Consider the following 57671-nt stretch of genomic DNA (forward strand, 5'->3'; position numbering starts at 1 on the left):
CCCACCAGTGCCAGTACCTCCCCGGGCTTCACCGTCAGATCAATGTCTGTCAGCACCGCTTCTTCATCAATGTCATAGGTAAACCCCACCCCGTCAAAGATCACCTCCACGGCGGACCCCTGGAGGGCAAGGGAAGAAGACACCTCTCTTATCTCCGAAGGACGATCAATGATTTCAAAAATCCGGGCCACCGCGGCCATGCCCTCCTGGACGGTGTTGTTAAGGGCCGCAAGTTTCTTCACCGGGGCATAAAGCATCATCACCGCCGTCAGAAAAGAAAAAAATGTGCCTGTGGTGGATGCCCCGGAAATCACCCGGGAACCACCAAACCAGATGATAAAGGCAATGCCGATTCCCCCCAGAAACTCCATGACAGGGGAGGACAACGACTTGGCAATCACCGACTTCATCTCCAGCTTGAACAGGAGTTCGGACTTATCATGGAAGCGGTTTTTCTCGTAATCTTCCCGGGTAAAGGTTTTGACAATCTTACTGCCTGCAAAGGTTTCATGGAGAAAGACATTGAGATCAGCCATGGCTTCCTGACACCCGGTGCTGAAACGACGCACCCTTCGACCAAAAATCACCACCGGATAAAATGCCGCAGGCAGCACGATAAAGGCCCCCATGGCAAGCTTCCAGTCCATGTAAAAAATTACGGCCACAAGCCCGATCACCGTAAAAAGATCCCGCAGAAGTCCGGCAACGGCCGTAGACACCATGCCCTTGACAATGTTCACATCATTGGTGATGCGCGACATGAGGGTACCTGTCTTTTCCTGGTGAAAAAAAGCCATGGGCAGGTCCATGATACGGTCATAAAGCATATTTCGAAGGTTCTTTATAATCTGCTGACCCACATGGTTCATCCAGTATTGCTGCCCATAGGTGGCGGATCCCTTTAAGAAAAAAATCAAAATGGCGGCACCGGGCAGCAAAAGAAGCCGGGAACTGTCCCGATTAACAAAGATATCGTCCAGCATGGGTTTGACCAGATAGGCCGAAGCAGATGTGGCACCGGCCACAATCAGCATGCAGAACATGGCAAGCAACAGCTTTTGCCAATGTTGGGCAATAAGCCCAAAGAGCACCCGTTCCCGGGGACGTGTTGTATTTTTATTTAAGGTTTTCATAAGCCTTTCATTATGGAATGGAATAAGAACTGTTGTCAATATTAAAAAAATATGAGACAAGGGGTGGCATGGGACATCGGGGGAAATTACATCAGGGCCTTGGACTCTATGGTCTGGCGTGGAAATTGGCATTGCCATGGCTGAAAAAAAACACACGATTGCGGCGGGGCTTTCACCAGCGCACAAACGTTGAGCACCTGGACAAGGCAGACCTCTGGATACAGGCGGCATCGGCGGGGGAAGCCTATCTGGCCGTGGCTCTTATCTGTGCCATCACCTTCCACCGCCCCCTCACCATCCTTATCACCACCACCACCATCCAGGGCATGGATATCCTGGAAAAAGGCCTGAGGTCCCCGGACATGGATCCCCAGGTCTGTGTCAAAATTTCCTTTTTTCCCTTTGACGCCCCGGTCCTCATGGAACAGGCGGTGGCAAAGGTGTGTCCCTCTGTCATGGTGCTCCTGGAAACCGAATTATGGCCGGGCCTTCTTGCCTGTCTGAAACACCGCCGGATTCCCGTTATCATGGTAAATGCCAGGCTTTCAGAAAAAAGTGTTTCCCGGTACCGGCATTTTCCCCGGCTGTGTCGAACCCTGGCCCCGGACATCATCCTGCCCATTTCCGGTGAAGATGCCAGACGGTTCCGGCAAATTTTTCCGGCATCCACCATCCATACCATGCACAACATTAAATTTGACACGCTAATCCCCAGAAACATGACCCACAAGCCATGGAACACTCCCCTGCCACGACATCCATTCCCCCCCAACACCCCTGTTACCCTGCTTGCTTCCATCCGCATGGAAGAAGAATCCCATGTGGCCGATATTCTTGTGCGTATTCTCCAGCACCATCCCCATCAGGTGGTGGGCCTGTTCCCCCGGCATATGCATCGGATCCCCTTTTGGCAGGCGTGCCTTTCCCAAATGAAAATTCCCTGGCAGCTTCGTTCCACCATCACTGCCCCGGTATTGCCCGGCTCCATCATTTTGTGGGATACCTTTGGTGAACTCAAGGCCGCCTGTGGCCATGCCACTGCTGCCTTTGTGGGGGGAAGCCTCAAACCTCTGGGGGGTCAAAATTTCATGGAACCGGTGATGTGCGGTGTATCCACGGTGACCGGGCCTTACCTTGATAATTTCAACTGGGTGGGACAGGGACTGTTCACCGCAGGTGTGGTGACCCGGGCTTCGGACACCGACACCGTGGTCCACCACCTGTGTCGTCTTCTTGACAGCCCCCCCCAGCGACAGCAGACCGCAAGCGTCGGTCTTGGTTATATCCGCCGGTACCAGGGTGGAACAGACCTGGCCGTGAACACCATCATAAAAACCCTTAAATCCAGTGAAAAACCATGAACAGAATTGATTCAACACCCCGGAAAAAAATCATCCGAAAACGGGCCGGCGAACATAAACGCTACGCCACAGGCTTTCTCTACCAGCAGAACGCCCGGTATTTTGCCCAGGTTTCAGAAGGGCTCATCGAGCTTGCCGCAACTGAACTTTCCCGGCTTGGTGCCACCGGCATTGAGACCGACCAGCGGGGCATCCATTTTACAGCGGAAAAACCCGTGTTTTACCACATCAATTACGCCACCCGCCTGGCATCCCGGATACTGGCCCCCCTGGTCAACTTTGCCTGCGATAATGACGACACCTTGTACCGCCAGGCCAAGCGCATCCGCTGGGAACAACTCATGTCCAGAAAACAGACCTTTGCCATCTCGGCCAATGTGTCGGACAGCGCCATGGATCATTCCCAATTTGCGGCCCTTCGTCTGAAGGATGCCGTTGCGGATTATTTCCGGGAACGGTGCGGTAAACGGCCCAACGTGGATGCCCGGAACCCGGATCTTCTCATCAATCTTCACATCCGCCATGACCAGGCCACCATCAGCGTGGATGCCTCGGGGGGATCTCTTCATAAACGCGGTTACCGGGAAGAAAGCGTGGCGGCCCCCATGCAGGAAACCGTGGCTGCGGCCATCATATGCATGTCCGGCTGGGACGGCACCCAGCCCCTGTACGATCCCATGTGCGGATCCGGTACCCTTTTATGTGAGGCCCTGATGTCACAGGCACATATTCCCGCCGGTATTTTCAGGGAACGATTCGGGTTTGAGCAGCTGCCCGATTTCAACCCGGACCTTTGGAGTCAGGTGAAAAAAACCGCCGATGATGCCATCGTGGATATTGACCCGGGGCTGATCCGTGGCAGTGATATTTCAGAAGTGTCCGTGGATGCGGCCCGCACCAACTTGATGGGCATGCACCACGGCAACCGCGTATTGGTGGAGCAGATGGATTTCAACAACCTCCCCCCCATTGAAAACAGTCTCATTGTGGCCAATCCACCCTATGGCATCCGTCTGGGAAAGGATCAGGACCTGGAGCTGTTCCACCGGCAGCTGGGGGATTTTTTAAAGCAGCGCTGCAAGGGCTCCACTGCCTATATTTATTTTGGTGATCCCGATTATATCCAGTTCATGGGATTAAAGGCCTCGTTTCGTAAACCCATCCGGGCCGGGGGACTTGATGGCCGACTGGTTCGGTATGAGCTTTATTAATGGCCTGGTGACACAATGGAGCAGAAACCCATGGGTTTCTGATGTCTCGGAGATCTGTTCACCCACGCTTTATATTTCACTGGATGGATAGCATGTTTCCACCGGGTACCCCTGGCACAGCCATGGAAAGCCGTTCATGGCCCTGTAGATAGGCCCGGGAGGCAGGATCTTCAAGCCCCGTGGCCAGTACCGCTTCAAAGCACCTCAGGGCCCGGGACCGTTCACTGCAGAAATAATGCGACACCCCCTGTTCAAAAAGAGCCCGGGTTTGCCGTTTGAGTTTTCTTATGGGATCAGGGTCTGCGTCAAACCGTTCATAAAGGGACACGGGCATTTTTTTCCCTTTGACCTTTACATGGCCCAGATGTCGGATGTCTATTGTTTCATCCCTGCCCAGCACCCGGGCCACGGGATCACTGATGATAAGGGACACCCCGAACAAACGGGTCATTCGCTCTATGCGCTGGGCCAGATTCACGGCATCGGAGATGACTGTACTTTCCATGCGTTTTTCTTCACCAATGGTGCCAAGCATCAGCATCCCTGTATGAACACCGATGCCCACCTGAACCGGAAAGTTTCCGTCCATTCCAGCATTCCGGTTATAGGCTGTCAAGCTCCTGAGCATACCAATGGCGGCATTCACTCCATCCCGGGGAAATCCCGGAAAAAGGGCCATGATGGCATCCCCCATGTATTTGTCAATAAAGCCGTTATGCCCCCGGATCACCGGACTGATGCATTTTAATATGGTGTTTAAAAACTGAAAATTCTCCCGGGGCGTCATCTGCTCGGACAGCGCAGTGAATCCCTTGATATCACAGAAGACAATGGTCATCTCCCGCTGCACGCAATCCCCGAGCCGTACATCAATGATCTGTTCATGCCCCATGAGTTCAAGCCCCTTTTGTGGAACAAAACGTGTCAGGGCTGTATTCATGCTTTCAATATGATCCAGAAGCATGGCATTGGAAAATGCCACATTGATACCGCCCATGAGTTTTTCCAGGAAGGCTATTTCCGCCCGGTTGTAAAATCCCCGGGTCCGGGGACCCAGGTTGATCACTCCTATTATCTTTTCTTCGTAAATGATGGGGATGGTGATGACACAATTAAATTTTGCAAAATAATTTTTCCCCGTTTCCCGGTATATGTCATACTGTTTCTGGTGGAGCACCTGCTCTTTCTCTATGACCATGTCAAACAATGGAATGCTTCTCAAGTGATCCTGCTCCACATCTATGACGGCAGGCCCATCATAGTGAAGACCCTTTTTCAGGCTAAAGCGGGTACTGCCGGTATGCCGTAGAAAAACGGAGACATTTTCAGGTTCCAGCACTGCGTCAATGGTGCTACAGATCAATTGTGCCAGCTCAGCCACGGTTTTAAGCAGAAGAATCCTGCTGTGAAATTGATCCACGGTCAAGGCATAACCATGGGATTTTCGCTGGAGCCATCTGCCGATACGGGGCTGAACCTCCATCATATAAACAAACCCCGCCATGAAACATGCAACCATCAGCAGGGTTCCCCCGGCCACACTGTACCGATGGGAATGGGTCAAAATTTCCCCCACGGCAATCCCAATAAGGGCGGTAATAACAAGAATGGAAAGGCCCCACAGCACAAGCTTGGCCATGAGCTGATCAATGTCCATGGCCCGCAGGGAAACAATGTTGATGGCCATGATGGTGACATAGAGGGGGGCCATGAAAAAGGGGCCCACCTGGTAATACCGGGTGATGCCAAGAAGGGGCAGCACAATGCACGAAAGGACCACCACCACCCCGCCCCCGGCCATGGCAAGCGCCGTGTAAAGCACCTGTTTTTCTGCAATACCCATGGTGGCACCGCGATATTGACGGACAAACATGGCACAGGCCAGAAGAATATAAGTCATCACCAAGGGGGCATAAAGGCCCTTGTACAAGGGCCCGGTCTCCCGGACCATGACCAGTTGGTGATCCACTTGGCGGATCACCATGGTTTTAACAAAAAAATCAGTGAAAATCACCGGCAGGGCCAGCACCAGAACGGGTCCACAGGTCACCGCCAGGGCAACAAGGGGGCGCTGAATTCGCATCACCGGAAAAATCATTGAAAAATAAAAATGAATGGCTACCTGAAACAGGGTAAAAATAACGGCCAGGCGATTCAACAGGGTGGTAATGCCCGGGTCTTCTGCATAGAAAAAAGCCATGAAGATGGACAGGATCAAAAGGGCCGCGCAAACTCCGATGATTAGAAACACACGGTTCTGAAGCCTGCCGGGGTTATGGGCATACACGAAAACGGCCAGCATGGCCATGATAACGGGAAAAATCACATTAACGATGTAAGGATTGTTCACACCATGACCTCCAATAACCTCTGAATACCGTTTGCCCAGAATTCGGAGCCCCATCGGGCGCCCGTCGGGAGCGGCATCATGCCATTCTCATTGTCTTGTTCTCTTGTTCAGGAGAGGGCAGTCATACCAGACGTATCTCTAATCGCTCTCCTGATCCACCCAGTTCAGGCTCCGATCAACGGCCTTTTTCCACCCGGCAAAGGCAAGCGCCCGCACTTTTGAATCCATGTGGGGTTCCCAGGTGTCATAGATTTCCCAGTTGGCCTTGAGATCATCCATGCCGGACCAGTATCCCACGGCAAGACCTGCGGCATAGGCGGCTCCCAGTGCTGTGGTTTCCGCCACCCGGGGTCGAATCACCGGCACATTTAAAATATCTGACTGAAACTGCATGAGAAGCCGGTTATGAATCATGCCGCCATCCACCTTGAGACGGGTCAGTTCCACCCCGGAATCCAGGTTCATGGCATCCACAATATCCTTTGCCTGGTATGCGGTGGCCTCCAGCACGGCCCTTGCAATGTGATGTTTATTGGCATAGCGGGTGAGTCCGGCAATGATCCCCCGGGCATCGGAACGCCAGTAGGGGGCAAACAGCCCGGAAAAGGCAGGCACACAATAAACCCCGCCATTGTCCGTCACGGCTGCTGCCAGCGCTTCAATGTCCCGGGCTTTTTTTATGAGCCCAAGGTTGTCTCTGACCCACTGTACCAGGGCACCGGCATTGGCAATGGAGCCCTCCAGGGCATAGACGGGTTTTTCATCCCCCACCTGGTAAGCCAACGTGGTTAAAAGGCCATGGGTGGACACCGTGGGCGTGATGCCGGTGTTTAAAAGCAGAAAACAGCCGGTGCCATAGGTATTCTTGGCCTCTCCGGTTTCAAAACAGGTCTGTCCGAACAAGGCCGCCTGCTGATCCCCGAGATCCCCGCACACCGGCACTTCTGCCCCCAGGGGGCCGTCTTTAAGGGTGGTTCCCCAGGTTTCACTGTCCGATGATGGCACTATGCGGGGAAGACCGGATGGGGGAATATGGAGAATATCAAGGATATCCTCGTCCCAGGCAAGGCGGTTTATATCCATCAAAAGGGTACGGCTGGCATTGGTGACGTCGGTGACATGGGCACCACCGCTGGGACCGCCGGTGAGATTCCAGATTACCCAGGTATCCATGGTACCGTACAGGGCATCCCCCTTCAGGGCCGCCGCCTTTGCTTCCGGCACATGGTCCAGAATCCACTGAATCTTGGGACCGGAAAAATAAGTGGCCACGGGGAGACCGGTTTTTGCCTTAAATCGATCCTGGCCGCCCTTGGCCATGAGTTTCCGGCAGATTGCATCTGTGCGGGCACACTGCCACACAACGGCATGGTAAAAGGGCTTGCCTGTGTGCCGGTCCCACACCACTACGGTTTCCCGCTGGTTGGTGACACCGATGGCGGCAAGGTCGGTGCCGGAAAGCCCCGCATTGGCAAGTGCTCCGGCAATGACCTCCCGGGTGTTGAGCCACACTTCCATGGGATCATGGGCCACCCATCCGGGCCGCTCAAAGATCTGCAGGTGTTCCTTTTGATCAAGGCCCACAATATTACCTTTGCGATCAAATATGATAAAACGGGTACTGGTGGTGCCCTGGTCCACGGCTCCTATGAATGTTGTCATGTTGCCCCCATATTTTTTATATGAAACTCGTAAGTTCTCAATAAGTCCGGGCATTCAGTAAATCCCATGTGAATAGCACCCGGTGTCTAAAGGGTACTCAGTCTTTACCAGCCCGAGGTTATTGATAACTTATTGTAACTCCGTCCAATAAACAGTAATCATGAGAGTTTCAATATTTGTGGTAGCTGATGTTATAGCCCTAATATGGCGCTACCACCAAACCACCATTTTTTCAAGAAAAAAAATGAATATTTATCACAAATGTTCCTTTTAGCAACCAACACCCCATTTCGATGTTTCCAATTTTGATCAATTCGTGGGGGTGCTGCCCCTATTTATTAAATTTTCTGCCTTGCAGACAGATAACTCACCTTTCGGTATTCGCCTTTCGTGGTGGGATAAGGCTCGCGTTATTGACGCTTTTGTTGCAATTTGAGTTAAGACACCGCCTGTCATCAAAGGAACCAAAAGACAAACCTGACCCCGCAGGCGCATGAGTTGTATAAAAACGCCAGCTTTGAGATGAAGTCCGAAAGTTGAGCAGATCATTTCAATAAAAGCGGACAGGTTTGCTAAACCTCCGGCCACATACCAAAACGTAACCATCCCAGATATTCCTTGCACCGGAAAGCAGCCCTGTGATAGAACCCCACTTGGAACAGATCTCATCCATCATCAAGTTTGTTTTACTAATCCAGCATGCAACTTTCGGGCTTGATTACAACATGGTCCATTTTGCAGTGGGATCAGGCTTGCCAATGAGGACTAGTGCCCCAAGTTATGACCAAGCCCCAACTTTTGGTTATGATGGATACTAGACATTACATAAAAAAAACACCCCAACACATGAAAATAACAATAGATTTAATTTTTTTTACAGCAAATTTTCACTGCCATGTGGGTTATAAAGAAAATAATAAATAAGGTACATACAGATGCCTCTTGCCGTAATACCTTCACGATATGGTTCCAAACGATTCAACGGAAAACCCCTGGCACTGGTTGCTGGAAAACCCATGATCCAGCGGGTCTATGAACAGGCAGCAAAGGCCCATTCCATTGACCAGGTGGTGGTGGCAACCGATGATGACCGTATTTTCAACACCGTCATAGCCTTTGGTGGACAGGCGGTCATGACCCGTGGGGATCTGCGATCCGGTACAGATCGGGTGTGGGAGGCCAGCCGTTTTTTCACCCCCCAACCCCACGAAGTGATCATCAATATCCAAGGAGACCAGCCGGTCTTTTCCCCGGAATGTCTGGATCAGCTCATTGCACCCTTTGACACCGATCCTGCCCTTAACATGTCCACACTGGCCGTTGAGATCACCGATCCCCGGGAGCTTACAGATCCCTGCGCAGTCAAGGTCACCTTTAATAGTAAAGGCTTTGCCCTTTACTTTTCCCGCTCCCGAATTCCCTTTCCCCGGGATGGTAGAACCCACCTTCCCACATACCGGCACCTGGGATTTTATGCCTATCGGAAATCCTTTCTTGACACCTTCACAACCCTCGGAGAAAGCCTGCTTGAAAAAACGGAAAAACTCGAACAGCTCAGGGTACTGGAACATGGCTATGACATCAAGGTGGTGGTCACTGAACATGACTCCCTGAGTGTGGATATGCCCCAAGACATTGGCCGGATTGAGGCAAAATACTTTACGCCATGAATCCACCTCGTATTCACAAAGCTGTTTACCGAAGGTTTTCCATTGGGTCCACGGTGAAACTCAGTCCCCAGAGCCTTAACCGGCTGACCCGGGTATTTTATTCATGCAAAAACACCACGCCCAATGCACTTGAAGGCAGAACCTCCGTAATATATATGGCCCTTCCGGAAACCGGACAGGTGGCCATTAAATCCTACCAGCGCGGAGGAATAATGGCACGAATCATCAAAGACCGATATCTGCAACTGGGCAAAACCCGATGTCGGAAAGAATTTGATTTTTTATGCCATGCATTCCGGGCAGGGGTATCTGTACCCCACCCCCTAATTTATATCACCCGGGGCTATCCCTTTTACAGGGCATGGCTTATTACCCGGCAAATCAAAGATCATCGTTCCTTTACCCGCATTGCCATGGAAAATCCTGCAAGGGCCGCGCAATTAATGCCAATCATTTCAAAACAGGTAAGGCGATTGATAGAAAACAGAATTTTTCATGTGGATCTTCATCCAGGCAACGTCATTATTGACCCAGCTGGAAAACCTTATATCATAGATTTTGACAAGGCCCGGTTTACCCGCTTTTCTCCCCGAAAAACAGTACAATTACTGAACAATAGATGGGAGAATGCCATTTCAAAGTATCATCTGCCCCGGGAAATAGCACCCCTGCTCCGAGACTGAATGCTTTGCAAATAAAGGTATATTTGCAAATAAAGGTATATATGACGCGCATCCAGGCCATGATAAAAAAAGCTTTACAAAATTTTCACAACTTCAGCAGAAAGCTGCTTTCCCGAACAAACCTTCAGAAAGCCGGGTATGCCATGGTTATCCTGTTCTGCCTTGCCATGTTTCTCGGAAAAGCTGCCAGCAATATCACCGGGGCGGCCCTGTTTGTTGTGTGGAGTTATTATACCATATGTTTTAACCGTAATCTGCTTTCAACACACCCCTACCTTAAGTGGTTTTTATTCCCTGTGGTTACAGGACTTTTCCTGGGCTTTTTCTCCGATTCCGGCCCCTTAAACAGTTTACAATACCTGAACCAGTTCAAATTTATGATACTGCCCCTGCCCCTTGCAGCGTTTGTAACCCGCACCAAACAGCTAAACCAGGCACTTTTTGCCATTGGCGTTTCCGCCATGATTTCAATCACCTATGGGCTTTTTACCATGGAGGGGAATCTGTTTGGATTCTTTCACGGTTTCCAAAAACTTGGCAGATGCGCCGACGCTCTGATGCTGGTCAACCTGGTATTATTTACATTTCTTTTTCTTAAAAAAAAGCACCTGCCCTATTTTCCATGGCATGTCAGGGCTGTCATGATCATTTTTTTCACTGTTTGCATGTGGGCCATGGTGATGACGGGTATCCGGGGTGCATGGATGGCTTTTTCACTGGGCGTCATGCTTGGGGCTCTTTTTTTCCGGCGCAGCCTGATTCCGATTCTGCTGATCATAATCCTTGTCTCCCTTGCGACGCTGAACCGGTTCTCCCCCAATCTCTATTTTCAGATCACAACTGAAATTTACTCCATAATGACGGTCTTCACCGATGTTTCACCAGAAAAGAAACGCCTTCCCCAGGCCCTTGCGGATCAAAGCAACGGGCTGGTGAACCCCCTGCCTTATGAATCCAATTCAATCCGCCGCCACATCATGAAAGCCGGGGTTGACTTTGCAAAGGAACGCTTCTTCTTTGGCACCGGCGTCAAAAACACCCGGGGGCTCTTCATTGATTTTTTTACCACCAGACCCGATGCATATCAAAAACGATTTTACCTTGCAAAAATTCATTCCAAAGATTTTCACAACAGCTATCTGCAGTTGATCATTGAAACAGGGATATTTGCAGCCAGTCTGTTTCTACTGAGTCTGGGGGTGCTGACAACCAAACTCATACAGACCCTTGGGCACAGTGTCCCCCCTGAAAAAACATATATTCTGGCATCCCTGCTTGGTTGTGGTGGATTTGCAGTGGCCCAGCTATTTCATACTGACCTGTTCTCCTATGGAGGTAAAATCTTCTTTTTTACCCTTTTCATGGGATGCTTCTTCATGGAGATCTGCCATGCAAAACAAACGGACATTCCAAGGTCCAACACCGCTGACTGAAAAAATGCCACCACCGGAAAAAAAGCTTTCTCTCATTGTGGCGGTATACAAAAACATAAATTTTCTGGACCTGGTGCTCGCCTCAATCCAGCGGCAATCCCACCGCAACTTTGAGGTTATCATCGCCGAGGATGATAATTGCCACAGGGTCAGAACGTTTCTTGAACAAAAAAGAAAAAAACTTTCCTTTGTCATGCACCATGTATCCCAGGTGGATGAGGGATTTCGCAAAAACTCAATCCTGAACAAGGCCATTAAAACAGCAACGGGGGAACATCTGATCTTCATCGACGGCGATTGCATTCTCCACCCCCGGTTCCTATCTGAATATGCGCGACACATCCACCAGAACACCTGCCTTTTTGGGCGCAGGGTCCGACTGGATAAAAAAACGACCCAGTTGCTTTTGCAGACAAAAAGGATTGAATGTCTCTCGCCGCTTCGCTTATTAACGACCCAGAGCAAACGGCTGGAAGACGGGCTATATCTGCCTTTTATCCGCACCTCCTCCCGCCGAAACATTCTGGGATGCAATTTTTGTGTTTCAAAAAAAGATATGGAAAAAATCAATGGTTTTGACGAAGATTTTACCCTCCCACTATATGGAGAAGATACAGATATCAAACGACGCCTGGCCCTGGCCGGCGTTCATTTCAGATCCCTGCGGTTCAAGGCGATCCAATACCACCTTTATCACCCAACAGGGAACCGCAGCAGGGCATGGAAAATCAGTGGGGCACTATATAAACAAAAAAAATCCGAAGCTCGGTTTTTCTGCAAAAACGGCTTAAAAAAACATGCCACAGACAATTGAGGATAACACCAGACCATTATCCTCAAACATGGCTTGAACCCTTGGTCATATTTTAGTACATTAACGCCACCGTCATGGGTTCTTTGCTCTGCCACCGCATGCGGTATGCAATGCATTCTCAAAACAACCCATGGGCAATGAGAACCCGGGTCCCACGGAGCCTTAAAATTGAACTCCCACTCCCCCCGGAGAACGACGGTGAAACGCGGCCGTTTTTGTAATCAATCCAGAATTTTGCATGGGCAAAATATAAAGATCGACCTTTATGCTAACATCCGGAGTATGCCAATGGGCAAAATTAAAGCAATACTGTTTGATATGGATGGTGTCCTCATAGAAGCCAAGGACTGGCACTATGATGCCTTGAATAAGGCCCTGGGTCTTTTCGGCATGGAAATCAGCCGTTACGACCACCTGGTAACCTACGATGGCCTTCCCACCAATCGCAAACTGGACATGCTGACAATGGAACAGGGCCTTTCAAAGGAACTGCATCCCTTTATTTATGAAATGAAGCAACAATACACCATGGAAATCGTTCATGTCCGGTGCAAGCCCAGATTTTACCATGAGTATGCCCTGTCAACACTCAAAAACGAAAATTACAGTATTGCAGTGTGCTCCAACGCCATCCGCAACTCCGTGGCAGTGATGCTGGAAAAGGCGGCTCTGTCCCCCTATGTTGACTTTTTTATTTCAAACCAGGATGTAAGCCATCCCAAACCTGACCCGGAGATGTACATCACTGCCATGGATCGGCTGCACCTTTCCCCCGATCAATGCATGATTGTGGAGGACAATGAAAAGGGCATTCAAGCGGCCAGGGCAAGCAAGGCCCACGTCATGGAAGTCGATACGGTTGAAGATGTCAACTACCAGAACATTATGAATCATATCAAAGGCTTTGAAAATGCATAAAACAAATATTCTGGTCCCCATGGCGGGAAAAAGTGTCTTCTTTGATGAAGACGCCTACCATTATCCAAAACCCCTGGTTGAGATCAATGGAAAACCCATGATCCAACATGTCATTGAAAATCTCTCAACCATTGACGTCATCGACAAATTTATTTTTGTGGTGAACCGCGAGGCGTGCCGAAAATATCATCTGGACAATGTCCTGAACCTGCTCACCCATGGCCAGTGTGAAATCATTACCATTGCCCGGGAGACAAAGGGATTTGCCTGCAGCGCCCTTCTGGCCATCGAACATATCAACAATGACGATGAACTCATCATCTCAAACAGTGATCAGGTTTTTTGGGAAGATCTCAATACCATGCTCGACAGCTTTCGAAAAAAAGAGCTGGATGCGGGGGTTCCCGTTTTTGAAGCTGTCCACCCCAGATGGTCCTATGTACGACTGGATACAGAGCAGCACATCATGGAAACTGCCGAGAAAAAACCTCTGAGCAGACACGCCATTGCCGGGTTGTTCTACTTTCGACAGGGCCGTCTTTTTGTAAATGCAGCCATGAAAATGATCAGAAAGGACGCCAGTGTCAACGGTGCCTACTACATTGCCCCGGCGTTGAATGAGCTGATCCTTGAAAAACGTAACCTGGGTATCCATACCGTTGCCGGTGAAAAGTATCACTCATTTTACACCCCTGAAAAAATCAAAATCTATGAAAACAGGAAAAAACCTCAATGATAAACATTGTGATCCCCATGGCCGGAGAAGGAAGCCGTTTTGCAGCAGCCGGCTACACCACCCCCAAACCATTTATAGATGTCAACGGAAAAACAATGGTTGAGCAGGTACTGGACAACCTTGCCTGCCCGGATGCACATTTTATTCTCATTGCAAGAAAAAAGCATATGGACGATCAGGCTTCCCTGGTTGACCGCATTCGCTCCCGGTACAATGCAAGGTTCATCCCCGTGGAGCGCCTCACCCAGGGCACGGCCTGCACCGTATTGTTCGCCAGAAAAGAGATCAACAATGACACGCCCCTGATCATTGCCAACAGTGATCAGCTGGTGGACCTGTCCATGGCTGATTTTATTGAGGATTCCAGGAAACGCGGGCTTGACGGCTCCATACTCACCTTTGTGGACCGACACAGGGATCCCAAATGGTCCTTTGCCAGGCTGAACCGCCACAATCATGTGGTGGAGGTCAAAGAAAAAAAAGCCATCTCCGACATTGCCACGGTGGGCATATATCTCTTTACCCGGGGACACTATTTTGTGGATGCCGCCATTGACATGATAATAGAAGATGAGCGTGTCAACAATGAATTTTATACCTGCCCCACCTACAATTACATCATCCGTGAGGGAAAAAAAATCGGGGTGTTCCACATTGATCCGGAACAGATGCATGGACTGGGTACCCCCGATGATCTGAATGCATATCTCAACAGATAGCCATTTTATCGCTTCTTCAATGGAAAGGCGCCTTGACCTCTTTGTCATGGGATTTTTCTGGGGGGAATCTCCACAATATCTGCCCCCTCACACGTGATGGCCCAACATAGCTCAGTGTTCCAGCGGGGTCAGGACTCTACACAATCTCTTTTTTTCAAAATCTGTCTTGATTAAAGGGCTTGGTCATAAGATAGGCCATGCTGGGAAGGGGTCAAGCCCCCTATCCATGCTGCAGGAGATAATCCGCCACCCGGATGGAAGCGCTGCCATCCAGGGGGCCCAGGAGCATGTCGGTATATTCCAGCCGTTTTGCCTCAAACTCGCCGGGATATTCCAACTGCTGCTCCACGGTTTTGCCAAGCGCATCATATTTCCCCACATGGACTGCAATGTCACGATATTGAAACAATTTAGTATCCATGCGTTTCAGATATCGAAATCTTAAGGGTCCCCTGTAGGTCCAGCGCAACTTCAGAAAATCACACCACACCACAGGTTTGTTTAACGCGGCAAACTCGAAAAGGGTGGAAGAGGCATCACTGATCAACAAATCCGCTGTTTTTAAAAAAGGAAGAATGGAGTATTCATCAGGGCTGGCTGCATACACATTGTTATATCGGCTCCATAGATTCAATTTTCTTATCTGTTTTCTGTATCTCTTTTTAAGGTATGAGAAAAAATGAAATTTCACCAAAATATTATAGGCCTCAAAATCCCGTGGGAAATTATCCGGAAAGAGCTCTATTGAACTGGGATAAAAAGTGGGCGCATACAGCAGGGTGGGTTTTTCTGGGTCCAAGCCCAATTTTTCAAAATCAAGGGAAGGCTGGGTATTGTTGATGAGGGGGTCCATCTTTGAAAATCCCACCAGCACCTGATTCCCATGAGGGTAGGCTTTTTTCAGCTCCCTGAAATGGTGGGTACCGTCCACAAAACGCACATCCATGCGGTTCATGCCCGACTGGTAGCCCACGGATTTCACCCCTGCCCCATGGTTGATCAGAGCCGTTTGGGTACCAGGGGGAATCTGATCGATATGATCAAAGCCATTTCCGAAAATGATCCATCGGGCATTGCCTGTGCGATAATATTCCAGGGCCTCTTTCTCCGAAACCACAAACAAATGGGGCAAATCCAGTCGATGCACCTCCCTCTGGATGAGATGATCCATGGCATCGTTTCGGTACATCACAAACATGCAGTCAGCTCCCCTTTCCCGGAGAATACGGTAAACAGAGAGATATTGGGGCAGATAATAGAGATGGGCAACATCAAAAACAATTTTCATATTTTTCTCACCTTACAGCCGGAGAACAAAAGGCCACCACAGGGTTTCAGGCAATTTTCCAGTACTATTTTATAGCCGCATGGCATCGACCACCTGCCACAACAAAATTAAAAAAATTGAGATAACGGCAGATCCCGACAAACCAGAAAATTTTTCATATTCACCATTTATAATAGCGATGCTTCAGACGTATTTTCAACCGGCGTATCAAATTAAGGGGTTTCGGTTTCAAATTTTTTCTCTCCAAGGCAAAAAAAAGCTCCACAGCTGCAAGCACCCTGGAACTGGAGAGACCATCATCATAGGGGTGAATATGGGCAATATAACGATCCAGGGAGGAGATCAAAGCAGGCGGACGGTCCAGGGCATTGCTAATGGCTCCCCTGATCTCTCCGGGGGTGGTGACATCAATAAGATGCTCCCCGGGAACCCGGGTACGGAACGTCACCACCGGCTTTCGCTGGAGAATAAATTCGGAAATAATGGATGATGTGTCAGACAGCATGACATGGGCCTGTTTCAGCATCGGTATTACATCATCCCCCTCATAGAAAAGTGCCTGGTGTTTCCGGCATAGCTGCTTATATTTTAAAATTATATCCGGGTCCATTTTGGGATGAAAAGTAATGATCCAACGCCATTTTTTTTCGCCCATCATGGCCGCCACTGAGTCATAAATTCGGTGGGCCGCGCTCAGAGCCGGTGTAAATGTGGAGGTAAACAGCACCACCGGCCGGAGATCTGATGTTTTTTCTGAACTCCCATCCCCCTCCTTATCACACCTGAACAAAGGGTCCACCTTGGGCCACCCGGTCTCCATAACCCTGAAATAACCATGGGAAGCTTCCAGTTCTTTAAAAGGGATGGTGGTGGACGGCCCCTGGGTGCAATAGATGTCAAAAAAACCCCTGATTTTAAAATGTCCCCGGGAAGCATCCCGTTTCAGGGCATTAAATCCATGAAAGAGTTGTACCTTGATCCCAGGAAAAAAGTCCGGCACCACATTGCTGGCCACAAAAACCACATCCGGTTGAAACGCCATGACCTCGTCCACGGTTTTCAGTAAATGCTCTGTCTTCTTCATATAAGGGATATATTGTTTCTGCGCCAGGAACCACGCCACGCATCCCCCCTGACGAAGGATTTCCTCCTGGAGGGGACGTACAATGGCAAAGGCATAAAGGTGGGAAACATAGAGAAGATATTTTTTCATTATTTCAGCATTTCCTTTCTCGCCATCGACGGAAATATTCTCAGAACCAGACCAATCCATGGGATGGAATCAACGCCTGTCGATTTCATTGCGCCCTGCCATACGGTGTAAAGTCCACAGGCCCGCATATTTGTTAAATGCCCCCTGGCTGTACATCGCCGCCACCAGAAATCCCACCTGTCCATCCAGAAACCCCAGCCGAATAACATAACAACGGAAGAATACCCAGATGGCACGGAAAAGGGCCCCTGGGAGGCCCCAGCCCCTTTTTCCTGCATTGAAACGTTTCCTGGCACCCAGCCATGAATAGGTACGATTTTTGGTCAGATAATGTTCAAAATCTCGGATGGAATAGTGAATCAGTCGTCCCTTGAGTCTGCCCACACGGCTTCCCTTAGGAAGTATCACCTTTTCGTGGACAATGGCATCGGAGAAGCGTGCACCCTCCCGCCGGAACAGGCGCTTTACACTGCGCGCACTGTTGCCGTAATTAAGTTGTTTCCCAAAATTAATAACCGCCCAGGGAATTCTGAATGCAGTTTCCCGGGGATGTTGATTCAACACAGCAATAATTTCCTGGGCAAGTTCGGGGGAGACCACTTCATCGGCATCTATGGAGAGCACCCAATCACACCGGGCCTTGGAAAGAGCCCTCTGTTTCTGAGGACCGTATCCCGGCCAGTCCGTCTGGAAAATATGATCTGTATACCGTGCAGCAATGTCCAGGGTATTATCCTGGCTGCCGTTGTCAAACACAATGATCTCATCGGCAAGGGGGTGTATGGATGCCAGACACCGCTCCAGACGATCAGCCTCATTCCTGGTAATAAGAATAACCGAAAGGGTAAATTTTTTTTCCATCCCATCCCCATGATACTGAATAATCTGTTGCCAAAGCATGACCCGTCAAACAAGAAGGGACATGTTCAATTACCAAAGGTGTAAACAATGCTGGAGCCGTCCTTCCGGCACCTGTGTGGACATTGCTCTGCACTGCAGCGGAAACAAGTACCATATTTTTTTAAATTTTTCACCCAACTTCCCACTAATTCCAATTTTAACCCACTGTTTTTTCCCCGGGCGGATCAGGCCCATTTTTCTCCCTGTTTCTGGAGAAAAGAATATGGTATAAGGGGCATGGCAGAACAATGTGCCACAACCAAGATTTAAATATCAATGATTCCAAATCGTTGTGTCCAAAGCTCGTAATTTATCAATAACCTCGGGCTGACAAAGCCCGATACCTCTTTAAACACCGGGGACTATTCAAAAGGATCTCTGAATACCCAGGCATATTGGAAAATTACGGAAAATCGACACAACTATTATAAAAAACTTTCAGAAACAGGATATCCCACGTTGAAACAACTGAACCGAAAAAGAGACCGACTGCTTTATCATGCGATCCTTGCCCTCCTTTCAGCCATTGCCCTGCTCCCTAAATCCTGGAGCAAATCCGTTGCCGGTTTTCTGGGAAACATCTGGTTTCGCATGGACCACCGACACCGCCACATTACTTTGGAAAATCTGACCCATGCCTATGGTCAGCACCTGACCTGCCAGGAACGCCATGACATGGCCCGAAAGGTGTTTAACCATTTCATCATGATTATTTTCCGGATTGCCTGGGGCAGAACCATTGAACTTAAACATTTTTCCAGATGGTTCACCATCTCTGGAATGGCAAATTATCATGCAGCGTCCCGGCAAAAAAAAGGTGTTCTCTTTCTCACCGCGCATTTGGGTTCATGGGAACTGTTTCCCTTCTTTTATGCCCACACCGGCCTTGTGCATAAGGGGGCCAGCGTTTTTCGACCCCTGAGATCCCCTGCTCTGGAACACTTTATCACCAATCTTCGCCAGCGATTCGGGGGGACAATGTTTCCTTTAAAAAAAGCCCTGGCCAGCATCATTGAGACCCTTGAAAATCAAGGAACGGCTCTGCTTCTCATGGACCAGAGCACCAAGGCCCATAAGGGAACCGTCATTGAATTCTTCGGACGCAGGACCTATGCCAACAAAGGAATGGCACGACTGGCCCGGGACACCGGCGCACCAGTGGTACCCATGTTTTTAATCCAGAATGGGGATGGCTACCTCATTGTCATAGAACCGGAAATTCCCTTTGTGGATGCAGGGGATGAAGAGACGAGCCTGCAGATCAATACCCAGAACTATAACCGGGCCATTGAAAAAATGGTAAACCAGTACCCGGATCAATATTTCTGGCTGCACAACCGCTGGAAATATCAGCCCAAACAATGACAAAAAGGATATATTGGGATGACAAAGGCTTACCAGGGACAAGATCATGGCCAACCAGAAGGGGCAGATATGAAAATTCTCATTGTCAAACTAGGAGCCATGGGGGACGTGATCAACACCCTTCCAGCGGTTATCCGACTGAAAAATCATTTTCATGCAAAGATCCACTGGCTGGTGGCACCCTTAAGTCTGCCCCTGCTTATGGATCATCCGGCGGTGGATAATACCATTATTTTTGACCGCCACGAAAAAAACAGTTTGTTTAAAACCCTTAGCACCCTTCGCCAGCAATACTTTGATCTCACCATTGATTTCCAGCGTACCCTGAAATCGGGTTTTTTCTGTATGGCGGCCCGGAGCAAACAACGACTGGGGTTTGATAAGGCACGATGCAAGGAATTTACCTGGATGCTTCCCTTTACCCGTATTGCCCCCGATGATCCGGGAAAGCACATGCTTGACCAGTATCTTGATTTCTGTGACCACCTCAATATTGCCTGGTCCCCCGTTGAATGGGGCATCACCGGCCATCCCTTTTCCCGACTTCCCATGCCCCGGGACTATGTGGTGCTCAACATCGGAGCCACCAAAAAGGCCAATTTGTGGAACCCTGAGAATTTTGCCCTTCTGGCGGACATGATCCATGGCAAAACAGGTATGATGTCGGTGATCACCGGCGGCCCCGAGGATGTGGACCGGGGAAGGGAAGTGGAAGCCCATACCCGGACAAAACCAGTGAACCTGACCGGAAAAACCAGCCTCCGGGAGTTGACGGGCATTCTGTCCCGGGCCCGGGGGGTGGTAAGTTGCGACACAGGCCCCATGCATCTTGCCGTGGCCCTGGGCATTCCCACCCTTGGTCTGTTTGGTCCCTCAAACCCCCGGAGAACCGGTCCCTATGGGGGGGAAGTAATTCTGTCCGGCATTGACTGTTCTCCCTGCAACCGACGGGAATGTCCAAATCCTGAGTGCATGGCCCTCATTCATCCTGCAAGGGTATATGAAAAATTTATCCACATGATCCGCCCACATTCCAAAACAAGGGCCTGATCACAAGATCGACAACCTATCACAACTGCTGCCAACGGAGTCAGGCTTGTGTTATTGGAGGCGGAAGCTTTTATCAGGCTCCATACTTTTATCATCCACCTGTTTTTAAAAGCAAATCTGGGCCTGATCACAAAATGGGCCAGAGAAGTTCCTTGAATCGGGATACACTTCCCATAAATTCAATATCCACCCCCAGCACCGCCAAATCCAAGGGCCAGATCTCCGGGGCCCCCAGCCGGGCATAATCCTTTTCTGTTGTAACCACAAGGGAAACACCCAGATCCCCTGCCCGGTGAAGAATGTCCTGTATGTCCCCGGGGCTGAACCGATGATGATCCCTGAAACAAAAATGATACACCACATTCACCCCAAGGCGTTCCAGGGAACGACGAAATCCTTCATTGTCGGCAATGGCGGAAAAAATCACGGCGGTTCGACCCCAAAGCCGGATAATCTCATTTTTTTCCATGGGGGCATTTCCCGGATAAATCAACCGAAATAAAAACGGCACATGCCGTGCCATGAACACAGGTTTTCCCATGTGGCATGTTCCACCGGGAAGTTCCTGATTTTCTGAACAACGCGTATAAATGATTGCATCAGCCCTTTTTTTAACGGCATGGGGACCTTCCCGCAATCGACCGGCCGGCAGCAGTTTTCCATTACCCAGGGGCCTTTTTGCATCCATGAGGACAAGATTTAAATCCCGGTGAATGCGAAGATGCTGAAAGGCATCATCCAGCAGGATGACATGGGGCTGAAACCGTTCCATGGCATATTTTGCCCCCCGGACCCGATCTCTATCTACGATGACAGGGTATTGTTTCCGGCAGGCCATCATATAAGGTTCATCCCCTGCAGCTTCAGGTCCAATGAAACAATCCTGTCCATCACCTGCAAGGGCTCCGTTTTTTCCGGCTGTACCCCCATACCCCCGGGTGATCACCACCACGTCAAGCCCCATGGCACGCAAAAGGGAGGCTACATGCATCACCATGGGGGTTTTTCCGCTGCCCCCAGCCACAATATTGCCAAAGGAGATCACCCGACAGGGAAACCGATAAGATTTCAACACCCCCCGTTCATAAAGCCAAGCCCTCAAGCGGATCACCCGCTCATATGCAAGGGAAATCAACAACAAAAAGGTTTCCAGTGAAAAAAAACCGGCCCTGTGCTCCCTGCCGCTGATGTCAATGATGCGAGCTTCCAGTTTTTGCCGCCATAATTTAAGCATATGAATCACAACGCATCAGGACTCCGTCCGGGCCATATAAAAAAGAGCCGCACCCAAAAACAGAAAATTAGCAGCCCAGGCACTGACAACCGGGGGCAGCATGCGGCCATAGCCAAGGGATGTGGTGAAGCTGTACAGAATCCAATACAAAAAGGCCATGATCAGGCCAAAAACAATGCCAAGGGGCAGATTTTCCTTCACCGAAGAGCGCATGCCCACGGCGGCCCCCATGACGGACATGATAAGACAGATAAAAGGAAAAGCCGTTTTTCCCAGAAGATCCACCCGGTAGGTAGTGGCATCATATCCCTCCTGCTCCACCTTCCTGATATGGGCTGCAAGTTCGGAGAAACGCATTTCATCGGTTTTTTTCACCACCTGGACCAGGTCTTCGGGCAGAATATCCATGGCAACCTGCTTTTCATCATACATGGTAACCGCCCCCCCCTGATTTCCCGGGGAAAATGTTTGAACTAATAGATTTAAAAAATACCACTGGCCCTCCCGGTACACACCCGACCGTGCGTCCATGCGCTCAATCACATTAAAATGCTCGTCCATGCGGGTGAGGGTAATCCCGGAAAGTGTGCGGTCCACGGGGTTAAAAAATTTAAAATGCGCAATGGTTTCATTGCTGCGGATCCAGATATTTTCCCGGGTGGCATGGACCTGGTGCTTTTTTTTAATCACCGTATATTTAATATGATTGGCTTTGGCCATGGTTATGGGAACCACGGTTTCACCCAGAAAAAACATGGAAAAAGACAAAAGTATTCCGGCCACAACCGCAGGCTTCACCAGAGAATAAGCACTGACGCCCCCGGCTTTCAGAGCCATCAGTTCATTGCTGCGGTTCATGAGACCAAATACCACAATAACAGCCAGCACCACCCCGGCCGGTGTGAACTGCACAAACATAAAGGGGGTCTTGAGCAGCACATACCCCATGGCATCCACAAGGGAAATGCCGGATTTAAGAAATTTATTCAGGTTGGTCAGGTAGTCAACCGTAATAAAAATTGCCAGAACAATAAGCTGAACCATGAAAAAAAAACGCAGGAACTGTCCCATCCAGTATCTATTTATGGTGGAAATGCTCATCCCTTTCCCCTTTTCCAGAAGGTTGAAAGGGAAGGAAATCGCAAAAAACGTTCCCGGGCCACCCGGCGGACCAGATAAACGGCGATGCCACCCATGACCACATTGGGCAGCCACATGGCCACAATGGCGGGATACCCACCGGTTTTTCCGGCGGACCAGCCCAGGGTCAGGAGCATGTAATATCCCATAAACAAAACAAGCGCCGGGCCAAATCCCGATGCCTGTCGGGAGGACATGGACTGAAGCCCCAGGGGCAGGGCAAGAAGTCCCAATGCCAGGCAGGCAAAGGGAATGGCAAATTTTTCATGGAATTCCATGCAGGCGGCATTGCGTTCCTCGGGAGGCATCTTCGCATCCTTTATCACCGCCCACAGCTCTTTTGGACCCATTTCATCCAGATCTCTTTTCTCTCCATTTATCTGGATCTCCGGATTTTTCACCTCAAAATTAATATCATACGTATCAAATTGAATTTGATGAGCAGCTGCCCTGTCAAGCCCCACCTGGTTGATCATGCCATTCTCAAGTCTCAGGGTGTAAAGCCCTTCATTGACCCGGGATATCAAAAAGCCTTCTTTTGCCACGGTTATGTTTACAGTATCCTGAGTTCTGCCATCTTCAATAAATACATCCTTGAGACGACCGCTTTTCATGTCAATGGCATTGACATAGATCATCACATTTTCAAAGGGGACGTTGAACTGCCGTTCCTTTAAGGCCACATTAATGTTGGCCCGGGCCATTTCTGCACCCTTGACACTGAAGGAATAACGGCCCCAGGGCACAGCCCACACAGTCACCCACAGGGTGACAAGCGTCATCAGAATACAAAAAAAAGCCACCGGGGGCAACAATCGGTAAATGGTCATTCCCCCGCCTTTCAGGGCAATGATCTCATTGGAAGCGGACATGCGCATGAAGGTCAGCAGCACGCCGATCATCACGGACATGGGCAGGGTGAACTCCAGGAACCTTGGAAGCGTATACATCACCAGCAAAAAAACCGCAGAAATCCCCATATTGTAGTTCACCACCATATTTGTGATGTCTGGAATCCGTGTCATCACAAAGACAAAGGTGAGAAATAAAAGGGTCACCCCAAAGGGAGAAATAATCTCCCTGAAAACATGCCGATAAAGAACCGGAATCAAAGACGCTTCCTCTGTGCCGTAAAACTGTGAATGCGCTGCCAAGCATCTTCGGGTATATGGGCACCCACCACCTGACATACCTCATAACCCAGAAGTGACCCCAGACGTCCGCTGTCTTCCAGGGAAAAGCCATGGGCCAGGCCGAACAAAAAGCCTGCTGCCCAAAGATCTCCGGCACCGGTGGTGTCCTTTGCTGAATTTCCAATTTCAGGGGCAATGTCAATAATCCTGCCTTCATGGGCCAGACTGCTGCCCCGGGCACCCTTTTTCAGCACTGCCAGGGGGGCCTGGGCTGCCAGGAGATTCAGGGCCATGTTTTCATCTTCATGGCCGGTGTAGGCCTGGGCCTCATCTTCATTGGCAATGAGAATGTCAACATGGGTCTCAACAATTTTTTCCAGCAATGGTTTTGTGGCATTCACCACTTCAAAACTGGCTAGATCCAGAGCAATGAGTGCCCCGGCATCTGTGGCACTCTCCAGGCAGGCGGTCATGAGATCAGGGTTAAACAACAGATAGCCTTCAATGACGGCAATGGCTGTATCCTTAAACAGATCGGGTGTTATTCTTTCGGGATTGAGTTCCGTGGAAGCCCCAAGACAGGTGAACATGGAACGCTGGGCATCGGGGGTGATCACCGACAGCACCCGGCCTGTGGGGGTGGCTGATGTATAAAAAACCGGATCCACGCCGCATGTTTCAAGGGCATCCTGATAAAAACGCCCCGGCTCATCCCCCCCCCGCTGTCCGATGAACCGGGCACTTCCCCCTAACTTTCCCACCCCAACAATGGTGTTGCAGGCGGCACCACCCGGCACCACCACAGGGGGCCTGGCCCCTTTTTCCAAAATGGCGTCAATGTCCCGGCTTTCCACAAGGGTCATGCCTCCTTTTTCCTTGCCAAGTTCCATTAAAAATTCATTATTCTCATGGATCAGAAGATCCACCAGGGCCGATCCGACGCCGGTTATTCGATTTCCCTTCAGGGGTTTGGCCCTGTTTATTTCCACCATGCTGCCACCTGCCTTATTTGGATTTTTTGCTATTTAAATTTGTATTGCAAAAGAGAATCATAGTTCTTCACTCAACTTTCAGACTTCATTTTAAAATTGGTATTTTTATACAGTTCATGCGTCAACGGGGTCAGGCGATGTGGTATTAGAGCCTGACCCCGTTGGTCCGCCAATTGTGAATGGCCCATCTTATGACCAACCCCTGTTTTTAAGTCAAATTGCAACAAAAACGACAATAACGCAAGCTTGACCCCATTCTGAAAGTTAAACACCGAAATTTGAGATTTTTAAAAAAGGGAATTAATATTACCATGGCGGACAGATGAGTCAATAGGTAAAAAAAGCATGTCTATCCACGCCCGGGAAAAATTCAGGCCTGCTCACAACATGGTCTGGCAATCACATTTGGCAGAATAAAGGGATTGCACCCCAAAGTCCCCCATGTTGTGCCCAGGCCCCAAAATTCAAACCAGACATGCATGATTATGATATTATTCCAAATCATTGACAAAAAATTCACCATGACATACTCTATTGAGTCGATATACACAGAATAAATTTACATTTCACATCACATTCAAAATAAATTCGGATATTTATACATGTGATATCATAAAGGAGATACCATGACGGAAAAAAAATCCTCTCTGTTCACATCTGAATCTGTCACCGAAGGGCATCCCGACAAAGTGGCTGATGCCATTTCCGACAGTATTCTTGATGCCATCATGGCCGAGGATAAAAAATGCAGGGTAGCCTGTGAAACCCTCGTCACCACAGGTCTTGCCATGATCGCCGGGGAAATTACCACCGACTGTTATGTGGACATGCCGGAAATTGTCAGGCAAACCATCAGAGACATCGGGTATCACTCGTCGGACATGGGCTTTGACTGGCGCACCTGCTCTGTGATCACAAGCATTGATCACCAGTCTCCCGACATTGCCCAAGGTGTGGATGAAGGAGAAGGGCTTCACAAGGAACAGGGCGCAGGCGACCAGGGTCTTATGTTTGGTTTTGCCACCAACGAGACCCCGGAACTCATGCCCATGCCCATCAGCTATGCCCACAAGCTGACCCAGCGACTGGCCCAGGTGAGAAAAAACGGGGCACTGGATTTTTTAAGACCCGATGGTAAATCCCAGGTCACAATTGAGTATAAGGACGGCAAGCCCCACCGGGTGGACACCATTGTGGTATCCTCCCAGCATAAACCAGACGTGGCCCACGAAGATCTCAAGGACGCCATCATCAAAGAAGTCATCCGAAAAGTTATCCCGGCGGAAATGATGGACGGCGATACCCGGTTCTTCATCAACCCCACGGGAAAATTTGTAATTGGGGGCCCCATGGGGGATTGCGGGCTTACCGGTCGCAAGATCATAGTGGACACCTATGGCGGACAGGGCAGCCACGGCGGCGGGTGTTTCTCCGGCAAGGATCCCTCCAAGGTGGATCGAAGCGCCTCTTACATGGGCCGCTACATTGCCAAAAACCTGGTAGCCTCCGGGGTGGCGGACATGTGTGAAATCCAGGTGGCCTACGCCATTGGCGTGGCAGAACCCGTATCTCTGCTGGTGGATTTCAAGGGCACCGGCAAAATCTCAGAACAAAAAGCCGTGGAAATTGTCAAAGAGGTATTTGACCTGAAACCGGCGGGCATCATAAAGACCTTAAATCTGCTTCGCCCCATCTACAGAAAAACCTCGGCCTATGGCCACTTTGGACGTCATGATCCCGATTTTACCTGGGAGCACACCGACAAAGCCGCCGAGATCAAGGTAAAAGCCGGTCTCTGATACTTTATTGCTTCACACTGAAACTCGATGATCCTTTTTTTTAGATTGATATAACCCACATGTCCTGGCGGACACAACGAATATTGGGTCGTAGACGCGGAGCCAAATGGCATTAAGCCGCCCCTCCCCCGACGGGCAATGGTCCCGGACCGGAACGGTAGACAGCTCGATTGTCCGGTTCCTATTGCCCATCGGGGGAGGGGCTCTGCTGAGGTAGACTTGAAGGCTACCTTTTCATATAAAAAAGGTTAGGGGTCAGGCTTGCGTTATGGGCATTATCGGTTGCGTTTAGGATTCGCTCCGGCTTTGGTCGATAACGCCCATAACACAAGCCTGACCCCGTTCTCGCAAAATCGGCAGAAAAGACTTAAACATCGAGTGAAACGGCCATGGCAGATTCACCTGCTGTGGCCTTTAATTTAAGATAAGGAAACAACCCCATGCAAGAGACAATGAAAAAAACAGTCATGGCCCTGGACCCGGGCCTGAAATACAAGGTAAAGGATATATCCCTTGCCGGGCATGGCCACAAGGACATGCAGCTATCGGAAAAAGAGATGCCCGGCCTCATGGCCATCCGGAAAAAATATGGTGCAGACAAACCCCTCAAGGGCTTTAAAATCATGGGCAGTCTGCACATGACCATACAAACGGCCATGCTCATTGACACCCTGTATGAACTTGGGGCAGATCTGCGCTGGGCCACCTGCAACATTTTCTCCACCCAGGACCACGCCGCCGCCGCCATAGCCGAAAAGGGCTCCGCTGCGGTGTTTGCCTGGAAAGGGGAAACCCTTGAGGACTTCTGGTGGTGTACGGAACAGGCGCTGACCTGGCCCGACGGCTCCGGCCCGGATCTCATTGTGGATGACGGCGGGGACGCCACCCTCATGGTCCACCAGGGCGTCAAGGTGGAAAAGAATCCCTCCCTGATTGATAACATCACCGGCAGTGCCGATGAGATCTGTCTCATGGAACGCCTGAAGCAAAGCCTTGCCGATGATCCTGAAAAATGGACAAGAATAGCTGATAATATCCGGGGCGTATCCGAAGAGACTACCACCGGTGTTCATCGCCTCTACCATCTGGCGGCCCGGAAGGAACTTTTATTTCCGGCCATCAACGTCAACGATTCTGTGACCAAATCCAAATTTGATAACCTCTACGGCTGCCGGGAATCCCTGGCTGACGGCATCAAGCGGGCCACGGACATCATGCTGGCGGGCAAGGTGGTGGTGGTGGCAGGATTTGGTGATGTGGGCAAAGGCTGTGCCGACTCCATGAAGGGGTATGGTGCCCGGGTGATTATCACCGAAATTGATCCCATCTGCGCGCTGCAAGCCGCCATGGAAGGCTTCCAGGTCCTGACCATGGAAGAGGCCGCCCCCCAGGGAGATCTCTTTGTCACGGCCACGGGAAACTACCATGTCATCCGGGGCGAACACATTGACATGATGAAAGACGAGGCCATCATCTGCAACATCGGACATTTTGACAATGAGATTGAGATGAGCCATCTGGAAGGCAATGAGAAGAACGTGAAAAACACCATCAAACCCCAGGTGGACAAGTGGACCCTGGCTTCATCGGGGAAATCCGTGGTGGTACTGGCAGAAGGTCGACTGGTGAACCTGGGATGCGCCACCGGCCACCCCAGCTTTGTCATGAGCAACAGTTTCACCAACCAGTGCCTGGCCCAGATCAAGCTTGCCAAGGAAGATCTGGAGAAAAAAGTATACACCCTTCCCAAGGAACTGGACGAAGAGGTGGCGCGCCTGCACCTGGAAACACTGGGGGTAAAGCTTACCCGACTGAGCCAGCAGCAGGCCGATTACATCGGTGTACCTGTGGAGGGGCCCTATAAACCCGACCATTATCGGTATTAATTCACCTTTCGGAATTTGCTGATTCAGAAGGAGTCAGGCGTGGCTTATGGCCTGACTCCACCGGGCCGAATTATTTACTGTCACTTCACACATGTTTATGGGGGTATTTCCCCAGTTTATGCATGTGCTCATGCTGGTGGATATGCACCTCATCATCGGTTAGAATCCGCCCCTTTTCCATGGAAAAAATCCGGTTGGTCACAGCGGATATAAAATCAAACTCATGGGAAATAACAATGTAGGGAATGGTTAAGGAAACCAGGGTGTCGGCAAGGGTGGTTTTCACCCCGACATCAAGGCCGGCGGTGGGTTCGTCCAGAAGCAGCAGCTCCGGCTCCATGGCCATCACCGAAGCCAGGGCCACCAGCCGTTTCTGCCCCCCGGACAATTTATGGGTGATGCAATTTTCCAGGGCCGTAATTCCCAGTCGATCAAGAACAGCTCTGGCCTGATCCAGGGCCTGTTCCGGAGAAAATCCCAGATTTAAAGGCCCAAAACAGACATCATCAATCACCGTGGGGTTAAACAGCTGATCATCGGCATCCTGAAACAGCAGACCCACCCGGGACCGAATCCGTTGAAAGTCTTTTTCTGTTTTCATGGGTTTTCCCAGGACTTCAATGGTACCGGTATCGGGGATACAAAGCCCCATGATGGTGTGAAACAAGGTGGTCTTGCCGCTGCCGTTGGGGGCCATGATGCCGATGCGATCGGTGTTTTCAACGGTGAGGTTTACGTCATCAAGGGTGGGTCCGGCAGCACCGGGCCAGGTAAAGGAGACATTTTTCAGTTGGATCACAGGCAAATCATGGGTCACAGTCTATTCGCTTTCATTTAAAGAGACATTTTATGGGGCCTGGTCACACCTGGGCCAGGGGGGCAGTCCCCCAAAACGTATCGTCAAAATTCACATCAACAGGGTTTCGGTTAGAACCAGCCCCAGGGCGGTCACGGATACCAAGGTAAGGAACAGATGATTTACCACGCCCGGGGAAAAGGTGTCAAGGGTATGAAATTTACCGTTAAACCCCCGGCAACGCATGGCATCATACACCCTTGAAGCCCTGCGGGAGGCCCGGACAAACAGCATGCCGGCAAGGTAGGCATAGGTGCGGTAGGAATGAATATTGGTGCCGGGCACAAATCCCCGGAATTTTGCAGCCCGCAGCAGTCGGTGGTACTCCGTCTGGATCACGGCAATATAGCGATAGGTCATGAGCAGGAGAAACACCATTTTTTCGGGCACATGAAGGCAATGCAGACTCTGGCCCAGGGTGGCCACGGTCATGGTGGCCACAAGGGACATGAAATAAAAAAGAATGGTCACGGACTTAAGGGTGATGTTCACGCACAGCATCACGCCTGGATGGGTGAGGGTCAAGGGTCCAAGCAACATCAGTGGCTCGCCCTCATGGGTAAAGGGCATCACCAGCCAGATCATCACCAAAAACCAGAACAAGGGCTTTAAGCGTTTAAAAACCGCTCCCGGGGGCAGCTTGGCCAGGCCCACAAGCACCAGCGATATCAGCAGATGCCCCCCCAGAATTCTCACATCATGGCATAAAGCGGCACTGAAGGAGACAATCACTGCGGTTACCACCCTTACGCTGGGATCCATGCGGTGCATCCACGAATCTTGCTGGGTAAGGGTTTCATCCATTCTTTTGTTTCCTTTTTTTATTTATAACCGAGACAATACCGCAGACAAGAAAAATTACAGCAATACCGCCGACCACGGCCAGCATGGAGGGCTTCGCCTCCAGATGGGCCTTGTTTGTCATGGCTTCACTGAGCTGTTGCTCTGCCTTTTCCCCCACTGCGGTGAGTTCAGACCGGGTCAGTTTCCATTGGGCCTGGTGGCCCATGGTGGCATCCAGTTTAATCAAAAGATCCGAGGTCACTGACGAAGGAACTGGAAAATTAAATTTTCCCTGGTCATCGGTGTTGCCCCGTAGCACCACCTGATTGTCCGTATCCACAACCTCTATGGACCCGCCATGCACCGGTTGATCGCCAAAACTGCTCTCGGTATACACCATCCCCGCTTCCACCCAGGCAAAAACATACACCTTGTGTGCCCATGCCGGGGTGGGACCCATGAGAATCAACACAACCGCCATCAAGGCAAGTCCCAGAGCACCTCCCGGCAGGACCGGATCTGCCCACTGCCCTATTTTTTTATTTATTGTTTTTTTTCTCATTTTTCAAATCCTCCCCGGTAAAGATTCGGGTTAATAATATAACTGCCATGTCCTGTCGGACACAGCAAATATAGAGTCGTAGACGCGGAGCCAAATGGTATTATACCGCCGCCCCCCCCGACGGGCAATGGGCCCGGACCGGAACTGTAGACAGCTCGATTGTCCGGTTCCATTGCCCATCGGGGGGGACGGCTCTGCTGAGGTTGCCTTGGAGGCTGCCTTTTCATTCTGGACAGGTGCGCCCTCTTACTTTTTTGGGGGGCGGTACAGCAGACCGATATGATGTGATAAGTCCCTAAAAGTCAAAGCTGGGGTTACGGCCGGGTGTTCAATCTCTTCGGGGAAAAATTTCAGGATACACCTTTAAAAGAAAGGTGACGCAGAACCCCGTGACAATGCCTTCAATGATCATCACCGGCAGATTTGCCGTCATCACCAGCATGGAAACTTCCAGGAAATTTTTTTCCGTAAAATACAGGGCAGCTCCCAGACCCAGAGCCGCCAGCCCCACACTGCCGGCACCGGCCAGAAAGGCTGCAATAAATGTATATCGCGGACTTCTATTTGTGAGCGGTCCAACCAGATAGTAACAGATCACCGCTGGCAGGGCCATGATCACCGTATTCACCCCCAGGGCTGTTATCCCGCCATATTGAAACAAAATCGCCTGGAGAAGCAAGGCTGTCAAAATGGCAGGAAAAGCCGCCCATCCCAGCAAAAGTCCCACAATGCCGTTGAGGATGAGATGCACACTGGAAGGTCCGAGGTTGACATGAATCAGGGACGCCACAAAAAAAGCCGAGGAAAGAATGGCCACATGGACCATGCGGTCATAGTCAATTTTTTTCAGGCCCACTGCCGTTCCAGCAAAGGCCAGCACCCCCCCCGCCGCCATGACCTGGCCGGACAAAACACCTTCTGAAATGTGCATCTTTCTTCCTTTTTAGCTGCCTGTATTTACTTGAATCCCAGCCGTGAAAATTTTTCGGTCCACCAACTGTGCCGAAATGAATCTCTCGGGTCTGATTTTTTCATGCTGACCCACCAATATCATGATGGCAGACCGATGTTGTCACGCAGGTCGTTTATTCTCCTGCCTGCCATGGCAGAAACTGTACCCAGATAACTGCACCCAGTTCAATATCTTTTTCAATGCCGTCATGGACCATCTTCTGATCAGAGGTGCTCAACCCTGCAAACCCCCACCACCCGGCAACCGGAGGCGCATAACTGAACACACCGTTGCCATCGGCGTGGAGGGTCTGGGTCACCATATAATCCGTGGGTGCCACCGCCTTCTTGTTCTCGTTATAGTACTCCACCTCCACCTCGGCCCAGGGGAGGGCTTTACCATCCACTTTTACAATGCCCTGGAAAATATTACCGGCATAAAGGCCATAGGGTTTGGACAGGGGGACAATCTCGGTTTTCAGACCAGCCTCGCTGTCCCATCCCTCTTCCTGACCATAGGCGGCAACCACTGTTTTGGTATAATGGACAATAAAACAATCCTCGGCAGGTTCCCAGTAGGGTACCGGTTCCATGCAGAAAATATACGCCCCGGGTCTTTTCACCGGAAAGCGCGTGGTCCAGGCAGCATGACCCATAACACTGGCATTGGCAAGGGAATCCAGAAGATCGGTCTTTTTGCCTTCTTTTACCATGAAAAAAGAAGCGGGTTTCCCAAGTTCCATGCCCTGCCCTTCAAAGGGATGGGAAAAGGAGAGCATCAGGTTCAGGGTTCTGTCATCATCCTGCATCACCATGCTGTCCGACGGGATGACCATGCCAAAATGAGCTGAGGCAAAAGAGGCCAGTGAAAAAACAAGGAATGCCGCAACACAGATGGATTTTATTAAACGATGATTCATGTTTCTCTCTCCTTAAAGTTGATATTTCAGTGTTTATAATAACAAATGGGTTTTGTCACAAAATTTGGTTGACCAAAACAAAAAAACCACCAAGGCCCCCCTGGAACTCTCATCAAGACAAGAGATCGCAAAGAACCTTCGTGGTTTCATTTCATTATATCATCCCCGGATTAACTCCGAAGAAAATTGACCGATGATTTTAGTTTCCACCGGTATTTTTTATGACGATCATGGCTAAGATCCCTGCCTAAACAAACAACGAAAAACGATTTAATAGATACCATGTAAAAATTGGATTCCCGTTAACCAAGTAGCCATTTTTTCACATAAAAATACTCACAGGGCTTCTACCCTTTATCCATTACAGGGCTTCTGCCCTTCAGGTTTTATCTGTGTAAGTATACCCGGATATCCGGGATGTCAATTCTTTTTTTATTTCCGATACCAGGTACCATCTGCTTTCTGCAGAAATTCCCCGGCATTGGCATTGTCTACAATCTGTCTGGCCCTCAGCGTTTCAACCTTTTCAATGCTGACTCCCTGCTGACCTGCAATGAGGGCATACACGGACTTGCGGTCTGCATTTTCTGCGTCAACAATATCGCGTCCCGCTGTCGATGAAGTAACATGGGCAAGGTACCCCTTTGCGGTTTCCCCCACAAGGCCCTGGGCCTTTAATTTTACAATCTCCGGAAGTCTGTTTTTCATGCGTGTTTTTACATCATCGGCAGATGCACCCGACGTGAGAAACACAAGAAAACAGGCCAGCAGAAATCCCATGCGAAACATTTTTTTCTTATCCATTTTTTCCTCCTGTAATATACCAGAAAAAGGACATGGGTTTCATCCCAGGTAAGCCCCTGGAATCCAACATGCGCCTTTATTTTTTTATTGTCCAGAATCGTTCACGGACATTATTTTTTTATCTTCTGCTCTGCCGCATCAATATCATCAAAAAAATTATCCAGGGCCCGGTCCACCTTGACATTGACATCAATGGTGATATGAATGGGCTTGACCTCCACCGGGGCCATGGTCACCTCATGCTGGGTACTGCATCCCGGGGTCAGGGCCCCAGCCAGACCCAAAAGCATGATGCCCGGTATAAACATTCTGCATCTCATGAATCACGTCTCCTTTTTTTTATATGAAACTCAGTCCAACATACTGCAATGATAAAAGTTTAAATTTTCGTTGTGGCAGGTGGTTACGGCCATGTATGTTTTATGAAAAGGCTATCTCTAAGTACCGACAGCAGAGCCCCCAACGGTCACCCGGTCCGGCCCATTCGGACCCAAAGGCGATCAGCCCGTTATATAAAAATCTAAGCTCTGTGAACCGTTACCTGGGGAAAGGGTATATTCCAGCCATTTATGGTGCACACATCCACACACCAGCGCTGGATGGCCCGATTTAAACGATTATACAGGGGGGCTGCCTCACCGTCAAAATCGGCGATGACCACAAAATCCAGGGAGGATGCACCGGCCTGGCAGAATTCCACATTAAGATTTACAAGATGAGCATCATAACCCTCTTTTACAAGGGCCTCGGAAAGATAGGTCCGGGTCACCTCCAGAATGGTGGAAGTTGCCTCTTTCTGGTGCTCATACCCGATGCCGAACATCACTTTAAGTCTGAAATTAAGGGAAATATTAAGGGGATTCTGGCCCAGAAAATCTCCGGTCTGATATATTTTATGGGAGCCCCCCCGCTGTACCAGTTCCACCATTTCGTGGGAAAGGCTTGTCACCTTTCCCCGGGTACCGTCTCCCAAAATCACCCAGTCCCCCTTACGACAGGGAAACCAGGATTCTTCGGGCTTGAAAGAACGGGACGTTTTTCCCATAAGAAATTCAATGGGCACCCGCAGCTTGATGCCCATGTCCGGATTTTCAATCTCACTGAATACATTGATGCGCTTTACCAGCCAGGGCACTCCGTCCAGCACCATGCGTTCCCCCTCCCGCACAGCCCCGATGTTGAGCATCAGTCGACTCTGATGCCACATGCCCGGCAGGGTACTTTTAACCCCCCAGCCAAGGCCAAGCAGAATAATAATGGTAAGACTGAGAAGTACCCAATCCTCAGCCAGGTAGAACACCAGAATCAGGGCCATCAGGCTGAACAGCACCGCCATAACCTTGAACAGAAGATCCACCAGCCGGGCATAAAAAGGCCGGTACCCGGATTTAAAACCCGGCACCGTTCTAATGGTGACCCGATAAAACAGACGCAGCAGCAGCAGGACCATGACACAGGCCCCTGCGGCCAGCGTAAGGTAAAGTCCCCGGGTCTTAAAAAAATCCCGCACAGAAGTACGAGACATTTCCATAAGGGATTGCTCTTCCTGTTTCATGGTGTCCAACTGAAGCCTTGCCACCTTCAACCGATTGTCCAGCTGCTCCACAATACCCTGCCATTCAGGCTGGAGGGCTTTAAGTTCTGTTTTTACGCCTTTATCTGTTGTTTCCGCCAGCTGTGCATCAATATTTTTAAGGGCATCCCCGGCAACGGGCAGCAGTCGTTCATATGTCTGGATATCTTCCTTTAACTTAGCCTTCTGGCGGGCCTTCAAGGTAAAATGCTTCAGCTCTTTGATACCCGGTTCCACCAGGGAAAGCAGCTCATTTTGCCAGTTAAAGGTCTCTTCCTTTTTTTCGGTGAACAGATCAATGTCAATACCCGTTGCAATACGTTCAAAATCTGCCACCGCATCGTCCAGCTGCCGGTCCAGGGTGGCCAGTTCCTGTTTAAGGTTTTCCTTTTCCATATCCGAAGTGCTGTCTGACAGCTGTTTCTTTTTATCCTTGATGCGATCAGCCAGGGTTTTTTTCAATTCAATGATGGATGTGAGCATCTCTTTGGAGCGATCAGCCCTTTTCTCATCAGCGGACACAACAATATTGTTCTGATCAGCGGGCGCATCTGCCCCATACACCGGAGACAGCGTATAACAACACAACATTAATAGCGTAAAAACAACTCGAAACACGTTTCGCACCTCCTTTGTTAATGAAACAGATTATTTAATCGATTACCAAGCTTCATCACCCGGTTAAAGGGCAGATTCAGGTTTACATCCAGCTTAATTCCCTGGAACCGTGATCCAGGACTTGCCGCATCCACCCGGACAAATCCCCCCATGTTCTTTTTATATTCAAAGGGCAGAATGTTCTCAGGGCTGCCGTCAAATTCCAGTTTCACCATGAGATCCTCTCCCCGGGTATTAAAGCCCACCCGGGCCCACTTGTAGGTGTAGTTTTTCAATGCCTCCCGGGCCAGGTCCATCTGACCAAACTGGGGGGTATTAACGGGAATGCCAGCGGTGAGGACCTCGGTGTTGGACACCTGTATGGTCCCCCCCAGACCCGGGGTGGAGTAAAGAAAACCATTGTCAAAGGAAAGGTCTCCCTTAACCCAGGAAACAGGAATCTGACCATTAAGGCTGCCCTCCCCCACGGCTTTAAATGATCCAACCTGCTGCAGAAGATCGGCAAAGCGCAACCGATGACAGAATAAACGCATGTGATAGGCATCAACGCCGGAGGAAAACCGTGTGGCCCCCGTGGTCACCTCCCCACCGCACCAGTTAAAAGACACTTTTTCCAAAAGAAAATCCGTCTGGGATTCAATGGTATACCGAATGTGGGCATCCGTTAGCAACATCTTATTAAACCGCAGGGAATCCATGGTCACCACCATACCCGGAGCACTTCTGACAAGGGGTAGACCATCAAGTACAAGACTTGCATTGATACCGTTTACTTCAAGGGCATTGTCCGCTGTGGCAAGGTTGCCATGGCTTACATCCACCTGCAATCGATTGTGTTGCGTTTCCCCTCCCAGCACCATCTTTCCCCGGGCTGCCAGGGTGGCATTAAATAAGGGCAGGCCCGTATCCGGGGCCATAAGCCCGGTTTTATGGACCATACCATGGGTGATGGAAAACCCGGGCATCTCCCATGCCAGCTCCATGGCCGATGACAACGGGAATAAAAGGGGCAGGTTCAGGGTAAAACTCACATGGGGAAAATTAACGGCCACAGAACCGACCGTTTCTCCCGGGGGCGCAGCAGGCGCAAAAAAGGGAAAGGTTAGCATGCCGGACACCCCGATCCCCCGGGTGGTCTGAGCAATCTCCCCCCCCATGGAAGCCAGGGAATGCCCGTTAAAGGAGATATCTTTTCCGCTGAAAGCACCCAGGGAGACCGCCGTTTTAAGGGGCCAGGAAAAGGGAAAGTTCAAATGAATCCCCGATACCTTCAGAGTGGCTGTTCCCAACCGGGCAAAACTGCCGTTTTCCGCCTTTACGGCACCGGTGATGCTCGGCTCTCCGCGGCTATCCACACGAAGGGCAAGTCCAAGGTTTACTCCAGGGAAAATCACCTGCAGTTCAGGGCCTGATCCTTTCAGACCTCCCAGGGTTGTCTTCAGGTTCATGGCAAGCCCGGCGCCCCCGGTTGAAAAATCAAACCGACCGGTACCGTTGACAAGCAGCCGGGACAGGCTCAACGGCAAGGGAATATTCTGAAATAAAAGGTCCCGGGCAGCCATGTGCACCTGGATCTGCCCTGCCCGGGATTTGCCCTTGGCAGTGATCTGAAATCCAAGCCCCCGGCCCAGAAGGATCTCCATGTCTCTGTATCGAAAAAACTGTTCTGCATGGTCCGGGTGGCGGTCCATGACAGTGAGCTGCCAGTTTCCTTCCCGGTCCATCATCAATTCACCGCCCACTAAAAGGGGTGGTATGGGATCTCTATTCAATTGAAAGGAAAATCGCCCGTGCATGGGGAAAAGGTTTTCCCTGGGAAGCATTTTTCCACCATGGTTCAGCGTCAGCACAAGCTCGCCCAGGCGAAGGGGTAAAGGCCCATCAATACGTATACGGGATACACGTATCTCAACCGTCCCCGGGCCCTTGCCAGTTATGGTTACATCGCCTTTTTCCCCGAGATTCACCCCGGGAAGCCATGCATGCAACAGATCGTTGAAGGCACTGAAATCCATGTTCCTGGCAGCCATCGCAAGGTGTTTCACACCACCCGCTGCATTAAATACCCCTCCGCCATGGACGGTCTGACCCAGTAAAGACAGATAAAATTCCAGGGAAATATCTTTTTTTTCCGGAGGTACATCCACAGACAGATCAAAGGGAATATCAATGTTTCTGCCCTTAAATGACATGGCAAAACGCGAATGATTTATATCCACCCGGGAGGGGAAATGGCGCAGCAGCTCCTGGAGGGGTAAGCCTTCCCCTCCTTGCACAGAAGGCGGTGGGAGGATCTGGTCCCGGGGAAACAGCAGCTCCACATCGGGGAAGCGGATGCCCTGCTCTGTCAGGATACTTTTAACATTAAGCCCGGAGATACACACAGGACCTGGCCGCCCCTGTAGGAGGCCTGACAGGGGATAATCCAGTGTCACCGCATCGGCCAGTGCATGGCTGCCAATACGGATGGGACCCATGGTGACACCGCTAAAACCCATGTGCCGGACACTGACTTTCAGGGCACTCGGTCCCGGACGGGAGGCGATGAGCCTGTCAATCCCCCACTGGGTAAGCGGAGTCAGTACAAGGGGCAGCACCACCAGGGCCAGAATAAAAAACCCTGCACAGGTGAGAAAAAACCATTTGAATATTGATTTAAAACCCATGACGGATCTCAATCTTAAGATACATGTCCCCCCGGGCATGGGGTCCGGACGTCTGTCCCATGCCGACCAGGCGCAGCCGGGCACCGGACTTTACCCCGGCAGGAACGGTGACCCGGTAAATTCTTTTGTAAAATCCCCAGGGGATATTGACAATTTTCCTGGCACCGGCCAGGGCCTCCACAGTGGTGATCTCCAGGGTACCCGCAAGGTCCAGGGTACCGGGGATGGGATAGGCATGAATCACCTGGAGTTTGGGCGATGTGGTGCGCTGCATCATCCGGGGCACCCTGTGTTGTGTATCAGAGCCGGCGGCACCCCTCCCTGGTATCCATCGAATCATGAGCACCCCGGCCACAAATCCCCCCACATGGGCCCACCAGGCAATACCGGCACCGCCGCTGCTACCGGCGGCATTGAAAAACTGCATGACAAACCAGAATCCCAGGAACAGAAAAGCCGGAATTTCCACAAACCACGGGATGATGATGATGGGAATCAGGGTTAGAATCCTGGCCCGGGGATACAGGATAAAATAAGCTCCCATCACCGCGGCAATGGCACCGCTGGCACCAATGGTGGGCACAGGTGACATGGGGTTAAGCAAAAAATGACACAGGGCCGAGGCAATGCCGCCGGCAATGTAAAACCCGATGTAGGCAGGGGCTCCCAAATGGTCCTCAACATTATCTCCAAAGAGATAAAGAAACCACATATTGCCCACAAAATGCCAAAATCCGCCATGGAGAAACATGTAAGAGAAAAAGGAAAAAAGCTTATGGGAAATGGAAAACCAGGCAGAAATTTCTGGAACGGTGAACTTTGCCGGCACCAGGCCATAAACAAAGATAAAGCGCTCCTGGGCCTCCGGCCCCATCTGGAATTGGGCAAAAAAAACAAGGGCATTGATGCCCATGATGGTCCAGGTGGCCACGGGCACGGTGCGGGACAAGGTGGTATCACGGATGGGAATCATGTAACCACCCGCAACACATGATCCACTTCCAGATGAGCTTTCAGGGCCTTTAAAATCACCATGGCGGCATCCTCCGGGGTCAATTTTTTTATCCCTGCCTTTTGGGCGCAATGGGCAAGAAGCTCATCATTACCACTGTCCAGCCCCATCTTTACCTTGATGGCATCGGCCATGGCAAAATAACATGTGGCAATGGTCCGGCGATTCATAGCCGCCACCATGCACCGGGTGCGCAGATTCAAATCCTGGGCAATGAACGCCACAGCCTCTTCCACGGTGGCGCACCGTGCCTGGGGACGGCGCTCCATTAAAAGGGTATCTTCGGTGGGAATGGATTCTGGGGTCTCCTCCATCATTTCCATAAAAATAAGGGTCTCCAGTATACCCTTCACCGACCAGTAAATCCCCGGGTCCCGACTGGCCCGGGGGCCAGCCACATTAACAACCTTAACGGGATGGCTCCTGAAAAACGCCTGGAGTATCATTGCCGCCTGGAATTCATCCATGTCATCAAGATCAATGTGACAAATGGGTTTCCTAAGGGTCAGGGCCAGTTCCCGGGTGAGAAGAGATCCGCCTTCAAGGGGCCCCCTTGAAATAATGACGGTGGCCTGGGAATCCCGGATGTTTTGTTCCGTGCGCAGGGCATGGTCATCCGTTGGCATCTCATCCATGTGATACACCGGAGGAATCACCCCGTCCTCAGCTTTTCTGCCCGCCGGAACCCATCCGCCATACTCCATGTTAAATTTGATGGCTGTGTCCAGGGCCGCACGATCTGCCCCGGTCTGGCCACCGGAAATAATTTTTCGTATCATGGTTGTCTGCTTCCCATGGCATCACAGTTATGCCGTATCCGCATCACGCACGATCATCACCGAGCAGGTGGCCTTGTGGGCAATGCGTTTGGCCACACTGCCGAAAAGTACAAGCTCCATACCCGAAAGCCCGTAGGCCCCCAAAATGATCAGATCAATTTTCTCCGATTCAAGATAATGAAGTATCTCTGATGACACATGGCCCTCCCGAACCCGGAGCACATGATCCGTTGACGACGGAATGCGCTGCCCATAGGTGTGAATCATCTGATCGGCCAGCTTTTCCACTAGAACCGTGGAAGATTCCGCCGGTACCACCAGATCAATGTCGGTGATCAAGGGGCTTATCACCGGGGGAAGCACATGGAGCAAATGAAGTTGTGCGTCATACTTCTGGGTAAGGTCCAATGCCGTTTCAAAGGCCCTGTCGGCATTGGAAGAAAAATCCACACAGCAGAGAATACGTTTCATGTTCATTGGAACCTCCTTAGACCATTTTATTTGGATACATCCCGGGGCTTCATGACATCATGATACCATGAATTCCCGTCATGACAAAATCACCATCCACAAAAAACCAGGGCCTGATCAGAATCCACAAGCGCCCCAGCATCCAATAAGTCAATACCCAGTACCCACGAACCTCCTCAATGGGGATAATGGATATGCAAATCATCCATGGCACTACTGATCCGCAGGTGATCTTGAAGCATGACTTCCAGACCTTGACGACGCTGGTGTTTTTCTGTGTAATCCGCTGTCACCAGGGCCTCAATCTTGGACATTTCAAGGTACCCGCCTTCAAACTCCGCCATCATTTTTTCCTGGAAATCCCGGGACACGGCATGGATTAATTTTAAAAAATAGTCCCTTTCCAGGGCATCCCTGCAGCTCTTTAAATGAAGTGTCATGCAGCGCAGAGCCTCCTTTCGAATCCGGCGCGCCCCATTGGCAAAGGCGGTGGAAAAAGGAGATGCAAAGGGTTTATTCAGAAGTCTGGACACAATGGCCACAAGGGAGTGCAAACCCAGACCGGCCATGGCATCCATGCGTATCCGGGCACTGTAGGCCGTGGCCAGTTTTGCCCGGGGGGGCTCCAGCCCAAGAATCCCCTTTACGGCGGGAATGTCCACCGGTGACATCTGTTTTTTCGGCAATATCTCGGGGCAATCCTCCCCACCCTGGCCATTGTCCCCGGCGGTGAGTTCTGCTAAAAGTGTCCGGGTATCCATGTGACAGGTATCATACAAAAACATGAAATGGGCAGTCATGTATGTTTCCTGTTCCCTGATAAAGGCCGTGACTAGGGGATTGAAACGACGGGTCATGTAAAAATCCAAATCCGTGCGAAACCCCTGGAACATGCCGTAGAGTGCCTGATTGAATCCCGATGCCGCCAGCACATCATCCCGGTTACCGGTGTCCATGGGGTGGGTCTGGATAAAAGATCTGATACCCCGACCGGGATCGCCTTTCCGTGGATGAAAAAAACGATGAATCCGGGCACGGATTTCCGTCTCCAGAGTTTCTGCTGCGGCCAGGGTGGTTTTCCGGACCATACCTCTTAAGCTTTCCCCCTGCCCTTTCATACGTTTAAGTTCCCTCATTGCATGGTCGGCCCGCTCCTGATCCCGGGATAATAGATCAAAAAACATCTGAATCCGACCTCCCGCAAAGGCACAGGCAACCCCCATACGCTGGATATTGTTTTCCACCATCAGGGAGAAACGATCTTGTTGGATTTTCTGTTTCAGATGGGTCAAAAAAAGCGTTTCCTCCCCCCGGGTATGGGTCATGAGCCCCGGCACCTGCTCCCAGAGATGAATACGTTCCCTGTCCACCGGTAAAAGGCGATTTCCAAGGGCACAATAAAGGGTATGAAGACAGGAAATAGTATAAACACGGGGCTGGGGATGCACACATACCAGCTCATTTTTTACCTGGTTTTCCAGGGCCTTAAGATCCTCCAGACATCCATGCTCCCCAAGATCCACATTGAGCACAAAGATCATGTTATCCATCAACCCCATTTCCTGGATCATGTGCAGAAACACCAAATCCGCTTCCCGCAAGCCCATGCGACTGCTGATGACATAGATGATCAAATTGGCAGTAACCAGATAATCCTGGATCTGGGCCAAATGACAGGGATCTGTGGAATCACTGCCTTGGCAGTCCGCAAGTTCCACTCCCTGGGCCAGGGAAGCGCCGGGTGTTTCCAGCAGCACATCATCGGCAAAAAAAGCGGCTGCACCGTCACCGGTGAACAGGTGATGGCCATTAAAATCATCGCCGTCAAAGGTGAGGGTCACAGGATCGGCCTGCACCAGATGGCGGACCCGATCATAGGCATCCAGGGCCTGGCGAATGCGCACAAATTCAGGCTGCAGCCCCCGGGGAGTAAGCCCCTGCCCCCCCCCTAACTGCACGGACACGGCCCGGAGAAACTGACGATCTTTTTTTCTTCTCAGGTCAAAGGATTCCGGGCTCACCCCCTCAACGGGAATCAGATGCCTCGGAAACAAAACCAGTGACCTCCTCAAAGCCTCGTTAATCTCATCCCAGGATTTCATAAACACCCGGGCCACGGGGGTGGTTCCCGGACGTATCCGGGTAACCATGGAGGTGATGACCCCGGCCCCTCTCTTTAAAATCTCCGCGCCCACAAGGGCATTGACACAGGTGCTTTTCCCGGATTTTATAGCCCCCACCACTGCAATGCGAACAAGACCGGAGTTGATCTGATGGGGCACCCGGGTACAGATTCCGTGCTGGAAGGCGACCCGTTGGTCGTACATGCCGGGTATGATTTTCATGTGCTCAAAAAGTGCCGACAAATTGTCAGCCATGTGGATAATCTCATCCACAATTGCCCCATGGGCAGAATGGTCCTTTGTGCTTTCCCGGGAAGATGTCATGATTTTTTCTGGTCCCGGATCTGTTTCATATACCCTGTTCACGCGCCCCAATCCATGTCCATGTGCATCATGGCCTGTTCCCAGCGGGCTTCCACCCTGGTTTTAAATAAAATATCCAAGGACAAGGTTCCCACCAGCCAGGAATTTTCCATTATTTCCGCATCCAGCTGCATGGGTGCCCAACCCGCACACCCCAGAACAATCATGGCCTGTTCAGGCCCCCGGCCCTGTCCCATGGCCATGAGGATATCTCTGGTATTACTTAAACCGATGTCCCGGGTCACCGGTATGCATCCTTCCCAGTCAAAGGGCGCACCATGCAGCACAAATACCGCCCCCGGCTGCACGGGACCGCCAAGGTAAATGGGCATCTTATCCATATCATCCACAAGGGGCATTTTCAGGTCGGAGAAAAGCTCTCGTATGGTGAGAAGCGGGTGCACCCGGTTAATAATAAACCCCAGGGCTCCGGAAGCATTGTGTTCACAGATACAGGTGACGCTCTGGGAAAAATTGGGATCCGGCAGGCCCGGCATGGCCATGATCAGACGTCCCTTCAATGAGCCTGGAAACTGGGACATGCCTTACCCCCTTTTCTTTTCCCGGCCATAGATATCGTCAAACCGCACGATATCATCCTCGCCGAGATAGCTGCCGGACTGCACCTCAATGAGCTCCAGGGGAATTCGACCGGGATTTTCCATGCGGTGAACATACCCAAGCGGGATATATACGGACTCGTTTTCCCGGAGCAGAATTTCTTCTTCTCCCTTGGTAATAATGGCGGTGCCGGATACCACCGTCCAGTGTTCGGCCCGGTGAAAATGTTTCTGTAAAGACAGCTTGGCCCCTGGTTTCACCGTGATGCGTTTTACCTGGAACCGGGTGCCCAGATCAATGGTCTCGTAGGAACCCCAGGGTCGGAAAACCTCCCGGTGGGTGGTCACCTCGGACCGCCCCTGACGTTTCAGGGCTTCCACCAGTTTTTTCACTTCCTGGACCCGATTCCGAGGGGCCACCAGCACCGCATCCTTGGTCTCCACCACCACATGATCTTCAAGGCCCACGGCTGCTATAAGACGGCTTTCTGCGTTGAGATAACAGTTTTTCACATCATTGATCAGCACATCTCCTTTGAGCACGTTCTGATGCTGATCCCGGTCCCCAGTCTGCCAAAGGGCATCCCAGGAACCAACATCGTTCCAGCCGGCATCAAGGGGGATCACCACGCCGTGGTCCGTCTTTTCCATGACGGCATAGTCAATGGAATCCGATGGGGATGTTTCAAAGGCTTCCTTGTCCAACCTGAAAAAATCAAGATCTTCACCGCCTTTTTCAAGGGCCACCCGGCAGGCGGTGACCATATCCGGAGCGTGAAGGGATAATTGTTCCACCACAGTGTCGGCCCGGAACATGAACATACCCGAATTCCAGAGATAATTACCCGAGTCCACATAGGCAGTGGCTGTTTCCAGATCCGGTTTTTCCACAAAGCGATCCAGGGTAAACCCGGCGGATTTATCGCCCTGTCTTGTGGACAATGACCCGCCTTTTTTGATATATCCATATCCGGTTTCAGGCCCGGTGGGCACAATACCGAAGGTGACAAGTTCCCCGGCATCGGCCAGGGCCTTGCCGGCTGCCACGGCTCCATGGAAGGCGTCAATATTTTCCATTACATGATCCGCAGGTAATATGAGCAGGGTGGCCCGGGGATATCGTTGGGCCACATGAAGGGCCGCCGCCGCAATGGCCGGGGCCGTATTCCTGCCAACCGGTTCCAGAAGAATGGTTCCCTTACACTTCACCCGTCTCATCTGTTCTGCAGCCATGAAGCGATGGTCTTCGTTACATATCACCACCGGGGGGGCCACCTCCGGCATGCCGATGGTCCGTAACAGGGTGTTTTGAAGCATTGAATATTCATCAATGAGGTTAATGAGCTGTTTGGGAAACAACCCCCGGGACAGGGGCCACAGTCGGGTTCCGGAACCACCGGCAAGGATGACTGGTACAATCATAAATTCTCCTTTTCATTCAACGCAGCATTGGGGTTGGCAAATTAAAGCCCAGTCAGAACCTGAGCACACACACCCCAAAAAAATCGAAGCACTGAGTCAGGGGTTTGATTTTAAGCTTGATTCATGTTTAATATACATTATGCTTTTATTCAAGACATTCATGACTAAATACCGCTCTTTTCACCCGAAGATACAGGAGAAATTATGCCTTCTGATCTACGTCTGTATCTGCAGCCTGTGCCTGGAACAACCGGCTATGGCCAGGGAAACAATCCCATCCCCTGTGGGAATTCTTCTGGCCGATCCCGCAGGACATGTCATTTACGAAGACAATGCAGACCTTGCCTTTATTCCAGCATCAACGCTGAAGGTACTCACATCGTTGACGGCCCTGGATCTTCTGGGACCCGGCTTTCATTTTAAAACGGATTTCTTCCTGGACAATGATGGAAATCTCAAAATCAAAGGATGGGGCGATCCCATGTTGACCTCCCGGGAAATCCAGAACATGGCCAAAGATCTGGGAAAGATCCTCAAGGCAAAAAAGATCTTTAGACTCCATGGTCTGGTAGTGGATGCCTCCGCCTTTGAAAAGGACATCATTATTCCCGGAACCACCAAAACCCTTAATCCCTATGATGCAACTGTGGGTGCGCTTTGTACGAATTTCAACACAATATCTTTTAAAACCTGGAACAGCGAAGAAAAAAACAGGAAAATCCCCCAAAAAAAATGCAGAAAATCCCCACAAGACATTCAAAATCCCAACGGAATATGGGTCAGCGCAGAGCCGGAAACCCCCCTGACGGACTTTGCCCGGGATATCCTTGACAAAAGGGCTGGCAAGATGACACAGGGTCGGATCCCACTGCCCCTGGGCACAGAGGCCCGGTATACCGGACATTTAATTGCATATTTTCTGGAAAGGGAAGGCATTCACACAGGACAGACGGTGACATCCGGGAAGGTGGCGACCAGAGACGAATTGATTTTCACCTGGATTTCGCCCCATGACCTGGAACAGGTGGTATCACAACTGCTTTATTACTCCAACAACTTCATGGCCAATCAACTTTTTCTGACTCTTGGACTGATAAAAAAAGGGGCTCCGGCAAATCTTAGCAAGGCAGTCAAGGTGGTCATGGCACATGCCGCCAGCCATGGTATTGACCATTTTTTGATGGAAGAGGGCTCGGGCATTTCACGGCATAACCGGATTTCCCCCCGGTCCATGCTTAAAATACTGCAGGCATTTAAGCCCCACCACGATGTAATGCGATACAGCCAGGGCACATATTACAAAACAGGCACCTTAAAGGGGGTGCGTACCCTGTGCGGATATTTCAAGGGTCGGGGGGACGGTCTTTACCCATTTGTCATCATGGTGAACCAGGAAAAAAGGAGCTATGATGACATCAAGAAAAAGCTGCAGGCAAAGGTCGCCGAGTGGGATGGACGTCTTTAGACGCAATATAACAGTCTGAATAACTACCCGAAGATAGGGCTTTTGGCCATCACTTAGGCCACTCGTCATCCTTGGCGGGCCAAGGGGCTCAGGCTTGCCTTGTTTGCATTATCGTTGGGGAGCTTAATATGCATACATTGGGTTTGGTCACAATATGGGCCACCCTTGGTGGGGATCAGGCTTGCGTTATTGACGCTTTTGCTTAAAATCTTCTTTATGCACAGGCACTTGTCAAAAACATAGAGCCTGATAAAAACTCAGGATCTAATACCACATGGCCTGACCCCGTTGGCCCGTGACTCATGTTGTGAACACGTCCCATAAATTGAAATTGATAACGCCAATAACACAAAGCTGACAACAGCGGCCAGGAAAATGTGACGTTTGAACCATGTTATGAGCAAGCCATCGACATGTATTGATCCAGACTCTCATCTGTCCGGATTCAACGAGAAATCAAAAAATACCCGCCCCGCCTTTACAGGGGGCTGGAAAGAACCCCGTGATATCCGGGATCCCCATGTTCAATAAAGGCATAGGCACTGTGATTATGGATGGACTCAAAATTTTCCGCACTGACGGAAAACCAGGTAATGTTATCATCTTCCAATAGCACTTTGCCCACATCCCGTACCACATCTTCAACAAATTTAGGGTTATTGTAGGCAAATTCGGTTACGTGCTTTTCATCCTCTCTTTTCAGGACTGAATACACCTCACAGGAGGCCGCCTGTTCCACCAGTTCAATGATTTCTTCAATCCACACAAAGCGCTTAAACCGGGTACTTACACAAACCTCTCCTCTCTGGTTGTGGGCACCGAAATCGCTTATTTCCTTGGAACAGGGACACACTGAAGTGATGGGAACCGCCACCTTTAAGATCATATCCCTGTTTTCATTGGGATGGGAGGAACCGATGATGGAACAGGTATAGTCCATCAATCCTTTGGAGCCCGTCACAGGTGACTGCTTTTCAATGAAATAGGGAAAAGTGATTTCAATGTGGGAGGAAGTGGCTTCAAGGGTGGTCTTCATGGTCTCCAGAATGGTCATGATGGACTCCAGGGATACCTGGGAACGGAAGGCATGAAGCATCTGAACAAACCGGCTCATGTGGGTTCCCTTGCACTGGTGGGGAAGATCCACATACATGCTTATTTCGGCAATGGTGGATTGCAGCCCGCTGCTTTTTTTATCCCTGACCTTGATGGGATATCGAAGTCCCTTAATGCCGACCTTGTCGATGGGGATATTGCGATAATCCCTCATTTTTTGAATATCAATCATAAACTCTTCTTTAACAGATAATCTGCTTCAATATTTCCCATGGCCCTGAAAATATTGCCTTTTATATGAGAATTGTCCCGGTAGATCTCCTGGAGCATCTTTCTTATCTCACTGCGTTTAGACTGACCATCACTGGGACAGGGGTTAATAAACTCAGGAAACATCAGCCGTTTTGCCAATCGGACGATATCCTTTTTTTCAACATACGCAAGGGGTCGGACAACCGTGAGCTTTCCATCAAAAAAAGGCTGGCTTGGAACCATGGTACCCATGCGGCCGGAAAAAAACATATTGATGAAAAGCGTTTCAATGAGATCGTCCTTGTTGTGCCCCAATGCAATCCGGGAACACCCCTGTTCCTGTGCCATCTCAAAAAGGGATGACCGTCTCAGGCGTGCACATAAAAAACAGGGATTTTCCCGATTTTCGCTGCCATGGGCCCGGAGGCCATGGTCGGTGTATCTCACAATCATCGTTCCGGAAAAACCTGAGACCAGAGCTTCAAGCTCCCGGGCAAATCCCTTGTCAAACCCGGGATCCACATGCACCGGCACAAGATCAAAGGAGATGGGTGCTCTTTTTCTGAAACTTTCCAGGGAATTGAGCATGAACAGGCTGTCCTTGCCACCGGAAACTGCCACCATGAGTCGGTCACCATGGCGGATCATTCCATAGTCATGTATCGCCTTTCCCATGAGATGATTGACCTTACGGTCCATGTGGGGTGTGAATGCCTGGATTAAACTCTACCTTTTTTTCCGGAATTTTTAATGATTACCCGCCCGGCTGCGATCTCCCGCAGTGCCATCACCGCATCTTCATTTCTGGCGGGCTTAATAAGAAACTCGCCCCCTTCACTGACCTGCCTTACACGTTTTGCCGCCATATGCACCAGTGCGAACCGACTGGGCACATTTTTCAGGCAATCTTCTATGGTTACTCTTGCCACGGATATACCTCCCCACTGACTTGATGAAGTTATTTCTATTTTTATATAAAACCCAGCCTAATATTCTGGAATCATATGGGTTTCATTTTTGGTCTTGATCACAAGATGCGCCACCGGCCACAATAAGCGGACCAATGGGGATCAGGCTATGTGGTATTAGATCCTGAGTTTTTATCAGAATCTATGCTTTTGACAACCACCTGTGCTTCAAGACAAATTTCAACAAAAGCGCCAATAACGCAAGCCTGACCCCTCTCCAGCATGGCCCATCTTATAATCAAGCCCTCATTTGTCGTTGTGGCTGATGGTTACAGCCATGTATCTTACATGAAAAAGCAGCTATATTTACTTGGCATCAGAGCACTCTACTTTTTCAATTTATATTGCGCCAAGTGATCCTGGCAAAGTCTTTATTATAAAATCTCCACAATTTCATAACTTCTTTTCCCAGCAGGCGCCTGGAGCACGACTTCATCACCGGGCTTTCTTCCGATAAGGGCCTTTCCCAGGGGAGAACTGATGGAAATACGTCCCCGGCTGATATCCGATTCTTCCTGGCCCACCAGCATATACTCAACCATTTCTTCCGAATCCAAATTTTCCAGCAGAACCCGGGATGCAAAACGGACACAATCCTTGGCCACGGTGGAAGGGTCAATCACCTTGGCACTGGCAAGCTTGTATCCCAGCTCCCCGATTCTGCCTTCAATAAAAGACTGCCGGTCCTTGGCAGCATCAAACTCGGCGTTTTCCGACAGATCTCCATGGGCCCTGGCCGTTTCAATGGCCTTGATATTTTCCGGACGATCAATGGTTTTTAATCTTTCAAGTTCTGCTTTCAGGGTCTTGTACCCTTCAACGGTAATTGGTATTTGCTCCAAGGTTTATTATCTCCATTTCTTCATCAAAAAACAACGCCTTACCGCATAACAGATGTTTAACGGTAAGGCAGAAAAAATCAGGGCTGGTTCTCAGTTAACGCGTATGATTCATAGGGTATTCAAGGGGTCACTTCCCGGCTGAGGTAGCCCACAATGGACGAGCCTGCACTGACCTTTTGACCCACGGTCACAGCAATATCGGTATCCAGCGGCAGATGAAGATCCAGGCGGGAACCAAAGCAAATCATTCCGTATCGACGACCACGTTCCAGGCGATGACCCGGCTGCACCCGGCATACAATACGCCTGGCAATGAGTCCTGCGATCTGCACCACACCATAAATGGCTCCCCCCGGGGTCTTGATGACCAGGGCATTGCGCTCATTGTGTTCAGATGCCTTGTCCAGGGATGCATTAAAAAATTTTCCCGGAAAATAGGTTGCCTTTTCCACCACGCCGTCCATGGGAACCCGGTTAACATGAACATTAAAAACATTCATGAAAATGCAAACCCGCAGACATGATCCATCAACAACGGTGGAGTCGGTGAGAGTTTCAATGCTTACCACCCTGCCGTCGGCCGGAGACACAAGCGCGTTGACCTCCGTGGGTATTTCCCGTTCCGGATCCCGGAAAAACCAGCATACAAAAGCAAACACAAAAAAAGCCATCACTCCGAAAACAGAACCGCCAAGCCACAGGACCATGGCGGTGATCACACCGGCAATGCCAATATATTTAAAGCCGGGAGCAGCGATAAAAAAGCCTGCCTTATCCGGCCATCTATTCGATTTCATCCGTATTTTCCTGTTCCTTTTTCCCTGGGGAAATCCAGCTGGACTTAAAGCTAAAAACAAATAGTACCAGACGATATACAGGTTGTCAACAATCCCCCGGCAATTCTAACCAGGCTGTTTGTTGTAATTGATTTCCGCATCTGATCGTCGAAGATACACCGGTATGAGTTCCCCGGGATCCCTGAGACACACACCGGGATCATGAAAAAAAACATGGGCCAGGGCCAGGGCACTGACATGGCTTTGAAACACCGGAGCAAAAAAAGCCCCTTTCCCCATCCCCTCAGTAATGCATGGGCCATAAACCATTGCCCCAGATCCCGCAAATAACGCCGCAGAACCTGCCAGACTTGGGAGATCTTCCGGGGCCAGGGTTCTCTCTTCACCCTTTGATATCAATTCACCGTTTTCAAATTGATACATGGCGCAGTATACCTCCCCCCGCCGGGCATCCAGCATGGCACATACGGGCAGGCTGGCATGGCTAAACTGCCAGGCAATGCCGTCCAGGCTGGAAACACCTGCCACGGGTTTGCCCGTGGCCAGGGCAAGCCCTTTTACCATGCTGATGCCGATGCGAAGGCCCGTGAAACTGCCTGGGCCCCGGGATACCACAAACCCGTCAAGATCATCAAGGCCCTTGCTCACATCTTTTTTGAGCATATCCTCAACCAGGGGCATGAGGGTCACTGCATGATTTTTCAGGCCGGCGACATACCGGTCACACAAAGGTATGCCATTGTCCACCAGGGCAATGCTCCCCCCCTGTTCCGTGGTATCCACCGCAAGTATTTTCATGGAAAAGCCACCTCTTTTTTATTTTGATGCATTGCCGTCGGCAACAAAGGCCACCTCAAGCACCTGGGAAAGGTCCCTCACCGGAATGAATTTAATTTTCCGCCTCACCCCGGCCGGAAGATCATGGAGATCTTTCTTGTTCTTTTCCGGGATGACAATGGTTTTAATACCTGCTCTCAGGGCACCCAACGCCTTTTCTTTAAGGCCACCAATGGGAAGAACCCGGCCCCTCAGAGTAATTTCACCGGTCATGGCCACCTTGTTGTTAACAATCTTTCCGGTAAAGGCAGAAATCAACGCTGTGGCCATGGCAATCCCCGCCGATGGGCCGTCCTTGGGAATGGCCCCTGCCGGCACATGGATATGAATATCCTTGTTTTCAAATTCTTCCCGGTCAATCTTCAGCTCATCCATACTGGATTTTATACAAGTAAAGGCGGCCCGGGCAGATTCCTGCATGACATCCCCGATCTGTCCTGTTACGGTGAGTTCCCCCTTTCCGTGGCAGAGGGATACTTCAATGTAAAGGGGTTCTCCCCCCACTTCGGTCCAGGCAAGACCGGTGACAAGACCCACCTGGCTCTCCTCCTGATCCAACTCCGGCTGGAAAAGCGGCGGCCCCAGGTATTTCTGCAGGGCAGCCTTGGTTATCTGGAACTTTCCCTTTTGGCCTTCGGCTATTTTTCTGGCTATTTTTCTGCAGATGGTCCCCAGCTTTCGCTCCAGGTCCCGGAGTCCTGCCTCCAGGGTATACTCGGAAACAATGGTATCCATTGCACCGGAGGTCATGGTGATGGACCGTCGAATCAGCCCGTTTTCCCGCAACTGACGGGGAAACAGATGCCGCTCTGCTATCACGGCTTTTTCTTCCCGGGTGTATCCGGAGATCTGAATCACCTCCATGCGATCCAGCAGGGCCGACGGGATGGTGTCTGTGCGGTTGGCCGTGAGCACAAAGAGCACTTTGGAAAGATCAAAGGGCATGTTCAGGTAATGATCACTGAACTCGGTGTTCTGCTCGGGGTCCAGGGCCTCTAAGAGTGCAGAGGAGGGGTCCCCCCGGAAATCATTACCCAGCTTGTCGATTTCATCTAGCATGAACACAGGATTGTTGGTACCGCACTGACGCAGTCCCTGGAGAATTCTGCCGGGCATGGCACCAATATAGGTTCTTCTATGGCCCCTGATTTCTGCCTCGTCCCGGATACCGCCAAGGGAAATACGGACAAACTTGCGTTTCATGGCCTTGGCAATGGCCTGACCCAAGGAGGTTTTTCCCACTCCGGGAGGGCCTGCAAAGCAGATGATCTGCCCCTTCATGGCAGGATTGAGCTTTCTCACACTCAGGTATTCCAGAATGCGTTCCTTTACCTTTTCCAGGCCATGATGATCCCTTTCCAGCACCTGGGCCGCCTTTTCAATGTCAAGGAAATCCTTGGTGGATTTATTCCAGGGCATTTCCACAATGCAGTCAAGGTAAGTGCGGATAATGGACGCTTCGGAGGAGTCATGATGCATCTGATCCAGGCGTTTAAGCTGTTTTAATGCCTCTTTATGGCATTTCTCCGGCATCTTGGCTTTTTTGATCTTCTGGCTGTACTCTTTGACCTCGGCCATCTTCTCATCATTGTCACCCAGTTCCCGGTGGATGGCCTTGACCTGCTCTCTTAAATAATAATCCCGCTGGCTTTTGGAAATTTCATCCTTGACATTGGTCTGAATCTTGGCCTGCACGGCGGAAAGCTCCACCTCCCGGGCCAGAAGGTCATTGACCTTTAAAAGACGCCGGGCTGGATCGGTGGTTTCCAGCAACTTCTGCGCGTCTTCCACCTTTAACCTTAAATTGGAGGCCACCAGGTCTGCCAGTTTTCCAGGCGATTCAATCTGGTCCAACAGCATCCCCACATCTCCGGAGACCTCCCCACGCAGGGCCAGAATTTTCTCACTGCTGTCCCGGACATTTCTCATCAAGGCTTCAAGCTCAATGTCAAGGGTATCAATCTCTTTATCCTTGACCATCTCCACCGTCACCTGGAACCAGGGCTTTTCCTGTTCAAACTTCACCACCCGGGCCTTGGTAATGCCTTGAACAAGCGCCTTAATCCGGCCATCTGGCAGTTTCAACATCTTTTGTATCCGCCCCACGGTTCCAAGAGGATAGACATCGTCTTTTCCGGGGTTTTCATCATCGGATACTTTCTGGGCAGACATGAAAAGATAACGGTCACTGTCTGATGCGGCCTCAACAGCCTTGATGGATTTATCCCTTCCCACAAACAAAGGAATCAGCATATCGGTGAACACCACCACATCCCTCACCGGCATCATGGGAAGGGATGTGGGTATTTCACTAATGTCTGTTTCTTTTTCTATTATTTCAATAAGATCGTCCATATCGGTTTCCGCCATTTGAACTCCTTTTTATTACATGAATATCAATCCGATCTTAACAATAAAACATTTTTTTTTCTTTACAACGGCATCGGCATACTTTTTTCATGCCACACAAGTGTTGACAGTGGCGTAAATTTTCTCTAAGTCAGTAAGGAGCTTTCGGGCTTGGTCATAGCATGGGCACTCGTCGTAATTGTTGAGCCAAAGGAGTCAGGCTTTTGTTTTTGGCGTTATTGACCACAGCCTGTGAAAAGGCCAAAAGCACTGATCATGCCAATAACAAAAGCCTGCCCCCTCCCCAAAATGGCCCATGTGGTGATCAAACCCGAACTTTCAAACAAGGATTTTTCTGCCATGCCCCCATACACCATCGTTTCACATATCATCATCGGAATCACCGGCATATTCGGTGCTTTGGTGGGAAGCTTTCTTAATGTATGCATTTATCGTATTCCCCGGGGAAAATCCATCCTGTTCCCCGGATCATCATGCCCGGTGTGCAACCACCCCATCCCGTTTTATCTCAATGTTCCCATTGTAAGCTATATGATCCTGAAAGGACGCTGCAGACACTGCCAGGCGCCTTTTTCCATACGATATCCCGGGGTGGAGGCTCTCACAGCTGCGGCAGCCATGATCACCGCATGGCATTTCGGCATGACTGTCCAGGGGGCCGTGTGGTTTTTGTTCATCTGCACCCTCGCTGTGATATCCTTCATTGATTATGATTTCCAGATCATCCCCGACAGTCTTTCCCTTCCCGGTATCCCTGTTTTTACCCTGGCCACAGTCCTTGGCGGAATCCACCCGTGGCAGGAGGCCCTTATCGGTATTTTAACCGGGGGCGGCAGTCTTTATGTGGTGGCGCTGGTTTACCATTTTATCCGCAAGGAGGAGGGAATGGGCGGGGGCGACATTAAGCTGTTGGCCATGATCGGAGCAGCCACGGGATGGCAGGGGGTTTTGTTCACCATCTTTGCAGGGTCCCTGGCGGGAACCCTTGCCGGAGGTCTTGCCATGGCCATCAACCGCCGCACAGACTTCCGCTTAAGAATTCCCTTTGGACCCTATCTGTCCGCAGGTGCCATTATCTACATATTCAAGGGACAGGAACTCATTGAATGGTACAGTGGATGGGTCTATTGAACGCCCAGGCTGGCCAAGCAAATTTAATAGCTGTTTGCTATTATGAGCAATTCTCTAAAAACCTTTACACTGGATTCCCCAAGACGGAAAATGGATCAATGAAACCATCCTGTCTCCCCTGCCATATTTTACGGGACTCACAATAATTACTTGACACAAAGGCAGTAACCACGGTACTTACAAAGCACCCGGGACAATTTAAGTCCTGCCATCCCGGGTACTAACGTCACATAACGTTCCCAGACAAGTCTTTTTTACATGGCATCAACGGTGTAACCCGTTATCATAGACCGCAAATTGCTGATCCCCCATGTTTTATGGTGTCAATTTGCAAAATTTAAGGAGTAATAAAAAGATGAATAAAGGCGACCTCATCAACAAAGTAGCTGAAGTCCTGAACAGCAAAAAAGAAGCCCAGACAGCCGTGGACTGTGCACTTTCCGCCATCACCGACGCCCTTGCGGAAAAAGAAACCGTTACCCTTGTGGGCTTTGGCACCTTCAAAACCACGGAAAGAAAGGCCAGGAAGGGAAGAAATCCCCAGACCGGAAGCGAGATTGATATCCCGGCCCGCAATGTTCCCAAATTCATTCCGGGAAAAGCACTGAAAGACGCTGTAAAATAACCATCAATTCCCTGGCTGTGCTCAAGGAAAGAGCCCGCATCTCCTGGGCACAGCCGCTTTTCCCATCATCGTTTAACCAGCATCGCCAACAAGCCCCTTCCTTTTTACTTTTTCCGCACACATGCACCATATCTCCGGCCAGGAACTGGTCACATCCCCCTTATATGATGCTTAATCTCCTCCAACAATGCGACCTGCTCATCATCAAAGATTCCTGATTGTTCTCCGGTGAGCATTTTTTTTATCTCTTCCTCTGCCTGAATCACCCCGTAGCGTGTTTCATTTCGATATCCTTTGATGGGCTCATGCCCGGGCATACACCGAACCCGTTCCATGTAATCAGCCTCATGGAAACCCGTTGTTTGAGATAATCCTTCAGAAGGGATCTCCCGGGGGAAATTTCGAAACACTATCCTTGCTGCAAGGCTGCGGACCCGGGCATGACTCATCTTGCACACCCGGGCCATGTGCTGCCCTTCACCGGCAAGATGAAAAGCGGCCATTTCTCTTTTTTCCCCCGACGAAAAAAAGCCATCCTGATATAGCCCGGCATCCACATCCACATCGGGGACAAGGGGATAAGCATAATCCCTGTGATATTCTATCAAGCGGGAAAACCATTGGGGATGTGTGGCAAGGGCGGAAAGATTCTGTGTTACAAGGGCCTGCTGTTCAGATGTCAGTCGATTGCGGAAGCGATCCAGGGGGGGGAGAATCACCGGGGGCTCTCCGTTTTTTTTACGAATGATAAACACCTTGTCCGGGGATTCAGGTTCATTTGTACCGCCGGGAAAACCTGGGAGATCCAGACGTAGCCACAGGGTTTGATTCCCATACACCCGGGAGGCACCAATGCCAAGCACCGGTGCCATGTACTGACGCTGTCCGCCAAAGGCAACCGACACCATGATGCCAAGACAAAAAGTACCGGTTTCGCCTATTGCAAGCTGTTCAAGGCGTGCCATGTTCCGGGATTCTCCGGGTTTGGTAAAAAAATTCAGACAGAAATCCCACATATCCCGTCTGGCAAAGAGCCTGCGGGCCAGCTCCAGGGTGGCCTCCACATCGGTCATGGCATCATGGGCACGGCCGGAGGTAACCAAGGCATTGTCCCGGCTGATGTACTCCAGCTTCATGCTCGGCGCCCCGTCATCATCGACGGGCCAGTGAATGTCAAGGGGGGCAAACAAACGATAAAGGACTGCCAGGGGAAGAATATCCATGCGCCCACACCCATTGGCATACTGATGGGTATAGGGGTCCAGAAGATTCCGGTAAAAGGTGAAGCGCAGAAATTCGTCGTCAAATCCAAGGGTGTTGTAACCCAGACTTATGGTACCCGGAGCATTGACCAGTTCATGGATCTGCCGGGCTGCCTGGTATTCACATACCCCCCTGGCAAGGGATTTCAAGCTGAGACGGTGGGTGGTAAAGGCCCCGGGGGAGGGTACCACATCGCAACGCAACTGCACCACCACGGAAACTCTTTCCAGCTCCTTTAACCCAAGGTCCGTTCGAATGGCAGCAAAGGTGAGAATTTGATCAAAGGCCTTGTGCAGGCCGGTGGTTTCAATGTCATAAAAAAGAAATGTTTTTTTCATAGGCAAAAAAAAAAGGAGCCGACAGTGAATATCTGCCTGCTCCTGAAAGTCCCTTTAAACCAGCTGTTATCTCTTTGAGAACTGGTAATTGGCCCTGGCACCTTTCTGACCATATTTTTTACGCTCTTTGATCCGGGAATCCCGGGTAAGATATCCTGCTTTTTTGAGCGTGCCCCTCAGATCCGGGTCCATGATGACAAGCGCTCTGGTAATGCCGTGTCGAACGGCTCCGGCCTGGCCCATGATGCCGCCGCCCAGCACCTTGATGGTAATATCAAAGGCATCGGTGTTCTGTGTCATGGCCAGGGGAGAGGCCAGCATTTCCCTGGCATCATTGTGAACAAAATAATCTTCAACGCTTCTGTTGTTGACAGTTATCTTGCCGCTTCCCGGCTTCATCCATGTTTTGGCAATGGAGCTCTTACGCTTGCCAGTTGCGTAATATACGTTTTCATTTTCCATAAATAACTACCCGTTCCTTATCTTTCTTCAATTATAGTTCAACGATCTCGGGTTTCTGTGCCGCATGGGGATGTTCTTCACCGGCATATACATGCAGCTTACTATTAAGTTT

At 50.4% G+C, this 57671-nt stretch carries 51 protein-coding genes (2 of these 51 cut by a window edge); 16 read left to right on the forward strand and 35 right to left on the reverse strand.

Annotated features, from left to right (window positions below):
* Positions 1-1133: the 5' portion of an ABC transporter ATP-binding protein gene (locus tag ACYQ2M_RS01260; RefSeq protein ID WP_459914491.1), read on the reverse strand. 631 nt of this gene lie to the left of the window's left edge; the window shows 1133 of its 1764 coding nt (coding positions 1-1133); the start codon lies at positions 1131-1133; the stop codon falls past the left edge of the window.
* 32 nt (positions 1134-1165) lie between these two features.
* Here ACYQ2M_RS01260 and ACYQ2M_RS01265 point away from each other — a divergent pair, with 32 nt between their 5' ends.
* Positions 1166-2494, forward strand: coding sequence for a 3-deoxy-D-manno-octulosonic acid transferase (locus ACYQ2M_RS01265; protein WP_459914492.1), 1329 nt, complete (start codon positions 1166-1168; stop codon positions 2492-2494).
* A complete protein-coding gene (locus ACYQ2M_RS01270) occupies positions 2491-3705 on the forward strand; it encodes a THUMP domain-containing class I SAM-dependent RNA methyltransferase (RefSeq protein ID WP_459914493.1) in 1215 nt (404 codons plus the stop codon). The genes ACYQ2M_RS01265 and ACYQ2M_RS01270 overlap by 4 nt, the downstream gene beginning before the upstream one ends.
* Before the next feature lie 76 nt (positions 3706-3781).
* Here the strand turns inward: ACYQ2M_RS01270 and ACYQ2M_RS01275 are convergent, their stop codons facing one another.
* Positions 3782-6055 (reverse strand): adenylate/guanylate cyclase domain-containing protein, encoded by a 2274-nt coding sequence (locus ACYQ2M_RS01275; RefSeq protein ID WP_459914494.1) that lies wholly within the window; start codon positions 6053-6055, stop codon positions 3782-3784.
* 138 nt (positions 6056-6193) lie between these two features.
* Positions 6194-7717: a glycerol kinase GlpK gene (gene glpK / locus ACYQ2M_RS01280; protein ID WP_459914495.1), complete on the reverse strand. Its 1524-nt coding sequence runs from the start codon at positions 7715-7717 to the stop codon at positions 6194-6196.
* A gap of 935 nt (positions 7718-8652) precedes the next feature.
* Here glpK and kdsB point away from each other — a divergent pair.
* The 7 genes from kdsB to ACYQ2M_RS01315 all read left to right on the forward strand — a co-directional run bounded on the left by kdsB (position 8653) and on the right by ACYQ2M_RS01315 (position 14690).
* Positions 8653-9387 (forward strand): 3-deoxy-manno-octulosonate cytidylyltransferase, encoded by a 735-nt coding sequence (kdsB, locus tag ACYQ2M_RS01285; RefSeq protein ID WP_459914496.1) that lies wholly within the window; start codon positions 8653-8655, stop codon positions 9385-9387.
* Positions 9384-10070 (forward strand): lipopolysaccharide kinase InaA family protein, encoded by a 687-nt coding sequence (locus tag ACYQ2M_RS01290; RefSeq protein WP_459914497.1) that lies wholly within the window; start codon positions 9384-9386, stop codon positions 10068-10070. Before kdsB ends, ACYQ2M_RS01290 begins: the two co-directional genes overlap by 4 nt.
* Before the next feature lie 41 nt (positions 10071-10111).
* A complete protein-coding gene (locus ACYQ2M_RS01295; protein WP_459914498.1) occupies positions 10112-11503 on the forward strand; it encodes an O-antigen ligase family protein in 1392 nt (463 codons plus the stop codon).
* Positions 11460-12317, forward strand: coding sequence for a glycosyltransferase (locus tag ACYQ2M_RS01300; protein ID WP_459914499.1), 858 nt, complete (start codon positions 11460-11462; stop codon positions 12315-12317). The genes ACYQ2M_RS01295 and ACYQ2M_RS01300 overlap by 44 nt, the downstream gene beginning before the upstream one ends.
* Positions 12318-12605: 288 nt before the next feature.
* Positions 12606-13235 carry an HAD family hydrolase gene (locus ACYQ2M_RS01305; RefSeq protein WP_459914500.1) on the forward strand — a complete coding sequence of 210 codons (630 nt, stop codon included), beginning with the start codon at positions 12606-12608 and terminating at the stop codon, positions 13233-13235.
* Positions 13228-13971, forward strand: a complete 744-nt coding sequence (locus ACYQ2M_RS01310) for a glycosyltransferase family 2 protein (protein WP_459914501.1) — start codon at positions 13228-13230, stop codon at positions 13969-13971. Before ACYQ2M_RS01305 ends, ACYQ2M_RS01310 begins: the two co-directional genes overlap by 8 nt.
* Positions 13968-14690 (forward strand): glycosyltransferase family 2 protein, encoded by a 723-nt coding sequence (locus ACYQ2M_RS01315; protein WP_459914502.1) that lies wholly within the window; start codon positions 13968-13970, stop codon positions 14688-14690. The genes ACYQ2M_RS01310 and ACYQ2M_RS01315 overlap by 4 nt, the downstream gene beginning before the upstream one ends.
* Positions 14691-14910: 220 nt before the next feature.
* On the opposite strand, the gene ACYQ2M_RS01320 is transcribed toward ACYQ2M_RS01315, so the two are convergent.
* The 3 genes from ACYQ2M_RS01320 to ACYQ2M_RS01330 form a co-directional block, all read right to left on the reverse strand.
* Positions 14911-15978, reverse strand: coding sequence for a CDP-glycerol glycerophosphotransferase family protein (locus ACYQ2M_RS01320; RefSeq protein ID WP_459914503.1), 1068 nt, complete (start codon positions 15976-15978; stop codon positions 14911-14913).
* Positions 15979-16138: 160 nt separating this feature from the next.
* Positions 16139-17191: a UDP-N-acetylglucosamine 2-epimerase gene (locus ACYQ2M_RS01325; protein WP_459914504.1), complete on the reverse strand. Its 1053-nt coding sequence runs from the start codon at positions 17189-17191 to the stop codon at positions 16139-16141.
* Positions 17192-17260: 69 nt separating this feature from the next.
* Positions 17261-18052 (reverse strand): glycosyltransferase family 2 protein, encoded by a 792-nt coding sequence (locus ACYQ2M_RS01330; RefSeq protein WP_459914505.1) that lies wholly within the window; start codon positions 18050-18052, stop codon positions 17261-17263.
* A gap of 498 nt (positions 18053-18550) precedes the next feature.
* Between ACYQ2M_RS01330 and ACYQ2M_RS01335 the strand changes: the two genes are divergently transcribed.
* Entirely contained in the window at positions 18551-19456 is a 906-nt protein-coding gene (locus tag ACYQ2M_RS01335) for a lysophospholipid acyltransferase family protein (RefSeq protein WP_459914506.1), read from the forward strand.
* Between the two features lie 18 nt (positions 19457-19474).
* Positions 19475-20506, forward strand: a complete 1032-nt coding sequence (locus ACYQ2M_RS01340) for a glycosyltransferase family 9 protein (protein WP_459914507.1) — start codon at positions 19475-19477, stop codon at positions 20504-20506.
* Between the two features lie 127 nt (positions 20507-20633).
* Here the strand turns inward: ACYQ2M_RS01340 and lpxK are convergent, their stop codons facing one another.
* From lpxK to ACYQ2M_RS01360, 4 genes are read right to left on the reverse strand one after another with little or no spacing between them, the layout of a single operon-like run.
* Positions 20634-21740 (reverse strand): tetraacyldisaccharide 4'-kinase, encoded by a 1107-nt coding sequence (gene lpxK, locus ACYQ2M_RS01345; protein ID WP_459914508.1) that lies wholly within the window; start codon positions 21738-21740, stop codon positions 20634-20636.
* Positions 21741-21755: 15 nt separating this feature from the next.
* Positions 21756-22841 (reverse strand): LPS export ABC transporter permease LptG, encoded by a 1086-nt coding sequence (gene lptG, locus ACYQ2M_RS01350; RefSeq protein WP_459914509.1) that lies wholly within the window; start codon positions 22839-22841, stop codon positions 21756-21758.
* The gene (gene lptF, locus ACYQ2M_RS01355) at positions 22838-23992 is read right to left on the reverse strand and encodes an LPS export ABC transporter permease LptF (RefSeq protein ID WP_459914510.1); all 1155 of its coding nucleotides are present in this window, start codon (positions 23990-23992) and stop codon (positions 22838-22840) included. The genes lptG and lptF overlap by 4 nt, the downstream gene beginning before the upstream one ends.
* Positions 23989-25005: an adenosine kinase gene (locus tag ACYQ2M_RS01360; RefSeq protein ID WP_459914511.1), complete on the reverse strand. Its 1017-nt coding sequence runs from the start codon at positions 25003-25005 to the stop codon at positions 23989-23991. Before ACYQ2M_RS01360 ends, lptF begins: the two co-directional genes overlap by 4 nt.
* Before the next feature lie 626 nt (positions 25006-25631).
* On the opposite strand from ACYQ2M_RS01360, the gene metK reads away from it, so the two are divergent.
* Both metK and ahcY read left to right on the forward strand, forming a co-directional pair.
* Positions 25632-26804 carry a methionine adenosyltransferase gene (metK, locus tag ACYQ2M_RS01365; protein ID WP_459914512.1) on the forward strand — a complete coding sequence of 391 codons (1173 nt, stop codon included), beginning with the start codon at positions 25632-25634 and terminating at the stop codon, positions 26802-26804.
* Between the two features lie 440 nt (positions 26805-27244).
* Positions 27245-28690: an adenosylhomocysteinase gene (ahcY, locus tag ACYQ2M_RS01370; protein WP_459914513.1), complete on the forward strand. Its 1446-nt coding sequence runs from the start codon at positions 27245-27247 to the stop codon at positions 28688-28690.
* 85 nt (positions 28691-28775) lie between these two features.
* Here ahcY and ACYQ2M_RS01375 read toward each other — a convergent pair whose 3' ends face one another.
* The 15 genes from ACYQ2M_RS01375 to ACYQ2M_RS01445 all read right to left on the reverse strand — a co-directional run bounded on the left by ACYQ2M_RS01375 (position 28776) and on the right by ACYQ2M_RS01445 (position 45153).
* Positions 28776-29489 carry an energy-coupling factor ABC transporter ATP-binding protein gene (locus ACYQ2M_RS01375; RefSeq protein WP_459914514.1) on the reverse strand — a complete coding sequence of 238 codons (714 nt, stop codon included), beginning with the start codon at positions 29487-29489 and terminating at the stop codon, positions 28776-28778.
* A gap of 108 nt (positions 29490-29597) precedes the next feature.
* A complete protein-coding gene (cbiQ, locus tag ACYQ2M_RS01380) occupies positions 29598-30350 on the reverse strand; it encodes a cobalt ECF transporter T component CbiQ (RefSeq protein WP_459914515.1) in 753 nt (250 codons plus the stop codon).
* The gene (locus ACYQ2M_RS01385) at positions 30343-30891 is read right to left on the reverse strand and encodes a hypothetical protein (protein WP_459914516.1); all 549 of its coding nucleotides are present in this window, start codon (positions 30889-30891) and stop codon (positions 30343-30345) included. The genes cbiQ and ACYQ2M_RS01385 overlap by 8 nt, the downstream gene beginning before the upstream one ends.
* A 328-nt stretch (positions 30892-31219) precedes the next feature.
* Positions 31220-31822 (reverse strand): cobalt transporter CbiM, encoded by a 603-nt coding sequence (gene cbiM / locus ACYQ2M_RS01390; RefSeq protein WP_459914517.1) that lies wholly within the window; start codon positions 31820-31822, stop codon positions 31220-31222.
* Positions 31823-31976: 154 nt separating this feature from the next.
* Entirely contained in the window at positions 31977-32762 is a 786-nt protein-coding gene (locus ACYQ2M_RS01395) for a DUF4198 domain-containing protein (protein WP_459914518.1), read from the reverse strand.
* Between the two features lie 432 nt (positions 32763-33194).
* A complete protein-coding gene (locus ACYQ2M_RS01400) occupies positions 33195-33566 on the reverse strand; it encodes a YdbL family probable chaperone protein (protein ID WP_459914519.1) in 372 nt (123 codons plus the stop codon).
* Positions 33567-33676: 110 nt separating this feature from the next.
* Positions 33677-33886, reverse strand: a complete 210-nt coding sequence (locus ACYQ2M_RS01405; protein WP_459914520.1) for a hypothetical protein — start codon at positions 33884-33886, stop codon at positions 33677-33679.
* A 200-nt stretch (positions 33887-34086) separates the two neighbouring features.
* Positions 34087-35757, reverse strand: coding sequence for a hypothetical protein (locus ACYQ2M_RS01410; protein WP_459914521.1), 1671 nt, complete (start codon positions 35755-35757; stop codon positions 34087-34089).
* Positions 35758-35774: 17 nt separating this feature from the next.
* Entirely contained in the window at positions 35775-38423 is a 2649-nt protein-coding gene (locus ACYQ2M_RS01415) for an intermembrane phospholipid transport protein YdbH family protein (protein ID WP_459914522.1), read from the reverse strand.
* Positions 38413-39396, reverse strand: coding sequence for a rhomboid family intramembrane serine protease (locus ACYQ2M_RS01420; protein ID WP_459914523.1), 984 nt, complete (start codon positions 39394-39396; stop codon positions 38413-38415). Before ACYQ2M_RS01420 ends, ACYQ2M_RS01415 begins: the two co-directional genes overlap by 11 nt.
* Positions 39393-40214 carry a putative molybdenum carrier protein gene (locus ACYQ2M_RS01425; RefSeq protein WP_459914524.1) on the reverse strand — a complete coding sequence of 274 codons (822 nt, stop codon included), beginning with the start codon at positions 40212-40214 and terminating at the stop codon, positions 39393-39395. Before ACYQ2M_RS01425 ends, ACYQ2M_RS01420 begins: the two co-directional genes overlap by 4 nt.
* A 27-nt stretch (positions 40215-40241) precedes the next feature.
* A complete protein-coding gene (locus ACYQ2M_RS01430; RefSeq protein WP_459914525.1) occupies positions 40242-40691 on the reverse strand; it encodes a universal stress protein in 450 nt (149 codons plus the stop codon).
* A gap of 170 nt (positions 40692-40861) precedes the next feature.
* The gene (locus ACYQ2M_RS01435; RefSeq protein WP_459914526.1) at positions 40862-43174 is read right to left on the reverse strand and encodes a dynamin family protein; all 2313 of its coding nucleotides are present in this window, start codon (positions 43172-43174) and stop codon (positions 40862-40864) included.
* Positions 43171-43713: a YqgE/AlgH family protein gene (locus tag ACYQ2M_RS01440; RefSeq protein ID WP_459914527.1), complete on the reverse strand. Its 543-nt coding sequence runs from the start codon at positions 43711-43713 to the stop codon at positions 43171-43173. The genes ACYQ2M_RS01435 and ACYQ2M_RS01440 overlap by 4 nt, the downstream gene beginning before the upstream one ends.
* A gap of 3 nt (positions 43714-43716) precedes the next feature.
* Positions 43717-45153 carry a mannose-1-phosphate guanylyltransferase/mannose-6-phosphate isomerase gene (locus tag ACYQ2M_RS01445; RefSeq protein ID WP_459914528.1) on the reverse strand — a complete coding sequence of 479 codons (1437 nt, stop codon included), beginning with the start codon at positions 45151-45153 and terminating at the stop codon, positions 43717-43719.
* A 160-nt stretch (positions 45154-45313) separates the two neighbouring features.
* Here ACYQ2M_RS01445 and ACYQ2M_RS01450 point away from each other — a divergent pair, with 160 nt between their 5' ends.
* Positions 45314-46618: a D-alanyl-D-alanine carboxypeptidase/D-alanyl-D-alanine-endopeptidase gene (locus tag ACYQ2M_RS01450; protein ID WP_459914529.1), complete on the forward strand. Its 1305-nt coding sequence runs from the start codon at positions 45314-45316 to the stop codon at positions 46616-46618.
* A gap of 478 nt (positions 46619-47096) precedes the next feature.
* Here the strand turns inward: ACYQ2M_RS01450 and folE2 are convergent, their stop codons facing one another.
* The 7 genes from folE2 to lon all read right to left on the reverse strand — a co-directional run bounded on the left by folE2 (position 47097) and on the right by lon (position 53740).
* Positions 47097-47906: a GTP cyclohydrolase FolE2 gene (gene folE2, locus ACYQ2M_RS01455; protein ID WP_459914530.1), complete on the reverse strand. Its 810-nt coding sequence runs from the start codon at positions 47904-47906 to the stop codon at positions 47097-47099.
* Positions 47903-48601 (reverse strand): PP-loop family protein, encoded by a 699-nt coding sequence (locus ACYQ2M_RS01460; RefSeq protein WP_459914531.1) that lies wholly within the window; start codon positions 48599-48601, stop codon positions 47903-47905. The genes folE2 and ACYQ2M_RS01460 overlap by 4 nt, the downstream gene beginning before the upstream one ends.
* Positions 48602-48645: 44 nt before the next feature.
* A complete protein-coding gene (gene rpoZ, locus ACYQ2M_RS01465) occupies positions 48646-48855 on the reverse strand; it encodes a DNA-directed RNA polymerase subunit omega (RefSeq protein WP_459914532.1) in 210 nt (69 codons plus the stop codon).
* Positions 48856-49268: 413 nt separating this feature from the next.
* On the reverse strand, positions 49269-49736 hold the full coding sequence (gene greA, locus ACYQ2M_RS01470) for a transcription elongation factor GreA (protein WP_459914533.1): 468 nt from the start codon (positions 49734-49736) through the stop codon (positions 49269-49271).
* A 119-nt stretch (positions 49737-49855) separates the two neighbouring features.
* Entirely contained in the window at positions 49856-50533 is a 678-nt protein-coding gene (locus tag ACYQ2M_RS01475; protein WP_459914534.1) for a phosphatidylserine decarboxylase family protein, read from the reverse strand.
* A 105-nt stretch (positions 50534-50638) separates the two neighbouring features.
* The gene (gene tsaB / locus ACYQ2M_RS01480) at positions 50639-51331 is read right to left on the reverse strand and encodes a tRNA (adenosine(37)-N6)-threonylcarbamoyltransferase complex dimerization subunit type 1 TsaB (protein WP_459914535.1); all 693 of its coding nucleotides are present in this window, start codon (positions 51329-51331) and stop codon (positions 50639-50641) included.
* A gap of 18 nt (positions 51332-51349) precedes the next feature.
* Positions 51350-53740, reverse strand: a complete 2391-nt coding sequence (gene lon, locus ACYQ2M_RS01485; RefSeq protein ID WP_459914536.1) for an endopeptidase La — start codon at positions 53738-53740, stop codon at positions 51350-51352.
* A gap of 255 nt (positions 53741-53995) precedes the next feature.
* On the opposite strand from lon, the gene ACYQ2M_RS01490 reads away from it, so the two are divergent.
* Complete coding sequence (locus ACYQ2M_RS01490) at positions 53996-54871, forward strand: prepilin peptidase (protein ID WP_459914537.1); 876 nt, start codon at positions 53996-53998, stop codon at positions 54869-54871.
* A gap of 355 nt (positions 54872-55226) precedes the next feature.
* On the forward strand, positions 55227-55496 hold the full coding sequence (locus ACYQ2M_RS01495; protein ID WP_459914538.1) for an HU family DNA-binding protein: 270 nt from the start codon (positions 55227-55229) through the stop codon (positions 55494-55496).
* Between the two features lie 149 nt (positions 55497-55645).
* Here ACYQ2M_RS01495 and ACYQ2M_RS01500 read toward each other — a convergent pair whose 3' ends face one another.
* From ACYQ2M_RS01500 to rplM, 3 genes are all read right to left on the reverse strand, one after another.
* The gene (locus tag ACYQ2M_RS01500) at positions 55646-57097 is read right to left on the reverse strand and encodes an exonuclease domain-containing protein (RefSeq protein ID WP_459914539.1); all 1452 of its coding nucleotides are present in this window, start codon (positions 57095-57097) and stop codon (positions 55646-55648) included.
* 66 nt (positions 57098-57163) lie between these two features.
* Complete coding sequence (gene rpsI, locus ACYQ2M_RS01505) at positions 57164-57559, reverse strand: 30S ribosomal protein S9 (RefSeq protein ID WP_459914540.1); 396 nt, start codon at positions 57557-57559, stop codon at positions 57164-57166.
* 31 nt (positions 57560-57590) lie between these two features.
* Positions 57591-57671: the end of a 50S ribosomal protein L13 gene (gene rplM, locus ACYQ2M_RS01510; RefSeq protein WP_459914541.1), read on the reverse strand. Its footprint extends 354 nt past the window's final position; only the last 81 of its 435 coding nucleotides appear in the window; the start codon falls outside the window, past its right edge; the stop codon is at positions 57591-57593.

It is taken from the genome of Desulfocicer niacini (assembly GCF_054657595.1).

Excerpts from the sequence above, each read along its gene's own strand:
- ACYQ2M_RS01270 (WP_459914493.1), top strand. The coding sequence starts at position 2,491 with ATGAACAGAATTGATTCAACACCCCGGAAAAAAATCATCCGAAAACGG.
- glpK (WP_459914495.1), bottom strand. The coding sequence starts at position 7,717 with ATGACAACATTCATAGGAGCCGTGGACCAGGGCACCACCAGTACCCGT.
- kdsB (WP_459914496.1), top strand. The coding sequence starts at position 8,653 with ATGCCTCTTGCCGTAATACCTTCACGATATGGTTCCAAACGATTCAAC.
- ACYQ2M_RS01290 (WP_459914497.1), top strand. The coding sequence starts at position 9,384 with ATGAATCCACCTCGTATTCACAAAGCTGTTTACCGAAGGTTTTCCATT.
- ACYQ2M_RS01295 (WP_459914498.1), top strand. The coding sequence starts at position 10,112 with ATGACGCGCATCCAGGCCATGATAAAAAAAGCTTTACAAAATTTTCAC.
- ACYQ2M_RS01300 (WP_459914499.1), top strand. The coding sequence starts at position 11,460 with ATGCAAAACAAACGGACATTCCAAGGTCCAACACCGCTGACTGAAAAA.
- ACYQ2M_RS01305 (WP_459914500.1), top strand. The coding sequence starts at position 12,606 with ATGGGCAAAATTAAAGCAATACTGTTTGATATGGATGGTGTCCTCATA.
- ACYQ2M_RS01310 (WP_459914501.1), top strand. The coding sequence starts at position 13,228 with ATGCATAAAACAAATATTCTGGTCCCCATGGCGGGAAAAAGTGTCTTC.
- ACYQ2M_RS01315 (WP_459914502.1), top strand. The coding sequence starts at position 13,968 with ATGATAAACATTGTGATCCCCATGGCCGGAGAAGGAAGCCGTTTTGCA.
- ACYQ2M_RS01320 (WP_459914503.1), bottom strand. The coding sequence starts at position 15,978 with ATGAAAATTGTTTTTGATGTTGCCCATCTCTATTATCTGCCCCAATAT.
- ACYQ2M_RS01325 (WP_459914504.1), bottom strand. The coding sequence starts at position 17,191 with ATGAAAAAATATCTTCTCTATGTTTCCCACCTTTATGCCTTTGCCATT.
- ACYQ2M_RS01330 (WP_459914505.1), bottom strand. The coding sequence starts at position 18,052 with ATGGAAAAAAAATTTACCCTTTCGGTTATTCTTATTACCAGGAATGAG.
- ACYQ2M_RS01340 (WP_459914507.1), top strand. The coding sequence starts at position 19,475 with ATGACAAAGGCTTACCAGGGACAAGATCATGGCCAACCAGAAGGGGCA.
- lpxK (WP_459914508.1), bottom strand. The coding sequence starts at position 21,740 with ATGCTTAAATTATGGCGGCAAAAACTGGAAGCTCGCATCATTGACATC.
- lptG (WP_459914509.1), bottom strand. The coding sequence starts at position 22,841 with ATGAGCATTTCCACCATAAATAGATACTGGATGGGACAGTTCCTGCGT.
- ACYQ2M_RS01360 (WP_459914511.1), bottom strand. The coding sequence starts at position 25,005 with ATGGTGGAAATAAACAGGGCCAAACCCCTGAAGGGAAATCGAATAACC.
- metK (WP_459914512.1), top strand. The coding sequence starts at position 25,632 with ATGACGGAAAAAAAATCCTCTCTGTTCACATCTGAATCTGTCACCGAA.
- ahcY (WP_459914513.1), top strand. The coding sequence starts at position 27,245 with ATGCAAGAGACAATGAAAAAAACAGTCATGGCCCTGGACCCGGGCCTG.
- cbiQ (WP_459914515.1), bottom strand. The coding sequence starts at position 30,350 with ATGGATGAAACCCTTACCCAGCAAGATTCGTGGATGCACCGCATGGAT.
- ACYQ2M_RS01385 (WP_459914516.1), bottom strand. The coding sequence starts at position 30,891 with ATGAGAAAAAAAACAATAAATAAAAAAATAGGGCAGTGGGCAGATCCG.
- cbiM (WP_459914517.1), bottom strand. The coding sequence starts at position 31,822 with ATGCACATTTCAGAAGGTGTTTTGTCCGGCCAGGTCATGGCGGCGGGG.
- ACYQ2M_RS01395 (WP_459914518.1), bottom strand. The coding sequence starts at position 32,762 with ATGAATCATCGTTTAATAAAATCCATCTGTGTTGCGGCATTCCTTGTT.
- ACYQ2M_RS01400 (WP_459914519.1), bottom strand. The coding sequence starts at position 33,566 with ATGGATAAGAAAAAAATGTTTCGCATGGGATTTCTGCTGGCCTGTTTT.
- ACYQ2M_RS01405 (WP_459914520.1), bottom strand. The coding sequence starts at position 33,886 with ATGAGATGCAGAATGTTTATACCGGGCATCATGCTTTTGGGTCTGGCT.
- ACYQ2M_RS01415 (WP_459914522.1), bottom strand. The coding sequence starts at position 38,423 with ATGGGTTTTAAATCAATATTCAAATGGTTTTTTCTCACCTGTGCAGGG.
- ACYQ2M_RS01420 (WP_459914523.1), bottom strand. The coding sequence starts at position 39,396 with ATGATTCCCATCCGTGATACCACCTTGTCCCGCACCGTGCCCGTGGCC.
- ACYQ2M_RS01425 (WP_459914524.1), bottom strand. The coding sequence starts at position 40,214 with ATGATACGAAAAATTATTTCCGGTGGCCAGACCGGGGCAGATCGTGCG.
- ACYQ2M_RS01430 (WP_459914525.1), bottom strand. The coding sequence starts at position 40,691 with ATGAACATGAAACGTATTCTCTGCTGTGTGGATTTTTCTTCCAATGCC.
- ACYQ2M_RS01440 (WP_459914527.1), bottom strand. The coding sequence starts at position 43,713 with ATGTCCCAGTTTCCAGGCTCATTGAAGGGACGTCTGATCATGGCCATG.
- ACYQ2M_RS01445 (WP_459914528.1), bottom strand. The coding sequence starts at position 45,153 with ATGATTGTACCAGTCATCCTTGCCGGTGGTTCCGGAACCCGACTGTGG.
- ACYQ2M_RS01450 (WP_459914529.1), top strand. The coding sequence starts at position 45,314 with ATGACTAAATACCGCTCTTTTCACCCGAAGATACAGGAGAAATTATGC.
- folE2 (WP_459914530.1), bottom strand. The coding sequence starts at position 47,906 with ATGATTGATATTCAAAAAATGAGGGATTATCGCAATATCCCCATCGAC.
- ACYQ2M_RS01460 (WP_459914531.1), bottom strand. The coding sequence starts at position 48,601 with ATGGGAAAGGCGATACATGACTATGGAATGATCCGCCATGGTGACCGA.
- ACYQ2M_RS01475 (WP_459914534.1), bottom strand. The coding sequence starts at position 50,533 with ATGAAATCGAATAGATGGCCGGATAAGGCAGGCTTTTTTATCGCTGCT.
- tsaB (WP_459914535.1), bottom strand. The coding sequence starts at position 51,331 with ATGAAAATACTTGCGGTGGATACCACGGAACAGGGGGGGAGCATTGCC.
- lon (WP_459914536.1), bottom strand. The coding sequence starts at position 53,740 with ATGGCGGAAACCGATATGGACGATCTTATTGAAATAATAGAAAAAGAA.
- ACYQ2M_RS01490 (WP_459914537.1), top strand. The coding sequence starts at position 53,996 with ATGCCAATAACAAAAGCCTGCCCCCTCCCCAAAATGGCCCATGTGGTG.
- ACYQ2M_RS01495 (WP_459914538.1), top strand. The coding sequence starts at position 55,227 with ATGAATAAAGGCGACCTCATCAACAAAGTAGCTGAAGTCCTGAACAGC.
- ACYQ2M_RS01500 (WP_459914539.1), bottom strand. The coding sequence starts at position 57,097 with ATGAAAAAAACATTTCTTTTTTATGACATTGAAACCACCGGCCTGCAC.
- rpsI (WP_459914540.1), bottom strand. The coding sequence starts at position 57,559 with ATGGAAAATGAAAACGTATATTACGCAACTGGCAAGCGTAAGAGCTCC.